General features: G+C 36.1%; 48 protein-coding genes (1 of these 48 running past the window's edge). 16 read left to right on the top strand and 32 right to left on the bottom strand.

Translation table 11 applies throughout. The features are described 5' to 3' along the window. The first annotated feature begins 231 nt into the window (after positions 1 to 231). A complete protein-coding gene (locus MTT30_RS08930; protein WP_429801709.1) occupies positions 232 to 639 on the top strand; it encodes a hypothetical protein in 408 nt (135 codons plus the stop codon). A 62-nt stretch (positions 640 to 701) separates the two neighbouring features. Here MTT30_RS08930 and MTT30_RS08925 read toward each other — a convergent pair whose 3' ends face one another. Beyond that, a complete protein-coding gene (locus tag MTT30_RS08925) occupies positions 702 to 1,646 on the bottom strand; it encodes an IS1595 family transposase (protein WP_429801708.1) in 945 nt (314 codons plus the stop codon). 146 nt (positions 1,647 to 1,792) lie between these two features. On the opposite strand from MTT30_RS08925, the gene MTT30_RS08920 reads away from it, so the two are divergent. From MTT30_RS08920 to MTT30_RS08910, 3 genes are all read left to right on the top strand, one after another. Continuing rightward, positions 1,793 to 2,014, top strand: a complete 222-nt coding sequence (locus MTT30_RS08920) for an XRE family transcriptional regulator (RefSeq protein WP_429801707.1) — start codon at positions 1,793 to 1,795, stop codon at positions 2,012 to 2,014. A 651-nt stretch (positions 2,015 to 2,665) separates the two neighbouring features. Then, complete coding sequence (locus tag MTT30_RS08915; protein ID WP_429801706.1) at positions 2,666 to 3,130, top strand: hypothetical protein; 465 nt, start codon at positions 2,666 to 2,668, stop codon at positions 3,128 to 3,130. Between the two features lie 322 nt (positions 3,131 to 3,452). Then, positions 3,453 to 4,100, top strand: a complete 648-nt coding sequence (locus tag MTT30_RS08910) for a hypothetical protein (protein WP_429801705.1) — start codon at positions 3,453 to 3,455, stop codon at positions 4,098 to 4,100. A gap of 830 nt (positions 4,101 to 4,930) precedes the next feature. On the opposite strand, the gene MTT30_RS08905 is transcribed toward MTT30_RS08910, so the two are convergent. The 7 genes from MTT30_RS08905 to MTT30_RS08875 form a co-directional block, all read right to left on the bottom strand. Further along, a complete protein-coding gene (locus MTT30_RS08905) occupies positions 4,931 to 6,196 on the bottom strand; it encodes a flippase (RefSeq protein ID WP_429801704.1) in 1,266 nt (421 codons plus the stop codon). A gap of 31 nt (positions 6,197 to 6,227) precedes the next feature. Then, on the bottom strand, positions 6,228 to 7,283 hold the full coding sequence (locus MTT30_RS08900; RefSeq protein ID WP_429801703.1) for a GDP-L-fucose synthase family protein: 1,056 nt from the start codon (positions 7,281 to 7,283) through the stop codon (positions 6,228 to 6,230). 3 nt (positions 7,284 to 7,286) lie between these two features. Continuing rightward, positions 7,287 to 8,429 (bottom strand): GDP-mannose 4,6-dehydratase, encoded by a 1,143-nt coding sequence (gene gmd / locus MTT30_RS08895; RefSeq protein WP_429801702.1) that lies wholly within the window; start codon positions 8,427 to 8,429, stop codon positions 7,287 to 7,289. A gap of 3 nt (positions 8,430 to 8,432) precedes the next feature. After that, positions 8,433 to 9,803 carry a mannose-1-phosphate guanylyltransferase/mannose-6-phosphate isomerase gene (locus MTT30_RS08890; protein WP_429801701.1) on the bottom strand — a complete coding sequence of 457 codons (1,371 nt, stop codon included), beginning with the start codon at positions 9,801 to 9,803 and terminating at the stop codon, positions 8,433 to 8,435. A 108-nt stretch (positions 9,804 to 9,911) separates the two neighbouring features. Continuing rightward, complete coding sequence (locus MTT30_RS08885; protein ID WP_314538345.1) at positions 9,912 to 10,799, bottom strand: DNA-binding protein; 888 nt, start codon at positions 10,797 to 10,799, stop codon at positions 9,912 to 9,914. A gap of 66 nt (positions 10,800 to 10,865) precedes the next feature. Continuing rightward, positions 10,866 to 13,139 (bottom strand): 5-methyltetrahydropteroyltriglutamate--homocysteine S-methyltransferase, encoded by a 2,274-nt coding sequence (gene metE, locus MTT30_RS08880; RefSeq protein ID WP_429801700.1) that lies wholly within the window; start codon positions 13,137 to 13,139, stop codon positions 10,866 to 10,868. Between the two features lie 538 nt (positions 13,140 to 13,677). After that, positions 13,678 to 15,174 carry a C69 family dipeptidase gene (locus MTT30_RS08875; protein WP_429801699.1) on the bottom strand — a complete coding sequence of 499 codons (1,497 nt, stop codon included), beginning with the start codon at positions 15,172 to 15,174 and terminating at the stop codon, positions 13,678 to 13,680. A 201-nt stretch (positions 15,175 to 15,375) separates the two neighbouring features. Here MTT30_RS08875 and rpmI point away from each other — a divergent pair, with 201 nt between their 5' ends. Next, the gene (rpmI, locus tag MTT30_RS08870; RefSeq protein ID WP_012000969.1) at positions 15,376 to 15,567 is read left to right on the top strand and encodes a 50S ribosomal protein L35; all 192 of its coding nucleotides are present in this window, start codon (positions 15,376 to 15,378) and stop codon (positions 15,565 to 15,567) included. A 100-nt stretch (positions 15,568 to 15,667) separates the two neighbouring features. Further along, complete coding sequence (gene rplT / locus MTT30_RS08865; protein WP_004317321.1) at positions 15,668 to 16,024, top strand: 50S ribosomal protein L20; 357 nt, start codon at positions 15,668 to 15,670, stop codon at positions 16,022 to 16,024. A 226-nt stretch (positions 16,025 to 16,250) separates the two neighbouring features. Here rplT and dapF read toward each other — a convergent pair whose 3' ends face one another. Both dapF and coaE read right to left on the bottom strand, forming a co-directional pair. Continuing rightward, complete coding sequence (dapF, locus tag MTT30_RS08860) at positions 16,251 to 16,994, bottom strand: diaminopimelate epimerase (RefSeq protein WP_429801698.1); 744 nt, start codon at positions 16,992 to 16,994, stop codon at positions 16,251 to 16,253. A 47-nt stretch (positions 16,995 to 17,041) separates the two neighbouring features. Further along, positions 17,042 to 17,638 (bottom strand): dephospho-CoA kinase, encoded by a 597-nt coding sequence (coaE, locus tag MTT30_RS08855; protein WP_429801697.1) that lies wholly within the window; start codon positions 17,636 to 17,638, stop codon positions 17,042 to 17,044. An 80-nt stretch (positions 17,639 to 17,718) separates the two neighbouring features. On the opposite strand from coaE, the gene purM reads away from it, so the two are divergent. The 3 genes from purM to MTT30_RS08840 are packed head-to-tail and all read left to right on the top strand — an operon-like array spanning position 17,719 to position 19,383. Next, positions 17,719 to 18,702, top strand: a complete 984-nt coding sequence (purM, locus tag MTT30_RS08850) for a phosphoribosylformylglycinamidine cyclo-ligase (protein ID WP_429801696.1) — start codon at positions 17,719 to 17,721, stop codon at positions 18,700 to 18,702. Further along, complete coding sequence (locus MTT30_RS08845) at positions 18,702 to 18,959, top strand: hypothetical protein (protein ID WP_054195938.1); 258 nt, start codon at positions 18,702 to 18,704, stop codon at positions 18,957 to 18,959. Before purM ends, MTT30_RS08845 begins: the two co-directional genes overlap by 1 nt. A gap of 1 nt (position 18,960) precedes the next feature. Further along, on the top strand, positions 18,961 to 19,383 hold the full coding sequence (locus tag MTT30_RS08840; protein ID WP_429801695.1) for an RDD family protein: 423 nt from the start codon (positions 18,961 to 18,963) through the stop codon (positions 19,381 to 19,383). Positions 19,384 to 19,386: 3 nt separating this feature from the next. Here the strand turns inward: MTT30_RS08840 and MTT30_RS08835 are convergent, their stop codons facing one another. The 7 genes from MTT30_RS08835 to MTT30_RS08805 form a co-directional block, all read right to left on the bottom strand. Then, positions 19,387 to 20,121 carry a hydroxymethylpyrimidine/phosphomethylpyrimidine kinase gene (locus MTT30_RS08835; protein ID WP_429801694.1) on the bottom strand — a complete coding sequence of 245 codons (735 nt, stop codon included), beginning with the start codon at positions 20,119 to 20,121 and terminating at the stop codon, positions 19,387 to 19,389. A gap of 92 nt (positions 20,122 to 20,213) precedes the next feature. Further along, the gene (locus MTT30_RS08830; protein ID WP_429801693.1) at positions 20,214 to 20,783 is read right to left on the bottom strand and encodes a hypothetical protein; all 570 of its coding nucleotides are present in this window, start codon (positions 20,781 to 20,783) and stop codon (positions 20,214 to 20,216) included. 90 nt (positions 20,784 to 20,873) lie between these two features. Then, positions 20,874 to 21,554: a response regulator transcription factor gene (locus tag MTT30_RS08825; RefSeq protein WP_021090255.1), complete on the bottom strand. Its 681-nt coding sequence runs from the start codon at positions 21,552 to 21,554 to the stop codon at positions 20,874 to 20,876. A 1-nt stretch (position 21,555) separates the two neighbouring features. Continuing rightward, positions 21,556 to 23,205: an ATP-binding protein gene (locus MTT30_RS08820; RefSeq protein WP_429801692.1), complete on the bottom strand. Its 1,650-nt coding sequence runs from the start codon at positions 23,203 to 23,205 to the stop codon at positions 21,556 to 21,558. A gap of 45 nt (positions 23,206 to 23,250) precedes the next feature. Further along, complete coding sequence (gene dsbI / locus MTT30_RS08815; protein ID WP_429801691.1) at positions 23,251 to 23,871, bottom strand: protein-disulfide oxidoreductase DsbI; 621 nt, start codon at positions 23,869 to 23,871, stop codon at positions 23,251 to 23,253. An 8-nt stretch (positions 23,872 to 23,879) separates the two neighbouring features. After that, entirely contained in the window at positions 23,880 to 24,536 is a 657-nt protein-coding gene (locus tag MTT30_RS08810) for a thiol:disulfide interchange protein DsbA/DsbL (RefSeq protein ID WP_107775709.1), read from the bottom strand. A gap of 115 nt (positions 24,537 to 24,651) precedes the next feature. Continuing rightward, positions 24,652 to 25,398, bottom strand: coding sequence for a carboxymuconolactone decarboxylase family protein (locus MTT30_RS08805; protein WP_429801690.1), 747 nt, complete (start codon positions 25,396 to 25,398; stop codon positions 24,652 to 24,654). A gap of 277 nt (positions 25,399 to 25,675) precedes the next feature. On the opposite strand from MTT30_RS08805, the gene MTT30_RS08800 reads away from it, so the two are divergent. From MTT30_RS08800 to MTT30_RS08790, 3 genes are all read left to right on the top strand, one after another. Further along, entirely contained in the window at positions 25,676 to 27,511 is a 1,836-nt protein-coding gene (locus MTT30_RS08800) for an aryl-sulfate sulfotransferase (protein WP_429801689.1), read from the top strand. 224 nt (positions 27,512 to 27,735) lie between these two features. Continuing rightward, the gene (locus MTT30_RS08795; RefSeq protein WP_429801688.1) at positions 27,736 to 28,065 is read left to right on the top strand and encodes a hypothetical protein; all 330 of its coding nucleotides are present in this window, start codon (positions 27,736 to 27,738) and stop codon (positions 28,063 to 28,065) included. Between the two features lie 148 nt (positions 28,066 to 28,213). Beyond that, positions 28,214 to 28,459, top strand: a complete 246-nt coding sequence (locus tag MTT30_RS08790; protein ID WP_429801687.1) for a hypothetical protein — start codon at positions 28,214 to 28,216, stop codon at positions 28,457 to 28,459. A gap of 470 nt (positions 28,460 to 28,929) precedes the next feature. Here the strand turns inward: MTT30_RS08790 and MTT30_RS08785 are convergent, their stop codons facing one another. Continuing rightward, on the bottom strand, positions 28,930 to 32,337 hold the full coding sequence (locus MTT30_RS08785; RefSeq protein WP_429801686.1) for a retention module-containing protein: 3,408 nt from the start codon (positions 32,335 to 32,337) through the stop codon (positions 28,930 to 28,932). A gap of 268 nt (positions 32,338 to 32,605) precedes the next feature. On the opposite strand from MTT30_RS08785, the gene MTT30_RS08780 reads away from it, so the two are divergent. The 4 genes from MTT30_RS08780 (at position 32,606) to MTT30_RS08765 (ending at position 37,525) form a co-directional block, all read left to right on the top strand. After that, positions 32,606 to 34,687 (top strand): TonB-dependent receptor, encoded by a 2,082-nt coding sequence (locus tag MTT30_RS08780; protein WP_429801685.1) that lies wholly within the window; start codon positions 32,606 to 32,608, stop codon positions 34,685 to 34,687. Positions 34,688 to 34,761: 74 nt separating this feature from the next. Further along, positions 34,762 to 35,796, top strand: a complete 1,035-nt coding sequence (locus MTT30_RS08775; protein ID WP_429801684.1) for an ABC transporter substrate-binding protein — start codon at positions 34,762 to 34,764, stop codon at positions 35,794 to 35,796. Further along, positions 35,796 to 36,758, top strand: coding sequence for a FecCD family ABC transporter permease (locus MTT30_RS08770; protein ID WP_429801683.1), 963 nt, complete (start codon positions 35,796 to 35,798; stop codon positions 36,756 to 36,758). Before MTT30_RS08775 ends, MTT30_RS08770 begins: the two co-directional genes overlap by 1 nt. Further along, positions 36,749 to 37,525, top strand: a complete 777-nt coding sequence (locus MTT30_RS08765; RefSeq protein ID WP_429801682.1) for an ABC transporter ATP-binding protein — start codon at positions 36,749 to 36,751, stop codon at positions 37,523 to 37,525. Before MTT30_RS08770 ends, MTT30_RS08765 begins: the two co-directional genes overlap by 10 nt. Before the next feature lie 250 nt (positions 37,526 to 37,775). Here the strand turns inward: MTT30_RS08765 and MTT30_RS08760 are convergent, their stop codons facing one another. From MTT30_RS08760 to MTT30_RS08695, 14 genes are all read right to left on the bottom strand, one after another. After that, on the bottom strand, positions 37,776 to 41,897 hold the full coding sequence (locus MTT30_RS08760; protein ID WP_429801681.1) for a retention module-containing protein: 4,122 nt from the start codon (positions 41,895 to 41,897) through the stop codon (positions 37,776 to 37,778). Positions 41,898 to 42,134: 237 nt separating this feature from the next. Beyond that, positions 42,135 to 44,996 carry a type VI secretion system tip protein TssI/VgrG gene (tssI, locus tag MTT30_RS08755; RefSeq protein WP_429801680.1) on the bottom strand — a complete coding sequence of 954 codons (2,862 nt, stop codon included), beginning with the start codon at positions 44,994 to 44,996 and terminating at the stop codon, positions 42,135 to 42,137. Beyond that, positions 44,996 to 45,544: a hypothetical protein gene (locus tag MTT30_RS08750; RefSeq protein ID WP_429801679.1), complete on the bottom strand. Its 549-nt coding sequence runs from the start codon at positions 45,542 to 45,544 to the stop codon at positions 44,996 to 44,998. The genes tssI and MTT30_RS08750 overlap by 1 nt, the downstream gene beginning before the upstream one ends. Further along, positions 45,541 to 46,101, bottom strand: coding sequence for a hypothetical protein (locus MTT30_RS08745; RefSeq protein WP_429801678.1), 561 nt, complete (start codon positions 46,099 to 46,101; stop codon positions 45,541 to 45,543). The genes MTT30_RS08750 and MTT30_RS08745 overlap by 4 nt, the downstream gene beginning before the upstream one ends. Continuing rightward, entirely contained in the window at positions 46,098 to 46,589 is a 492-nt protein-coding gene (locus MTT30_RS08740; protein WP_429801677.1) for a hypothetical protein, read from the bottom strand. The genes MTT30_RS08745 and MTT30_RS08740 overlap by 4 nt, the downstream gene beginning before the upstream one ends. A gap of 182 nt (positions 46,590 to 46,771) precedes the next feature. After that, the gene (locus tag MTT30_RS08735) at positions 46,772 to 47,293 is read right to left on the bottom strand and encodes an Hcp family type VI secretion system effector (protein ID WP_054195925.1); all 522 of its coding nucleotides are present in this window, start codon (positions 47,291 to 47,293) and stop codon (positions 46,772 to 46,774) included. A gap of 65 nt (positions 47,294 to 47,358) precedes the next feature. Beyond that, positions 47,359 to 48,279, bottom strand: coding sequence for a hypothetical protein (locus tag MTT30_RS08730; RefSeq protein ID WP_107687452.1), 921 nt, complete (start codon positions 48,277 to 48,279; stop codon positions 47,359 to 47,361). A gap of 9 nt (positions 48,280 to 48,288) precedes the next feature. Next, positions 48,289 to 51,777 carry a type VI secretion system membrane subunit TssM gene (tssM, locus tag MTT30_RS08725; protein WP_429801676.1) on the bottom strand — a complete coding sequence of 1,163 codons (3,489 nt, stop codon included), beginning with the start codon at positions 51,775 to 51,777 and terminating at the stop codon, positions 48,289 to 48,291. 78 nt (positions 51,778 to 51,855) lie between these two features. Then, on the bottom strand, positions 51,856 to 52,752 hold the full coding sequence (locus MTT30_RS08720; RefSeq protein ID WP_429801675.1) for a type VI secretion system baseplate subunit TssG: 897 nt from the start codon (positions 52,750 to 52,752) through the stop codon (positions 51,856 to 51,858). Continuing rightward, positions 52,749 to 54,467 (bottom strand): type VI secretion system baseplate subunit TssF, encoded by a 1,719-nt coding sequence (tssF, locus tag MTT30_RS08715; protein ID WP_429801674.1) that lies wholly within the window; start codon positions 54,465 to 54,467, stop codon positions 52,749 to 52,751. The genes MTT30_RS08720 and tssF overlap by 4 nt, the downstream gene beginning before the upstream one ends. Continuing rightward, on the bottom strand, positions 54,467 to 54,856 hold the full coding sequence (locus MTT30_RS08710) for a type VI secretion system baseplate subunit TssE (RefSeq protein WP_429801673.1): 390 nt from the start codon (positions 54,854 to 54,856) through the stop codon (positions 54,467 to 54,469). Before MTT30_RS08710 ends, tssF begins: the two co-directional genes overlap by 1 nt. Positions 54,857 to 54,863: 7 nt before the next feature. Next, positions 54,864 to 56,312, bottom strand: coding sequence for a type VI secretion system contractile sheath large subunit (gene tssC, locus MTT30_RS08705; RefSeq protein WP_054195919.1), 1,449 nt, complete (start codon positions 56,310 to 56,312; stop codon positions 54,864 to 54,866). Between the two features lie 2 nt (positions 56,313 to 56,314). Beyond that, complete coding sequence (gene tssB / locus MTT30_RS08700) at positions 56,315 to 56,800, bottom strand: type VI secretion system contractile sheath small subunit (RefSeq protein WP_054195918.1); 486 nt, start codon at positions 56,798 to 56,800, stop codon at positions 56,315 to 56,317. Between the two features lie 78 nt (positions 56,801 to 56,878). Continuing rightward, positions 56,879 to 57,671, bottom strand: the 3' portion of a protein-coding gene (locus MTT30_RS08695; RefSeq protein ID WP_429801672.1) for a type VI secretion system domain-containing protein. Its footprint extends 482 nt past the window's final position; 793 of the gene's 1,275 nt are visible here — the last part of the coding sequence; its start codon lies beyond the right edge, outside the window; the stop codon is at positions 56,879 to 56,881.

Raw genomic sequence — 57,671 nt, 5'->3', positions numbered from 1 at the left:
TTAAATATTTTAACATTTCTCTGAACCAATCAATAATTATCTAATACCGCAATACCTACACGTCAGATTGATAATTTAAGTATTTTTTAATTAGATTTGAACATTGAGGTCTTCTAATACCATCTATTATAACTATATCAAATTTTCGGTATTATGTAGCATCCGCACAAGACTTTCATCCTAAAATCCGCTAAAATTCAGTCTATTATAGCATATCGTAAAGGATTTTATATGGCTGAATCTCACGTAATATCTGCTCTCGTTAGTAAGCATTCCGAGCTTCAAGGAAATATTAAATATCATCAAGATATAGTTTTAAAGCTAAAATCCGAGCTTGAAACAATATATAAGGCTATCGCGATATTCGACCCTAGCTATAAAACTACGTTCATTCAGCCCAAAAGAGTTATTAACGCACCGTATTTTGCTAGAGGAGAGCTTACTAAAAAGATTATCAAGTTTTTAAAGACTAAGCAAGGTTGTATAGACGAAGTAGTGAATTTTGTTTTTGGCGAGAATGAGTTATCTAAATACAAGCATAAACAATCGGTATATGTGTTAATAAATAGATTGGCAAGACGAGGAATATTATCGTCTTTTACCGACAACGGAGTAAAATTTTATAAGATAGCTTCCTAAGCCCCAAGTCTCTCGGCTACTCTGTGATTGCCTTGCCGGTATCCGCAGAATTCATTGGATATTTAATTATCTGCTAAACATCTCGATAAAATATCGTCCATTATTGCTTTATTGTCTAGCCTCCTAGTATCTTCGCGGTAAGCAATCTCGTTGGCGTAGTTTGATAAGTAAAGCGTTCCTAGTTTATGGCATTGACCGTATTGTAAGCGTCTAAATCTAGCGTTAAAGCTTTCGCTTTGATTGTTATTCTCTCCGTTTATACCGCTATATTCTATTTGGTGATTTACTCTTTTTAAGTCGTAATGAGCCAACAAATCATCGTAAGCCGAGTTTTCATCGGTATGAATTTCGCTGTTTGGCGCAATATGAGATTTAGCGATGGCATTTATATCTACGTTATTTTCGCTTTTTAAAATAAAGGTCTTAGTTTTACTAGCTCCGCTTCCAAATAGATTTCTCTCTCGTAAAGATATGATAACTCGTTTATTAGGCTTAAAAGCTTTTCGTCTATCTATTCTATCGTTTATGTTGTTAGCGGGTTTTATATAGTTTCCGACATATACTCCGTCCATCTCGACTACTCCGCTAAATTTATTTCCGCTATCGCTAGCCATAAGGCTTTCTCTTATTTTATGTGATAAGACCCAAGCCGTTTTATATTGAACGTCTAGGTCTCTACTAAGCTGTAGGGCTGAAATACCTTTCGTAGCATTTGAGAATATAACGATAGCAAGAAGTATGACCTTAAAATCAAGCTTATGAGAGTGAAATATCGTTCCGCTTGTAACGCTAAAAGTATGAAAGCAATCCTTGCAACGATACTGTAGTCTACTTTCTATAAAATAATGAGATGAAGCGCTTCCGCAAGTCGGACAAACGGGATTACCCTTGTTGCTACTCCAACGAATCGACTTAAAATACTCGCAACACTCATTCTCGCTCATACTAGCTATCTTTCTAACCGAGATTGTTCTAGCTTTAGATGAGAGAAGGAAGTGTTGAGACATTTTTAAACCTTTATATGTGTTTTTATTTCTAAAATATGTATTATACATAAATTTTGCTTAAAACACTATAAGTTATTTACCTAAATATACTTGCTTTTAAATTAAAAAAGATTGTATAATACGCTAATATATAATTAAGGCACATAATGAATTACGATGAGTTTTTATTAAGGTTAAAAGAAGCTGGAATAGATAGAGATGAATTTGCCGAGCTTACTAAGACCAATAAACTAACAATGAATGGTTGGGCTACTACTAGACAAGGTAGAAAAACGCCTGAATGGGTTGATAGCTGGATTAATTTATATCTTTCAAATAGAGACAAGGATATAATTATAAGAGAATTAAAAAATAAAAATAATTATTAAGAAGCATACACTTTAACAAAGATATTATAGACACTAAAAATGAAAAAAATCACGACTTATACCGACATAAACGGATTTCACAAATATTGGGGAAAAGCCTCTCGAATACTATGAATATTTTATAGATACACTAACCACCCAAGGCGATACGGCATTAGAGCTTTTTTTTAGGAAGCTCAAACGTAATATCTATTTTAGACGATACGAGAAAGTTCATCGGTATAGATATAAATCCTTTTTCTAAAATATTTGCCGATTTCTTAATAAATTTACCGACACAAGCCGAATATAAAAAGCTGTTGTTCGTTTAGAAAACACGATTAAAATAGAATCAATAATAGCTATACAGATTCGCAAAATAACATAGTGACGCATTATGTATGGCAAGATAAAAAATCTCTGAAGTTTGGATAAAAAATGCTGGCAAAAAGCAAGTAATTGCTGCCGCCCAAAAAGATATGAATGCCTTAAATAAATATAACGAATATAAGACTAAATACTTAAATGACATCACGTTTTTCAATAATAACAAAATTAACGTTAATTCTAGTATGACTATATATGATTTTTTTACAAAAAAGGGCACTTTATAACATAGATATATTGTTAGACGAAATCCATCTATTTAAAGATTAAAACATCAAAAGAGCTTTGCTTTTAACCGTTACTTCAGCTATCGGTCAGATGAGCAATATGGTTTTTGTGATTAATAGAAACGGTAAGCGAGAAGTGGGCAGTTGGGTTATAGGCTTTTGGCTTCCAAAAGAGCATTTTGAGATAAATGTGTGGAACTGTTTTATTAATAAGGCTAAAAAATTATTAAAAAATCTACCCAGTGTTCATAAAGTTTATAGCAACATTGAGATTTACAACGAAAGCTGTTTGAAAAAGATGAAAGATATTTCAAGCGATAGCGTAAAGCTCATTATTACCGACCCACCACACTCTAATCGAATTCCATACTTGGAATTATCTGAAATATTTAATTCTGTACTAGGGTACAAAAGCGGTTTTGAGGATGAAATTATCGTATCAAACGCTAACGAAAGAGATAAAAATATTCATAAGTATACAAACGATATGATAAGTTTTTTTATGAAACAAAACGTATTTTAAAAACGGATGGTTTTTTAGTGCTATTTTTTAATGCGAGTAATGAAAAAGATTGGAATTTTATTAAAAAAGTATACCAAAATAAAATACTATACTATTTAGGTTGCGCTCCAATGGAATATTCCGCCAAATCGGTCGTTCAGTCAAATAGAAAAGGGGCGTTAACCAAAGATTATATGTTGTTCTTTTCAAAAAATAATCAAGTACCCGAAGCTATAAAAAAGTAAAACTTTTTAACGATTCCTTAACTCCCTTTAATATACAATACCCATAAAGATTTATGTTATGGCTGAGAGGTAAATATTATGTCGACTAAATTTGAATATTGGATAAACTCTTTAAAGAAAACAACCTCCAAGAATTTAAAAAAGAAAATCCAAAATCTATCAAATGGTTAAAAACAAAAGTAATTTCAAGAAAAGAACTTTTGTGTGATTTTATAAATTTTATAGGTGCTAAAATAAATATTAAAGAAAATAAAGGCAATAGTCTTTTTAAGCTAGTATACGAATCTACTTTTTCGGATGATAAAATTAATAAATTTTTAAAAAATAAACATCTTGAAAAAATAAGAAAATTGCCTGTTGATAACGTTAAAAACGAGCTTTATAAACTGGAAACTTATAGATGGAGAGGAGACCACACAAATTCACTAGATAAATTTATTGTTAAATATTATGTTAAAGAGTTTTATAAATTTAAAGAGCTGGAAAATAAACTAAAAACATCAACTTTATATACAGTGTCTGGTTATCTATATAACAGTTGGTATAACCAATGGAGCAGTTATTTAATAGAAAATCTATTTTGTGAACACGATAGTGTTATTTCAGCATCTGGTCAAATAAAAAATGTCGACTTTTTTATAAATAATACCCCAGTTGATTTGAAAGTTACATATATGCCTTCGGAAAAATTAAAGAGCAATGAAAAACAATATACAAAGATACTAAATCTGAACTTTCATTCTTAAAAAGTAAAGCTAACGAGCTAAATATAACATTTGATAAAAAAGCAATGAAACATCTATTAGAAGCGTTATCTTATCTCAAATTAATGATATTGCAAAAAGCGATACCGGGGCTCAACAAGTATTAAACGATTACCAAGATAAAATAAGAAATATTTTTGAAAATATTAAAAAATATAAAAAAGGATTAATAAAATGGCTTTATGAAAATCAAGGCGAGATGCGATTCGGAGCAGAAAATAGATTATTTGTGGTTTTATATGATAATAATAATTATGCTGAATCGTGGAAACTAAAGCGAAATATAACTTTGTTGTCTCCAGCAATAAATGATTTTATAAACAATTTTAAACTTATTCCTATTGAATTTAAATTTAAAAGAAAAAATTACAAAACTAATTCAAAAATAATTTTCATAAGTAATTAAAAAGCTTTGTGTGGATGCTACATAATACCGCAAATTCTTTATCAAATATGGACTTTTTATAATATTCACTATCTTCTCTATGTAGTAGAGTTTGATTGTTGTTGAGATTAGGATTTACTTTTTTTAAAGCTTTCTTTATCATATTCAATAGAAATCATGTCCTTAGCTTTTTGCCCAAAACATTGATGAATTACTGTTTCCAAATTCAATAAAGATTTTCGGAAAGGTCAAAAGTGTTTAAGAGTCCTATAGTAGGATACGTGTACCAAGGTATTTTATTGGCATAACCATCTATAGAATCCCATTTTTATAGCGCTATATTGAGAATAATCACAAACCAATATTTTGAATTATTTAACTATTTTTTAACTCGTATAGGAATAAATTTCCCCTATTATCTTTCTAATCACCATATTCTCCTTGGATTAATTGTATTTAGTTTCATAAAAAAAATTCTTCTAGAATAACAATTAACAATATCAGATATAAAGTCAACAATCATATAACTAATTAGTGTTGCTATAGCAGCACCTTGAATTCCATATTTTGTAATCAATAGTAAATTTAAAAATATATTTGAAATCATGCCATAAAAAGTTCTCCAAAATGCTAGTAACTGTAAATTTTCATTTATAAACCAATTCCCACTAACAACTCCTAAAAAAACAAATACACTTGCCCAAATATGTATCATCAATACACTTGCTGCTTGATTATATTGTTCTCCATAAAGCATATTTACTATCATATCAGATAAAAAAGTTATTGGTAGCGCTATTGCAATGGCTATCCATACAACAAGGTCAAAAAGCTTTTGAAGTCTATCATAATAAAGCTCTTCACTTTGTCTTTTTGCATTTACTATTGCAGGAAATAGACTTGATGCAACTACAGTAGGTATAAAATACCAAATCTCACTTAACCTAGTTGCCGCAGCATACTGTCCAACAGCCTCACTTCCTAGCATCTCTTGAATCATAACCTGATCTATTTTCATATATATAGATACCACAACTCCACTTAGGATAAGTGGCCAGCTATCTTTTAAAAGAGATATAGCGATAGTTTTATTAAATATTATTTTTTTAATCTCAGAAGTTGAATATTTTATAAAAAAAGAAATAAGCCCCAAAGCCAAAACTATACTATCAAATAAAATGACCCATGCAAAAGCTACAAGCGGAGCGTTAATCAAAATAAGTATAATCTTTACTATGCTACTTATAAAAAGAGAGATAATATTAGAAAATACTACATATTTTGATAGAACCTTTGATTGAAAATACATATCTACTACATTAAATGATTGAAATATAGTAGCACTAGCTATGATAAATACTAATAAATTTGTATACCTATCATTTGAAGTAAAATAAGTAGCAACAGCTAAAATCAATAGTGTCAAAATAGTACCCATGAGCTTAAGATAAAAAGCAGTACCTATTAGTTCATTTGCTCTACTTTCATCTTTTACTAGCTCCCTTACTACTATACCATCAAGTCCGAGCGTAGCAATGGCAGCAAAAAGTCCTACAAGGCTTTGAGCATATGAAAAAAGTCCAAATCTCTCAGGCCCTAAATATCTAGTCACCCAAATTCCTACAAAAAGTCCAACAAACATACGGAGTATTTTTTCAAAAAAGAGCCATGAGGTATTTTTAAAATACTTCATGAAGCCTTGATGATTTTTTAATGATATTATTTTATCTATCATTTATTTTCACATACCATTCATAAAGCGTCTTTATTCCATCTTCAAGCTCTACTTTATGTTTCCAACCAAGAGAGTGGAGCTTTAAGGGATCTGTTAGTTTTAACATCGTGCCATCGGGCCTGCTATCATTAAAATATAACTCACCTTTAAAGCCAACTATATTTTTAACCAAATTTGCTAGCTCTTCTATAGAGATATCTTTGCCAGTACCTATATTTATATGTGTATTTCTTATCTCTTTGCTATTTTTGTCATAAATATCTTTAAAGTCTCTATTTTCCAGTAAAAATACACAAGCATCAGCCATATCTTCTGAATATAGAAACTCTCGTCTAGGCTCTCCTGTGCCCCAAATTTCTACTCTATCTTTTGAAATACCAAATTTATCAAGATAAGCCATAGCTTCATTTATATCTTTTACTTTTAGATCTTTTACCACTGTGTCAAATTTTTCTTCGCTTAAAAGTTTTGCTAGGTGTATCTTTCTTATAAGTGCTGGCAATACATGCGAGGTTTCTAGATCAAAGCTATCGTTTGGACCATATAAATTTGTAGGCATCACAGATATAAAATTTGTACCGTACTGCAGATTATAACTCTCACACATCTTCATGCCGGCTATTTTAGCGATCGCATATGGCTCATTTGTGTATTCAAGTGGAGATGTCAAAAGCACATCTTCGCTCATTGGCTGTGGGGCATTTTTAGGATATATGCAAGTACTTCCCAGAAATAGTAGTTTTTTTACCTTATGCACATAACTTTGATGGATCACATTATTTTGAATTTGTAAGTTTTCATATATAAAATCAGCCCTATAAGTGCTATTAGCTACTATTCCACCGACCTTTGCAGCAGCTAGCACCACATACTCGGGCTTTTCTTTTTCAAAAAACTCACAAACCGCCTTTTGATCCATTAGATCAAGCTCGCTATGAGTTCTTGTGATTATATTTTTATAGTCTTTTGATTTTAAATTTCTCACTATAGCAGAGCCTACTAGTCCTTTATGTCCTGCTACATAAATTTTGCTATTTTTATCCATTTCTTACTCGAAATAGCTCATTGTCTCATATCCACCATCTTTTAGATAGACATCTTTTGTCATGAGCTTTAAGTCTGATCTCATCATATCATTTACTAGATCTTGAAGGTTAAATTCTCTCTTCCAGCCTAGTTTTTTCTCTGCTTTACTCGGATCTCCGAGCAGCAAATCAACCTCTGTTGGCCTAAAATATCTTGGATCCACACAAACCACAGTTTGTCCGATACTTAAATGTGATATATCTAAATTTAACTCTTTTGCTTTTTCAAAATTTAGTGAGTCCACGACTCCCATCTCATCTACGCCAGTCCCTTCAAATCTCAAATTTATACCAGCGTAAGCAAATGCAAATTTTACAAAGTCTCTAACCGCTGTTGTTTGGCCAGTTGCTATTACCCAGTCTTCTGGCTGTGGGGCTTGAAGTATCATCCACATCATCTTCACATAGTCTTTTGCATGGCCCCAGTCTCTTTTGGCATCTAAATTTCCAAGATAAAGCTTGTCTTGAAGCCCGAGCGCTATCTTACTAGCTGCCCTTGTGATCTTTCTAGTGACAAAAGTCTCGCCTCTAACTGGTGATTCATGATTAAACAATATACCATTACAAGCAAAAATCCCATAAGCCTCTCTATAATTAACCGTTATCCAGTATGCATACATCTTTGCAACCGCATAAGGACTTCTTGGATAAAATGGCGTAGTCTCGCTTTGCGGTGTCTCTTGCACTTTTCCATAGAGCTCAGAGGTAGAAGCTTGATAAATTTTAGTCTTTTTTTCAAGTCCTAATATCCTTATAGCCTCAAGCAGCCTAAGAGTGCCTGTGCCATCAGCATTTGCAACATATTCTGGAGTTTCAAAACTAACATGCACATGGCTCATAGCAGCTAGATTATAAATTTCATCTGGCTGCACCTCTTGGATGATCCTTGTTAAATTCATAGAGTCTGTCATATCGCCATAGTGCAAGAAAAAATTTCTATTATCAACATGCGGATCTTGGTAAAGATGATCTATCCTATCTGTATTAAAAAGACTTGTTCGCCTTTTTATACCATGTACTATATATCCTTTTTTTAGTAAAAATTCTGCCAAATATGACCCGTCTTGACCTGTTATACCAGTTATTAACGCTACCTTTTTATCCATAAATCACCTTTTAAAATCATCGTCTAGGCGAATTATATCATCTTCACCTGTATATTCGCCAACCTGAGCTTCTATTAAAACCACGGGAATTTTACCTTCATTAGATAGCCTATGAACTTCACCCATTTTTATATAGATAGACTCATTAGGACAAACGAGTCTAGTTGTCTCACCGATCGTCACAGTGGCACTTCCTGATAGTACTATCCAGTGCTCATTTCTATGAAAATGCTTTTGCAAGGATAGCCTTTTGCCAGGTTTTACCTCTATTATCTTTATCTTATAACCATCTTGATTTTCAAGAACAGTGTAGTTTCCCCATGGTCTATTTGTCGTGACATGGGCATTACAAAGCTCAGAACTCTCCTCTTTTAAAATTTCCACCACATTTTTTACTTTTTGGCTAGAGGATTTTTTAGATATTAAAAGAGCATCTTTTGTATCAACAACAATTAGATCATCGACATCTATTAAGGCTATTTTTTTGCCACTAGATAGGACTAGATTATTGTGAGAATTTATCTGCACTAGATCGCTATTTATTGTGTTTCCATTGATATCTTTTTGTAGCTGCTCATCCAAACTATCAAAACTTCCAAGATCGCTCCAAGGCGCATCCAGTACTACCATTTTCACGATACCAGACTTTTCCATCACAGCATAATCTATGCTATTTTGGGGAATATTTTGCATATCGGTAGTGTCTATTTTGATATCAATTTCATCTTTTTTTGCGTTATCAAAAGCAAGTTTACATGCTTCAAGTATCTCAGGAGCAAAAATTTTCATCTGATCCAAGAAAACGCCTGCCTTAAAGACAAACATACCTGAATTCCAGTAGAAATTTTGATCTTTTAGAAATTTTACCGCCCTTTCATAGTCTGGCTTTTCATAAAAGGCCTTTACATCGCCATTATAGCTCTCTATATATCCAAATCCCGTCTCAGGTGACTTTGGCTTTATACCAAAAGTAACTAAGAAATTTTGCTCTGCCAGCTCTTTTGCAACTTTTAGGCTTGTGTAGTATGCTTTAATGTCCTTTATCAAATGATCCGATGGCGCTACTAAAACAATCTCATTTGGATCAAGTGCAAGGCAAGCTAGTGTGATCGCTGGTGCAGTATTTCTACCAACTGGCTCGAGCAGATATTTAAAATTTGTAATATTTAAATTTTCTATCTGATCCATCGCCAAGTAGTAGTGATCGATATTTGTAATAACAAATGTATTGTCACAAATTTCACTATTTCGTAGTGCAGTTAGCTGAAAAAGTGACCTGTCATCAAATAATTTAATAAATTGTTTTGGCATCAAAGTCCTGCTAATAGGCCACAACCTCGTACCAGAACCACCACATAATAATATATTTGTCATAAATTTTATCTACTTTAAAATGAGCTTAAAAATCTTATATAATTAAAGCTAAAAAAGACTAAGAACTTACTAAAACCATCTAAAATATAAGTTTTGATCGCTAAACTATCAAAACACCTCTCTCATCTTATGCGTTAGCTCTAGGCTCGCTTCTATCTCGGCGCGTTTTGCCATTACGCTCTCTATATTGACACCAACATTTATGCCAAGCTTTTTGGCAAATTCATAAAGCTCTGAGAAATTTTCAAGGCAAATTTGCGATGCCGTGGCTAAAAAATCATCACTTTCAAGCATCCTTTTTTCACTCTTTTTATCAACGCATATGCCAAGCCACTTGATAAACTCTAGCGTTTTTGGCGTGCCACAAGTAGTAAAAGTCAAAATAATAGGCAAATTTAACCCTCTTTTTGCCACGCTTTCTAGTAAATTTTTAGCCAAATTTATATCAAAAACCGCCTGCGAGATGAAAAATTTTGCTCCCATTTTGGCCTTTTGGCTCATCCTTTGCTCTTCATCGCCCTTTTTAGCATGCCTCTCAGCTATGCAAACACCGCCAACTACAAGCTCTTTAAACTCATCTCTAGCGATCTCATAAGCACGCTCTAGGCTCATTTTAGGCTCTACTTTGCCAGAAGCAACGCCAACAAAAACATTTATATCGCTACTACTTTTGGCTAAATTTGCTCTAAATTCACTCTCATTATATTTGTTCGCGACCCTATAAAAGATGCTTGGTGTCTTTAATTTTAGGTATTTTGAGTAGTAAATTTCAGGGCTTAATGTATCGCTAAATTCAAAAGTTCGCTCGCTTTTTATGCGGCTACTTTCATCTTGGATCTCGTAAAGCACCAAGCCATCAGCCTGCACATCTGTAACCCTCTTGTCCCATTTTGCAGCGATCTCTTTAAGCTTTACCTCGTCAAATTCAGCCTTTGGAGGCGTTAGGCCATAAAGCACTATGCCACTTTCATTGTTTATGATCTTATCTTTTAACATTTTCTAACTTTTTTTGAAATTTAAACGGAGTTTAGCGCCTAGGCTTACTAGACGCTAAAATTTGTATTATAGACCTCTTACGATCTTGACAGCTTCTACCATGTTTTTAAGGCTTGGCTCGACCTCTTCCCATTTTCTAGTTTTTAGGCCGCAGTCAGGGTTGATCCAGAGTTGCTCTTTTGGCAAGACTTCAAGCAGAGCTTTGATCTGAGCGACGATCTCCTCGACACTTGGCACACGTGGGCTGTGGATGTCGTAAACGCCAGGTCCGACCTCTTGTTTGTAGCCAACGGCTTTGAAAATTTTAAGTAGCTCGTTGCCACTTCTTGCTGTCTCGATACTGATGACATCAGCATCCATAGCCTCGATGGTCTTAATAATATCGTTAAATTCAGAGTAGCACATATGCGTGTGGATCTGAGTTTTTGCCTCAGCCGAGCTTACTGAAAGCTTGAAGCAATCAACCGCAAATTTCTCATAAGCTGGGATATTTTCAGCTCTTAGCGGATAGCCCTCTTTAAACGCTGCCTCATCGACTTGGATCACTCTGATGCCTGCATTTTGAAGGTCTGCGATCTCGTCATAGATACAAAGTGCAAGCTGTTTTGCAACCTCGCTTCTTGGAAGATCGTCACGCACAAAGCTCCAGTTTAGCATAGTCACAGGACCTGTTAGCATGCCCTTCATCACGTGTTTTGTAATACTTTGAGCATATTTCATCCATTTAACAGTCATCGGCTCTGGGCGGCTTACGTCACCAAAGAGAAGTGGTGGCTTGACGCAGCGGCTACCGTAGCTTTGTACCCAGCCATTTTGGCTAAATGCATATCCGCTGATCTGCTCGCCAAAGTACTCAACCATGTCGTTTCTCTCTGGCTCGCCGTGTACTAGCACATCTAGGCCGATATCTTCTTGAAATTTCACGCAGTGATCGATATATTTTTTGATGCCTGCTTCATAAGCGGCCGCGTCGATCTCGCCTTTTTTGAAATTTTGGCGAAGTACGCGAAGATCAACCGTTTGAGGGAAGCTACCTATCGTTGTTGTTGGCAATATGCCGTAGTTTAGGGTTTCGCGTTGAATTTTGATGCGGTCTTCAAATTTCTCGTCACGCTCAAATTTGCTTAAATTTTTGATACGTTTTTGAACGCTTTCAGAGTGGATGAGTTTTGAAGTGGCGCGAGTTTTAACTGCATTTTTGTTCTCTTCATAAATTTTTGTTTCGCTCTCATCAAGCTTCTCGCCGTTTGCTAGTTTTGTGATGATCTTGATCTCGTCAAGCTTCTCAACAGCAAAGCTTAGCCAGCTTTTGATCTCTTTGTTTAAATTCTCTTCATATTTTAGCGTGTATGGTACGTGAAGAAGCGAGCATGAAGTGCCGATGTAAAAGTCTTTGCCGCCTATTTTCTCTGAAATTTCACGAACAAGTTTTACCTTATCATCGATGTTGCTTTTCCAGATATTTCTGCCGTCGATCACGCCAGCAAATAGCGTTAAATGGCTGTTTTTGATAGTCTCAAGTGCTTCGAAATTTCTCTTGCCATGGATGAAGTCAAGCGCGATGCCGTAAATTTTAGTTTTAGACACTTCGCTAACTGCCTTGATCGCATGCTCAAAATATGTTGCAAACACGATTTTGATATTGTTTGCAACGCCTATTAGCTCGTTATAAACCTTTGTGATAAGTGGCAAAAGGTCGCTTTCATTTTTGTCTGTTACAAAGATCGGCTCGTCAAACTGCACTAAAATTTCATCATCAAGCTTAGAAATTTGCTCAAGTAGCTTTTTATACTCGCCTACAAGTGCGTCAAGGTGTTTAAATGGGCAGCTGCCATCAGTCGTCTTTGAAAGAGCCAAAAATGTGATAGGGCCGATCAAATTTACCTTGCCTTTTACGCCGTTAGCCTTTGCCTCTTTGTATTCATTTAAAATTTTGTCCGCTTTTAGGCTAAATGTACTCTCACTGCTAAGCTCTGGTACGATGTAGTGGTAGTTTGTGTTAAACCACTTTGTCATCTCCATCGCAACGCCACTTTTGTTGCCTCTTGAGCAAGCAAAATATTGCTCCAAGCCGCTTAAATTTGCAAATCTTGGAGGCGTAGCGCCAAAAGCGATGATGTTATCAAGCATTAGGTCGTAAAATGAAAAATCATTAACGCTAATGGCCGAAATGCCAGCATCTTGTTGATATTTCCAGTGTCTTTGGCGAAGCGTCTTTGCAGTCTCTTGTAAATTCTCTTCACTAAAGCCCTCTTTACCAGCCCAAAAGCCCTCTAATGCGCGCTTTAACTCTCTTTTCTCTCCGATTCTTGGAAAACCTAAAACATAACTTTTTATCATTTTTATCCTTTATAAATTTCTATTTTTTAATTAAATCTGTGCCCTGCACAGCAACCTTGAATATTTTTATGCAGGTACAAAGGGGCTAGAATTACGAAACCGCCCCCTTATCCCTACAACCCAAAACCCCAGCACGTTCGATGTTGTTGCGCTGCGCACAAGTCTGGGTTACCCAAAACGAGGTGGATGACACCCGCTTCTTCTTAGACTAAAGTAAAATTTATAAAAAACCCTGCTAAAAAGATCCTTGCCAAATTTTAAACACTGCTTAGCTTTGCTATTAAAAATGCAGTTACAATGCAGCGGACCTGCTAGCAAAAATGGATTTATTTCAATGTAAAAAAATGTGAAATTGTTTAAAAATTTGCGTGACTTTTGAAAATCGCTGATATGTTTTTTGCCAAGATTAATGAGCTTTATGCATGGGACAAGGCATCAGCGTTTTTCCTTTGAGATAAATTTTGTCCGGCATTATAAACGCTCTTTGCCAAATTTTTGTTTAAAGATTGGGCGCTACTAAATTTCACGCCCAGAATATTTAGTCTTTTTTGCCTTTATTTAGGGATTTTAGCTTAGCATCCATATCAGCTGTAAGCATAGTAAAGACCTTGTTTGTAAGCTGCTCGGTTAGATCTTTAGCCTCTTGCATAGTCTTTTGACTAAATTCATTTAAGAGTTTGTCCGCTTTTTTCTTATCTTTTTTGTAAAGTTTTACGTATTCATCTTCAAATTTAGCCTGTTTTACCGCCAACTCTTTTTCAAATTTAGCGTATGCCTCTTTTACCACTGGCGAATACTTATCATAGTCAGTCATCACAAGGGTTTGAAGCTTTCTATAAACCCAGTATATCGAAGTATCATCGGCGTCGTATGAGCCATCAGAGTAGCCTTTTATAAAGCCATCAAGCCCCTCGTAATACGGCAAATAAACGCCAAGATCAGCCATACCAAGAGCGACGTAAGTCACGCGGCCGATCTCTTTTGGTAGCCATGGGCGCACCTGCATGACGTGAGACTCGTATGTTCTAAAGACGCTTATGGCGCGGTAGATGTTTTTCTTATCTTCATCTTTGCTGGCGTAGTTATCAAACGCAGTACCGTTGTAGTGGGCCCTCATCGCAGCTTTTAGATCCTCAACGCTTAGCTTTTTCTCTGGTTTTAAAAATACTGGAAATTTCTGACCATCGGCAAAGTCTTGTTTTAAGCTTGGATTAAACATGCTTTGCACCCAGCAAACGCGTGGATAGTTGTAGGTGATATCCCTCTCATCGTCCCTTGTATAGGCTTTTGTGAAGTTAAATTCTCCGTCTTTTGCAGGGTCATAGGTTTTGTTATCGATCGCAAATTTGATCACATCTTTTGCGCCCATGAAATTTGGATCATTCTCTTTATAAGCGTGAAGTCTGCCTTGGTTTGCAGTGACGAAGTACTCATCTTGCGGGATCTTTGAAGCGATCCATTTGTGGCCTGTGCCAGTTTCAAAGTACCAAAGCTCATTTGCATCGATAAATACCACGCCAAAGCCCTCGCCAGCGCCCTTTGTCTCAACTATCTCGCCAAGGAGCTTAACGCCCTCTTTTGCGCTCTTCATACGTGGCAAAAGTACGTCTGGGATGTCATCTTCGGTGATGCCGCTCTCTTCGTTATATGGGTCGATCTTTAAAAGCTCATCTTTTGCGTAAATAGTCTCAGTGCCGCTTAGTCCAACGCCAGCCTCGTTGTAGCCAACCGCTCCGTGAAGCTTTGTGTGTGAATTTGCGATGGTTGTGTATCTCATACCGTCTTTTGGAAGTGGATATGTAAAGTCATTTGCACCGTCGTGAGCCTTTGAGCTGTGCATGCCAGTTTGGTTTTTCTTTGCTGGATGGATTAAAAAGACTTGTGCCTTTACAGCCTTGCTGTCTGCGCTCCTGGCAACCAGCATGGAACCGTCATTTGAAGCTTTATCTCCTACTAAAATGGTAGTGCATGCCAAGCTACTTGTGCCTAAAATCGCACTCATAGCGACGATTGATGCGAGAATTTTGCCTTTCATTTTTACTCCTTTAGTAAAATAAATTTCTTATATGTGATTATATTTCAAATTTAATAATTTAATTCTAAATTTTAAAATTTTTTTAAGTTTAATGTAAATTTATTGCAAATTTTGTCTAAGTGAAATTTAAATTTTCTAAAGGATTTTTCGCTATAATCCAAATCTTACGCACTTGCGTATAAAATTTCAAAAAGGATTAGCATGCCAAAGATGAAAACCGTTCGCGGTGCTGCTAAGCGCTTTAAAGTAGGTAAAAATAAGATAAAAAGAGGCTCTGCTTTTAGAAGCCATATCTTAACAAAAAAACCTAGTAAGCGTATGAGAGACCTTCGTGGCCCACAATACGTGGACAGCACAAATGTCCCAGCCGTTCGCAAAATGCTCGGCGTATAAAGCAGCGTAGATTTAAGTTTTTGACAAAAAAGTCATTCAAACTCCCCCAAATTTAGGGGCAAGACTCACTTTGTGAGCGCCAATTTGTAAAAGGATAAATATGGCAAGAGTAAAAACAGGCGTAGTTAGAAGAAGACGCCATAAAAAAGTTTTAAAGCTAGCACGTGGCTTTTTCAGTGCTAGACACAAACACTTTAGAAAAGCTAAAGAGCAACTAGAGAGAAGTTTAGTTTATGCATATCGCGACAGACGCCAGAAAAAACGTGATTTCAGACGTTTATGGATCGTTCGTATCAACGCAGCTTGCAGACTAAACGACATTAGCTATTCAAGATTTATCAACGGCTTAAACAAAGCTAAGATCGAACTTGATAGAAAAATTTTAGCTGATCTAGCTATGAATGACGCGAAGGCATTTGCGGCACTTGCAAAACAAGCAAAAGATGCTTTGAAATAACACCTTTTCTCCGCTTCGGCGGAGATCTTCTTTTTTTTAATTTCTATTCAAAGTTTTTATTAAAATTTATTTTTCGAGATTTTAACTTAGTTATTTTGTATTCAAATTTTAAATTAATACCACTATAAATTTAGCTCAGCTCTTGAGCACAAATTTAGTGATATAAATTTGAAAATTTGCTTGCTCCGACTAACTCAAAGCAAGTGTTAGAAACTCGCTCTAAAAGCTAAATCTCAATACTCGTATCAAAACAGTGTTTCACCGCTCCGCTAAATAAAATTTTGCCGCTTTCTAGTCTAAGGCCAAGCTCTTCGCCACTTTTTGGATAGACTTTTAGGCATTGGGCTGCATTTAAATTTAATGTAGCGCCGTAAAAGCAAGCCGCCATGCCAGTGCCGCAAGCTAGCGTCTCGTCCTCCACGCCTCTTTCATAGGTTCTCACCTTTAAAACTCCACCCTCAAATTTGGCTAAATTTACATTTGCATTGTACTTTTGACGAAGCGCCCTGCACTCTTTGACGTCAAATTCCTCTAAATTTTGTGTGAAATTTACAAGGTGAGGCACGCCTGTATCGTAAAAATACCAAGTTTTGCCGTTTTCATTTATCGGTTCGCTTAAAATTTTTGGGCTTGTTAGCACGACCTCGATGCACTCATTTTTAACGCTCACCATAATCTCGCCGCTACCAGTTAGCAAGGCAAATTCGTTTGATCTTACAAGGCCGTTTAGATAGGCATATCTAGCAGCCGCGCGCGAGCCGTTGCCACACATCGCAGCATAGCTTCCATCGCTGTTGTAAAACTCCCATTTCACACCCTTTTCGTAAGGCAAAAGCACGATGAGCCCATCAGCTCCCACGCCGTTTGTTCGGCTGCAAATTTGCCTTGCTAGCTCACTTCTATCTTTGCTCAAAAATGTATGAAATATGACAAAATCGTTGCCACTAGCGTTGTACTTTGAAACTTGCATTATTTTTCCTTTAAAATTGCTCTACTTTTTGCCAAATTTATATAAGCTCAGCCATAAATTTGCCTTAGAAATTTCTCTAGTTCTTGCTCTAAATTTTCTTTATTACCACTGTTGTTTATAACAAAATTTGCCTTTTTTCGCTTTTGCTCGATATCCATCTGAAGCTCCACTCTAGCTTTTGCATCCTCTAAACTTAGACCATTTCGGCTCATTAAACGGCTTAGTAAAAGCTCTTTTGGTGCGTAAATCACGGCAACATTTTTAAACTCAGCGTAGCGATCCTCTTTTTCAAAAAACAAAGGGATATCGACAAAATAAACCTGCCCCAAGCACTCAAGCTTTGTAGCGCGAGATAGAATTTCTTCCTTTATCTTTGGATGCAAAATTTGCTCTAAAATTTTTAATTTTTTTGGATCATTAAAGACAATGGCACCAAGTTTTTGACGATCGATCTTGCCAGTCTCATCTAAAATTTGCTCGCCAAAAAATTCTACTATCTCGCATTTGCAAATTTCAAGCTGTTCGTGCGCGATGAGATCCGCATCTATCACACTAAAACCTTGCTCTTTTAGTAAATTTACAACCGTGCTTTTGCCGCTAGCGATCGAGCCTGTGATGACGTAGGCGTTTGGAAATTTCTGCAAACTCGCTCCATTTTTGAAAATTGATGACAATTTTAGCAACTTTTGGCTAAAGTTTTAAAAAATTACAAAAAAGGGCAAAGATGATAAGCTATAAAGATGCTGGAGTGGATATAGATGCTGGAAATAGCTTTGTTGAGGCGATAAAGCCTTTCGTAAAATCTACACAAACACCAAACGTTATAGGCGGCATTGGGTCATTTTCGGGAGCAGTTAGGCTACCGAGCGGATATAAAAATCCTGCCATCTTAGGTGCGACTGATGGCGTCGGCACAAAGCTTCGCCTAGCTATCGATGCTAAGAAATTTGACGGCGTTGGCGAGGATCTAGTCGCAATGTGCGTAAACGACCTCATCTGTAACTTCGCTACACCACTATTTTTCCTAGATTACTACGCAACAGCAAAACTTGAGATAGAGAGTGCCAAAGAGGTGGTGAAAAGTATAGCAAATGGCTGCAAAAAAGCACAGTGTGCACTTATTGGCGGTGAGACAGCCGAGATGCCATCGATGTATGAAAAAGGCGACTTCGACCTTGCTGGATTTGCCGTGGGTATCGCCGAGGCCGACGAGATCGATAGAAGCAAATTTGTAAAAGCAGGTGACGTTTTAGTCGCGCTTCCTAGTAGTGGCCTGCACTCAAATGGCTTTTCACTAGCAAGAAAAGTAGTTAGCGAGCTTGGACTAAAATTTGATGAAAAAGTAAGCGATAAAAAGCTCATCGACGTACTTCTTGAGCCAACTAGAATTTACGTGAGCGACTTTTTAAACTTAAAAGATAAGATTATGGCAATGGCTCACATCACCGGTGGTGGCATAGTTGAAAACTTGCCTCGCGTCTTCCCTACTGGACTTGGCACAAAAGTGCAAAAAAGCGCTATAAAAACGCCTGAAATTTTTAAAATCATCGCTCAAAAAGTAGAAGATAGCGAGATGATGAGAACCTTTAACATGGGCGTTGGCATGATATTAGTTGTACCTAAAGAAAACGTTGACGCTGTCCTAGCTAGTAGCGATGGCTACGTGATCGGTGAAGTAGTAAATGGCAAAGGTGTAGAGCTAGTTTAATGCAAGAAAATAGCAAAAAACGCTTGCTAAGGACCGAAAATAAGAGCTTTTTTGATCTTAGCATTTATGAATATATAGGCTGTTTTGGTGTACTAGAAAGCGATATCAAAAAACTTGATCTCTATAATCACTGGTGCAAGGTCTCACGCGCCTCTACTATGCTCTGCGTCACGCATGATAGCGGTGAGAGTGACAACCTAGTCTATCTATACGACTGGGAGAAATTTAGCCGTATCTACATAAATACAGGAAATTGAGTTGGCAAAGCAAAAGGCAAAAATCGCACCTATTTGGGCTAGAGCAAAGGCCTTTGTTATCGATCTTTTTATCATCGGTATGCCAATATTTTATGCGACAACATATCTTGTGCTTGATGGTAAAGAGGCATTTTTGCATAACCAAATTGCTATTTTTGGTGCAAATAGCTTAATTTCATTTATGATGTGCCTTTTTTTTAGCATAAAAGCACAAACTCCAGGTTACAAAGCACAAGAAATTTATCTGATAAACCTAAAAACCGGCAGAAAACTAAGCTTTTTTCACACCATCTTGCGCCAAATTTGCTTTGCCTTTGCTGGCTTTAGCATACTTGGACTTTGCCTTTGTTTCTTTAGAAAAGATAAACTAAATCTGCACGACATCATCACTCACTCAGCTGCCGTGCAAAGATCAGAGGGATAAATTTTACTTCGCTCCATGCCAAAGTAAGCGATTTTTACCAAGTTTTGTATCTATGCTCTCTTTTATGATAGAGCAAATATACTCTTTTGAAAGTTGTATAGACTCCTCTAAACTCTTGCCCTTTGCTAAAAAGCAAGCAAGTGCAGTTGAGAAGCTACAACCAGTTCCACTCATTACAAGCGGATTAACAAGTGGGGTTTTAAAATTTCTTAGCGAACCATCTTTTTTATAAAGTGTGTCTATGCTGCTATCTTCGCTGATATGTTTTTTTACGATGACGTCACAAGGCAAATCTTTATAATCATCACCAAAAAGCACATTTGCCTCATCTAAATTTGGAGTAGTTACCGTAGCTAAGCTCATTAGATCTTTTAGCTTTGTCACCGCACTATCTTTTATAAGCTTGTGTCCGCTTTTTGAGACGCAAACTGGATCAAGCACTACTTTGGTATTTTGAGTTAGTAAAAACTCATGCACCACCTCCATGATCTCTTCACTAAATAACATGCCTATCTTAATCGCATCAAAGCTAAATTCTTCCGCAAGCGTATTTAGCTGATCTTTGACAAAACTAGGCTCTAAGCAAACTACACTCTTTACAGCATCCGTAGTCTCAGCGACCAAAGAAGTTACCGCTGTTGCACTATAACAATTAAGCCTAGCACATGTTTTTATATCTGCTTGAAGCCCAGCTGTGCCACTATTACAAGAGCCTGCGATGATTAGAATTTTTTTCATCGTTTTCCTTTGAAATTTTTGGCTTATTATAGAGGATATTATATAAATTTGAGTTTTTTAAAACAGAAGAAATTTGAGCAAAAAGCTCAAATTTATGAAAGTTTATTTAAGTCGTTATCGATATCTATATATATCGTAGTTGCGTTAAGATTTGTATGCTCAAAGCTAGGATCTACCTGCTTATCGCTCTCTTTATGTTCATTCATTTTAGCTAAAAGATCATCTTCTCTTAATCCATGCTCATTTGCTAAATTTGGATCTATTTCATTAAAACTAATATTTACGCTAGCCTCATCATTTGGCTCTTCTTGCTCTAAATTGGTTGCGCTAAGAATATCATCTACTTTTTCATTTATATGATCTAAAATCGATACATAATCATTGCCAAGAAGTGCTTTAAACAATGCGTCAGTATCTATACTAGACTCACCAATATCATCGCTTACTACGCTACTATCTAGCCAAAGAGTATCGTATCCATTTATTGATATATCTTGTCCATCATTTGCAGTGATTGTAATGCTTGCACTTTCGCTCTCGCCCTTTATGGCCTCTCCGATATATACTTTATCATTTACGTCTAAAACTCTTACATGATCATTTTGGTCTATCGCTATAACATCAGATGAAACGCTTTTAACTATACCAGCTACTGCTGCCATCTTTATTCCTTATTTTTATTTGTCGGTATTTTAGTATATTTAATTACTTTTGTATATTGTACTATGGTACAAGGTGGCGATAATTCCAAATCATTCAGATTTTGTGATTAAAATATATCCACTCTCGCTGATATTTTTAAATTTCACACCAAGCTCACGCTTTAGACGAAGTATCACATTTTGGATAGCCGCCTTGCTAACATCGCTCTCATAGACAAATTCTTCTATCATCTCATAAGTAACTAGCTTATTTAGATTATAAGCAAATAGCCAAAATATCTTATTTTGCAAAAAACTAAGATAAATTTCAATGCCGTTTTTATAAATTTTCTCTCTTTTTAAATTTATACTCACCTCATCGCTTAAATAAACTAGCTTTTCATCTCGTTCAAAACTTAAACTAATAAGCATTGCTCTAAGATCCTTCATATCAATAGGCTTTTTTAAAAAGAGCATCGCCCCTTCCTCCATGCTTTTTATCAAATTTTCATCGCTATCATAAGAGGTAAAGACGATAAATTTTTGGTGCGGTTTTGTGCGCTTCATCTCATTCATCATCTCAAAGCCATTAAGCACTGGCATGTGAATATCACTCATCACGATATCAAAGCCTTGCTTTTTAAATTTCTCCACACCATCTTGTCCATTGCAAGCACCAATTACCTGCTCGCAATAAGGTTTAAGCCCGCTAATAATAAGCTCTCTTGCCATATCGTCATCTTCAACTACCAAGACGGACGTCTTTTTTAAAATTTCTAAGACTTCTTGCATTTTAGTCCTTTAAATTTATATCAAAACTTAGCTCAAATACCGTTGGCTTTGCGTTATTTACGAGCCTTACATCACCATTTAGCTTTTCTTGTGCTAGCTTTTTAGCAAAATAAAGTCCTATACCATTTCCTTGCTTTTTAGTGGTATTTAGCCAAGTAAAAATTTTCTCGCTCATTTGCTCGCTTACGCCATTTCCATTGTCATAAACTCCGATGTAGCACTTATCTTCAAAGCTTCTAAATTTTATCTCGATGATACGCTTTAGTGGCTCATTTTTGTAGCTTTCGACAAGTGAGTCTTTTGCATTGTGTATTAGGATTAGCAAAATTTGTTGGATTATATTTTCTATCTGACGAACTTTTTGTTCATTAAAGCCACTAAATTTTACACTAACATTTGCACGGCTTAGCTCTGTGTGCATGAGAGTTATTAGATTTTTAACGCTTGTTTGTATCTCAAATTCGCTCACATTTTCAGCGCTTTTGTAAAAATTTCTAAAAATTTCAATAGTACTTGAAAGAAGTTTGACCGAGCTTTGCCCTTTTTCAAGTAAATTTATTAGCTCCTCGTCGTTTAATTTGCCTTCTTTTTTTAACATTATGCACGAGCTTAGCATTAGTTTTAGCGAATTTACTGGCTGAATGAATTGATGATTGATACCACTTATTAGCTCGCCAGCCTCACTCATTTTGGCTCTATGAGTTAGCAAGGTTTCATACTCATCTTGTATCTTTTTTATCTTGTTATACATAAAATTATGAAGGATGTTTGCCAAAAATGTGAGCGCAACGAAGGCAAAGAGCAAGCTTAGAGCATTTTTTAAAGCTTCTTTTGTTAAAGCTGAAATTTCTTCTTCGTTATTTGTGCCAGCTCCTATGAACCAATTTATCGTTGGTATCTCAGCTACTTGGATTAAATTTTGTCCTATTTTTAAGCTCGTAATATCTTCATCTTTTAAAAACAACTCTTTAAATTTCTCCTCGATCTCTTTTTTTAAAGCAAGATCAGGTATCGATGTTAAAATTTCACCGCTATGAGTCACTAAAAATGAGTAAGAATTTGGCGCAAGGCTAAAATTTTTAATGCTATTAAAGATATTTTCTATACGCACGACGCCACAAAGTGCTGCTTTAAATTTCGCTTGTTTTGTGACTGGAACGCATAAATTTAGAGTTGAGCCTTTTAAAATTTTATGTTTTTGCATGAAATTTACGCTTGGGGCATTTGTATTTTTTGTCTCCACATACCAGATAAGCCCTGCTCTTTCACTCTTTGGCATAACTTCTTCTAAAATTTTTTCTCCGTCTACAAAAATTTCTCCATCATCCCTTAAAAGCTGCATTAGATCAAATTCTTTTGCGTTTTGCTTAAAGAGCTTTATAAAGCCAGCTATCTTTTCATCGTCATCTACGATGCCTGCATTTTGTATAAATTTTGACGCACGAATGAGTGAATTTATACGCTCATCAAGCCAAATTTGAAAGTTATTTACGATATTTTTGCTAACTGCTATGTTATTTTTATCAGATAGTTCTATGATTTTCTCTTTTGCATTGCTGTAAATATTTAGCCCAAGAAGTATTACAAAAAGGCTAGCAAGCAAGATGATGGCGTAGATTTTAATATTTTGTGATTTTAAATTAATACCCATGCGTGCAGTATATCCTAAGTTAGCCCAAATTTGGGCTAACTAAATTCATTTTAAAAAGGATAAAAGCTTTGAAACGAGCATAAGTGCAAGCACTATAAAACAAATGCCAAATCCAAGCAGCGTGCAATCAGCCATCGACATAAATTTAGATGATGGCACAAGATACCAGCCGTCCGCATAAAGATCAACTATGCTCTTTTGCAAATCACTTAGCACCACGCCATCAGGCACCATAGGGCTGTCATATCCGCAGTCGCCTGTTGGCATAAACCAGTCAGGCGCCCACTTTTCAAGCGGCAAACCAAATGGATAGTGTGGCTCAGTAGAGCAGCCCTGCACACCAAAAGGATCATCGCCATGCACCGCATCGTGGATTTTAGCTAGCTTTACGCTATACATTATGCCCTGCACCGCTCCCCAAAAGGCAAAGCCGTAGCCAATTAGAGCAAAGAACAAATTTTTTGGGTTTATCATAGCGATCACGCCACCAAGCGCCATACATAAAAATGCAAAACGTATATAGACGCACTGCTCGCAAGGAGGCATATAAGCGTAGTTTTGAAAGAGCGAGTGCGCGATAACGACAAGCGCGACGCTCACAAAGACTAGGATCGCCCAAGAGATGCGTGAGTCTTGAAATTTAGCCATTTTTTTAAAAAAGCTCATGTGACGCCTTATTTTTTAAGAAGCTCTTCGATGAGTGCTGCCATGCCGTCAAGCGAGCTGATTGATTTTGTCATTATGAGGTATTTGCCATTTACGACAAATGCTGGCACGCCTTGAATTTTGGCCACGTCATAGCTCTCATCCCACTTTTTAAGTAGCTCAGTCACTTTTGGATTAGCTAGCTCTTTTTCGTAGTCTGCTTTACTAACGCCAGCTGCATCAAGTCCAGTCTTTAAAAAGCCCTCAGCGTCTTTGCCATCACTCCAGCGCTCTTTTTTGTCGTGATAAGCCTTGTAGTAGGCAAATTTAGCCTTTTTAAATAGCGAATTTTCATCAAATAAGCCGACACCTTTTGCCTCATCCATAACGATAAGCACAGCAAAAACCTTGCTCGCAACCTCACCATAATCGCCCTTTGTCTTTAGGTGAAATGGCTCGTATTTTAGTCCGGGGATTTTCTCAACTACCTTTGGAGTGACACTCTTGTCGTATTTGTAGCAAAATGGGCAAGCGTAGCTAAAAATTTTAACTAGCGTATTTTGTCCCACACTTAGTGGCTTTTCAAGCTTGACGTAGTCCTCACCCTCGCTAAATGCACTAGCACTGATCGCTCCAGCCACCGCAACAGCAAAGATAGCCTTACTAAATTTAGATAGAAAACTCATAATAATCTCCTTTAGATGATTTATTTTGAGTTATTCTACAACCAAGCTCAACCGCAAATTTAACGCTAGAATAAATTTTGGCTGAAATTTATAAGATATCGCATTGATTAAAAATTTAATTTTTACTAGAACTTATCTCATTTATTGCTGATAATGCGTTTAAAGCACTCGGATAGCCTATAAATGGTATAAGTGTTGTAACAACGCTTATTAGCTTAGCTCTATCGTTGCCGATACCAAAATTTGCAGCAATGTGCCCTAAAAGCTGTGGCTTTGCAAAGCCAAGAGTCGTGATATACACAAATGTCAAAAGCTCCCTAAGCTCTAAACTAAGTCCATCTCTTGCATAAAAATCACCAAAGCAGTTTTGCGATAAAAACTCCATTATATGTTTTTGATCATTTGGCATTGATGCGATAAATTTATCAACCGCTGGGAAGAGTTTTCTTTGTATCTCAAGGCCTCTTTCGCCTCTACCTTCTCTTAATTTTTTGGGCATATTTTCAGGCTCTATATAGCGCCCATTAAAAATTTCATCAGCTAGAAATATATAATCTTCTACTTTGCCAAGCCCAGCATAAGGCACTGCTTGATATAAAATTTCTCTTATCTCTTTTGCTGATATGCCTACATTTAAAGCAGCCCTAACGAAGCTTTTAAATGAGCTTTTTGCACCTTTGCTCACGCAAAGAGAGGCGATGATAACCGAAAGCCTTGTTTTTTCATCAATATTTATCACTTCACTAATATCGCCTAAAAAATTTAAATAATCCTCTAAAAAGCTAGCATTGCTCTCTTCAAGCTCACTTTTTGATTCAAACCAAATTTCATAAATTTTCTTTGCATTGTAAGTTAGTGTCATAAGTTTTGCTCCATTGTTTGGGGCTGATTATAAGTGCTAAAGCGTAAATGCTAGCTTAATATCCAAAAAGACAAAAATTTTTAATATAAATTTAGATTTTAAGCCATTATAAAGTTTATCGTGATTTTTATGTTATAAGGTTTTATTACAATTACGAAGGACGCAATATTTTTTATTACTCCTTTTACCTATTTTAAGCCTTGGGCGTTCCAAGGCTTTTTCTAAATTTTATAAGCTTTATGAGTAGAGTTTATAAAATTTATCCAAAGGAGATGTTATGAAAAAGACTTTGAGTTGTGTTGCGCTAGCTTCTGTGCTTTGCTCAAGCGCTTTTGCGATAGGCGGTCCAAGCGGGGCTAAACTAGACTATGCTATCACTGGGCAAATAGGCGAAGTAGTGGTAAATCCATACGACACAGCGCCTCTTACAGCAGTCATTAAAAATGGCGGCTACACACTAAGCAACGCTAAGGTCACTATCGTGCCAAAACAAGGCGGTCAGACTATAAGCTACAAAGTGGCTGATAAGCATCTTCGCACACATGGCGGCATACCTGTTTTTGGCATGTATCCTGACTATCAAAACACCGTTGAAGTCGAGTACGACAAGAGCTATAAAGGCAAGACTGAACACATAAAAGAGAGCTATAAAATTTACGCTCCAGCTATCTATCTAGAAAGCTCAGGCACGCCAAATCAAAAGGGTGCGCTATTTGACAAGATCGAGGTTACTAAGCCTGCGAGTGCTAAATTTGCTAACCGCCTCTACTACGTAAATAACTTCGTAAATAAAACAGGCAAGGGTACAAAAGTCGTTTGGAACAACCCAGCTGGTGGTGCGATCGAGTGGAACTATAGCCCAAATAACTTCATTCTTGATACAAAAGGCGAGGTTAGATGGTACCTTGAGCCAAGCAAAATTTACGATTTAAAACAGCCATTTCACGCTGGCGTAATGATGGGCTTTAAGCAAAATGATGACGGCGCTATGACTTGGGGATACGGCCAAAGATACGCAAAATACGACATCATGGGTAGAGAAATTTTCAACCGCGAGCTACCAGCTAGTTACAACGACTTCTCTCACTCAATGGACGTAGCACAAAATGGACACTATTTCTTGCGCGTGGCAAATGCCGACTATAAAAGGGCCGATGGCAAAAACGTAAGAACAGTTCGCGACGTGATCGTCGAGCTTGACCGTGACGGAAACGTAGTTGATGACTTTAGACTATATGAAATTCTCGATCCTTACCGCGATATCGTGCTAAAAACGCTTGATCAAGGTGCAGTTTGCTTAAACATAGACGCTAAAAAAGCAGGCCACACAGCAAGCTCTGATGAGCTTCAGTCTATGGATACACACGATAAATGGGGCGACATAGTTGGCGCTGGTCCCGGACGTAACTGGGCACACGTAAATAGTGTGGATTACGACCCAAGCGATGATAGCATCATCATCTCAAGCCGCCACCAAGACGCAGTCATCAAGATCGGCCGTGACAAACAAGTAAAATGGATCATGGGTGCTCACAAGGGCTGGAGCGATAAATTTAAAGACAAACTTCTTCAGCCAGTTGATAGCAAGGGCAATAAGATCGTCTGCGAAGATGAGTACTCAAAATGCCCAGGATACGAGAGCGACAAAGGTGGCTTTGACTGGCAATGGACGCAACACACAGCATTTAGGATAGATAGCAAGTCTAAAAAAGGCGAAATTTATCTAAGCGTCTTTGACAACGGCGACACAAGGGGCATGGAGCAACCAGCCATTGCTGGCATGAAGTACTCTCGCGCAGTCGTTTATAAGATCGATGAAAAGAAAAAGACAGTTGAGCAGATCTGGGAGTACGGCAAAGAGCGTGGCAAAGAGTGGTACAGCTCGGTTACTAGCCTTACGCAGTATCAAGATGACCTTGATAGCGTGATGGTCTACTCAGCCGTTGCTGGCATGCAGTTTGACATCGCAAAAGGTCGCCCAGTAGGACTTCCTAGCCCGCACATCGATGAGTTTGAGTGGGGTGCAAAAGAGCCAAGCATCGAGATAAAAATGACAAATGCGATGGGCTATCAGGCATTTCCATTTAGCTTGCAAAAAGCTTTTGAGAAATAATCTCTCTTTTCTCCCCTTTTTGCCCAGTGCAAGAAGGGGAGCCCTTACTACAAATTTAATCTATCAATAATAGATAAAAATTCACACTCACTCATAAATTTTAAAGTTCTAAATTAGAAATTTATATTGTAAAGATATTGTTTATTAAGGCAATAATATATAGCATTAGCACTTATATATAAAAATATATATTTAACATAAGGAGAAAAAATGAAAAAATTTTCATGGCTTTAGTGGTGCTGTTTGCAAGCCTTTTGCTTAATGCGGCTGAGTTTAGAGATATCAAAGATATGTCTGGCGACATCGTCAAAGTCCCTCAAAATGTTGAAAAGATCGCCACGCTTTGGTATGCGAACAATCAAATCATATTAATGCTAGGCGGCGCAGACAAGATAGTAGCGACCACCGATCTAATCAAAAACAACAAATGGTTTGTGCATATTTATCCTAGGATTTCAAGCATTCCAAACGGCGTAAACGGCAAAGATTTGCAGGTAGAAGAGCTAATTAAACTAAGCCCCGACGTCGTCATAGCCGCCACAAAGAAGAGCTAACTAAAAAACAGCTTTACCGTGCTTTATCCGTCGTTTACGAATCATGCGGATATGAAAAAAGCGTATCTATAATGGCAGAAGCCATAGGAGGCGACGCGCCGAAGATCGCGGAGAAATTTAATGAGTATTTTGACGGCAACCTAAAAAAGTGCTAAGTAAAACGGATAAGATCACTGCGTCAGATAGACCAAAAGTACTTCACATAGCCGACGGCAAAAATTTATTTAAGGTTGACGGTGCAAATACGATCATAGACGAGTGGATAAGGATCGCAGGCGGCCAAAACGCGGTTCAAAAAGCAGGAAATATGCTTGAAATCAATGCTGAAGAGACACCTAACGCAGATCCCTACGTCATCATCGTAGGCAGAGCCAAAGCTCCCAAAATTTTATAAAAGATATACGAAAATCCTATCTACGCGGGCAACCAAAGCCGTCAAAAATAAAAGAGTTTACGTAAATCCAACTGGCGTTTTTAGCTGGGATAGATACGGTACCGAGGGGGCTTTGCAAATTTTATGGGCAGCTAAGATTACATCCTGAAATTTTTAAAGATATAGATATGGCAGCTGAGACAAAGAAATTTTATAAAGAATTTTTACACTACGAGCTAAGCGATGATGAAGTAAATTACATCTTAAATGGCTTAGACCCAACTGGAAAATAATTTATCCTTATTTTAATCCATTTTTAGCCTTTACTTGTCTATCCAAACTTACGGATTTGTGTATATATACTAACTACTTAAATAACTAAAAATTTGTGAATTTGACACTAATTAAAAAGATAAAAAATTATGAGAATTTAATGATGAGGAAAGAGATACCCCAATGGATAAACCTTTGGGGTATTTAAGATTAGCTCATTAAAAGTATGTTACGTTATTTACCATATCGTCTTTAACTTCTACGGTAACGGTACCGCTAGTGAAAGTAGTATAACCGTCGTTGCTAGCTCCTTTACTCCATCCACCGCCAGAAAGATTAAGTTTATCGTTACCATCGCCGTCTATTTTTAGTTTATTATGGCTATCTGTCATATCTAGAACATCATTAGCTGATAGCGTTACAACATTTGTATCGGCCGAAGTTTTATTAACGTCTGTTATATCTAGTTTTTCGATGTTTTTAACATGACTAAAGTCTATGCTATTGTCAGCTACTTTTAATGTATCAAATCCGGCTCCGCCATCGATAGTAGAGCTACCGTCTATGCTTGCGTTTTTACCGATAGAGATAATATCATCTCCGCCGCCGCCGCTTATTATAGAGCCGCCGCTCATAGTTAAATTATTGCCTATCGTGATGATATCGTTTCCGTCTCCGGTGTTATTTACCGCGCTTCCGTTATTTCCCCAGTCGCCGTGTATACCCGCGCTATTAGCAAGCGTTAGATTGTCGCCCACAGTAATAGTATCGACTCCACCGCCGCCTTTGATGTCCGCCCAGTCTTGAAGGGTGACATTATTTGCAATATTTACGGTATCATTGTATCCTTGACCGCCGTCGTCCATATGGATATCGGAAGCCGATACTACGCCGCCATTTCCTATGTTTAAAGTATCCGCGCCGTATCCTAAATCCACATGCGTATCTCCGCTAACGGTGCCGTTTATGTTTAGCGTATCGACATCATCTCCGGTTATAAGCTGAGAATGTTCTACGGTAGCGCCCGATGCTACGGTTATAGTATCACTACCTCCGTTAAGATCAAATGTCGCGTTTTTAACGATAGCTCCAGCATTTACGTTTACGTGATCTTCGCCATTACCGTTTACTATTTTGGTTTGATATTGCCTATTGACTATAGCGTCCGATTGATCGCCAAATACCGCTCCGGAATTTATATTTACGGTATTTTTTGTTCCTTGTAATTCTACGGTAGTTTTACTAAATGTACCTCCGGCGATATTTACGACGTCGCCGTCGCCCATATACTTCCCATTTCCCGTACTTATTTTAGTTGTGGTAAAATTTCCGCCGTTTATATTTATTTTATCGTCTCCGTCTCCGCCACTTATTACCGAATTTTCTTTTATTACTCCCCCGTTTATGTTTATCTCGTCTTTTCCGTAAGAGCCTAAAATTTTCGCATTCGTAAGAATTCCGTCGTTTATATTCGTCGTCGTTTTACTATGAGATGTATGAATTTCAGAGTTTGTAATCTCGCCGCCGTTTATATTTATGGTATCTAAGTCATTGCTACCGCCATCTTTATTATCTAGTCCGGAATAAATCTTACTACCGTTTATTACCTTAGAGCCCGCATTAATATTTATAGTATCGCTACCGTATCCGGCTATAACTTTTGAGTTATCTATTATCGCTCCGGTGCCGATATTTATCGTGTCGCCTCCGATTTTGGCGTCTATTTTACTATTTTGCTTAAATGTAGAGTTGGTAATGTTTATAGTATCGTCGTCTTCGTCGCTATACCAAGCAGGTTGATCAGATACGCCGGCACGTAGTTCCGCGCCATTAGTAAAGGTAATGCCGTCGATATTGATTGTATCGTTACCCTCTCCGAAATCTATTACACCACTTTTTATAGTTATCCCTTTTTTGAAATTTATCGTATCTTCGCCGTTACCCATATTTATATTAGCCGTATCTAGATTTTCATTTATATATGCGGTATCGTTTCCGTTTCCGGCAGATATAGTAGCACCCCCATTTACGATAGAGCCTTGTTTAATATAAATAGTATCGTTACCGCCGCCCATACTTACGCTACTGCGTCCGCTTAGCGTAGCTCCGCTTTCTATATAAAGTTCGCTGTGTTTATCTTCATTATCGACATCGCCCGCTTCTATCCTAGCTTTACCGTCGACGGTTCCTCTAACGTATACGGTATTGTTACCCTCGCCGGCTTTTATTCTTGATTCTCCGGATACGTGCCCGTTTATATTTATCGTATCATCGCCGCTTCCAGTACTTATCTCATTAAAATGATTTGGATTACCGATCATATTGCCATCTATATTTATAGTATCGTTTCCGGCTCCGGTTTTTATATCTCCCCAAGATAGATTTGCACCGTTTTTAATATTAATCGTATCATCGTCCTCGCCGGTGTCTACTCTAAGAAATTTGCTAAAAGTTGCTCCGCTTTCGATATTAAACGTATCTTTTCCGAGTCCGGTATTTATTGCGGCATATCCACTCGTTTCTCCGGCAAAATTTACGGTATCATCGCCGTCTTCGGTATCTATCATCGTATTATCGCCTAGCTTGCCCTTGATATTGACTACGTCGCCTCCCTCGCCGGTATTTATATTGCTATTTTTTATTTCCGCTCCAGCTTCTACGTTTACGGTATCTACACCAGTACCAGTATGAGTATTTTTTACTTCCACATTATTTAAAAATTTAACTCCATCTCCGCCTACACCGCTATATACGGAATTAGCTTTGGTATTATCTACAATAATAGCGCTTCTATTATCTCCGCCAAATACGTTAAGATCCGTATTACCCTCTATAGAATTAGCGTAATTAGAAAGCCTACTAGAATCGGTCACAGCCAAATCTGATGCATCATCCTGACCTATAGCTAGTTTACCATCATTGCTTACATACCAACCGTCTTTATGTTGGAATGCACTAGGAGTAGTAGGATCGTCAGGAGTTAGATAATCTCTACCATCAGTATGTCTATATACGTGATATCCATTAGGTATAGAGTTATAAAATGAAGCTAATAGTCTAGAAGATGTGCTCTCTCCTACATATGCTGATAAAGGAATTTTTATGCTTCCTGCTGGCAAAGCAGGCTCTATTGCTCCAGCCCCAACAGCACTTCCACCACTTACACCAAAGCTATTATCTCCACCTGCTGCTAGAGATAAAGCATCTATGCTTCCTACATTAGCATTTATGTTACTAATGTGGCCTCCTTCTGCAAAGCTAGTAGAAGATAAGCTTACGCCATCTCCACCATTGCCACCTGCTTGTGGACCACCTGCTGCAGTTTCTTCTAGAGCATTAAGATCTGTTCCTTTTAAGATGGCTTGTTGTAAAGCTGAGATATCAGCTACTGTTTCGTTGTTGTTAGAGTCTTGATCTAGAGTTAGAGTATCTTTACCTATTAAAGTTATATCTTTACCATCAGTTTGAGTTATTGTTACTTTAGAGTTAGAACCCTCTGTAACTATCTTTTCACCTTGGTATACAATATCTCCTACACTTAATTGTCTTACCTCTCCTGTTAAGTCATTAAGTGCTCTTGCTATTCCTCCGCTTACGCTTTTAACTACTCCGGCTTCTTTAGCCATCATGTTCTCCTTATTGTTATATTATTTGAAATTTTGAATGAATTATATAAATTTTAGAAGTATATGTCTATTGTACTGGGGTACAGTGCGAGGAACTATTTAGCACATATCATAAATATCATACCAATCAACATGTATATCTTAGTGTCTTAATATATAGTATAAATATAGCAATTATGGCTTTTTAAAATATAATATCACTTTTATACATATTGAAAATCATTATATATTTCTATATAATTACTCAAATATTTTAAAAGGAGTTTAAATGCAGAGAAAAATCGTGCTTAGCCTCGCTTTGGTCAGCGTTTTGGCCGCCGCACAAGACGAAGTAGGGCTAAAATCGCTAGAAGGCGTAACCGTCACAGCGCAAAGATCGTCTCAAAGCGTAGACGAGATAAGCAAAAGCGTCTCGGTAGTAGATAAAGAGGAAATAGAAAGAAAGCTTGGCAAAAGCGTACCCGAGCTAATCGGCGAGGCGCCGGGGGTTTCGATCGTAAACGAAGGCATGGACTCGGGTACCGTAAACGTGCGAGGTTTTAGTTCGTCTGATTACCGCGTGCCGATGTTCGTAGACGGACTTAGATTTAGAGGTAGGCCGGCGTTTGAGTATTCGATATTTACGCCCGATCAAATCGAAAGGATAGAGATAATAAGAGGTCCCGCTAGTACGCTTTATGGCACAGATGCCTTTGGCGGCATAGTAAATTTAGTCACCAAAAGAGCTAGCGGGGACGTACACGGCGACTGGGCGCTATCTGATACGTATCTAAGCACCCAGTATCAAAGCGCAAACAAAGGCGTGCAAAACCGCTTACAACTCGGCGTAGTCGGGCATGGGTTTGACGCGTTGCTGGGCCTAAACTACAAACACGGCAAGGACTACGACACTCCTGCGGGCAAAATCCCAAATACGAGGTATAACTACCGAAGCCTTGATTTTAAAGGCGGATATAGCTTTGCCGATTTTCACAGACTTGAGCTCGTAACCAGATATACGGAGTCGCAGCGCGGCGTAGTCGGTACGGCGGTCGGCGCTCCCGGAACGGCGAATAAAAGAGGCTTTCAAAAATACATAAAAGAAGCGCCTCTTAGAGAAAAATACGTAGCGCTAAACTACGAAGGCAACATAAACGACAAATTTCTGCTAGATTCTAGCTTGTATTACAGAGAGCTTTATACGCACCTAAATATAAGGCCCTACATCGGCTCGTTTTCGCCTAGACAAGTCGATAACTACGTAAACGGCCCAAAGGTCTACGGCGGCAAATTTATCGGTAAATTAGTAGGCGACAACCTAACCCAAACCTACGGCGTAGATTTTTATTACGAGGACTGGGATAGCGTGTATCAAAGCGTAAATAACGGCCCTAGATTTCGCAATAGGCTAAGAACCAAACAGCTTGACGTCGCGGGCTTTGGATTGCTTGAATACGCGTTTAGCAATGACGCGATTTTGAGCGCGAATTTACGCTACGACCGCATAAAAACGTCCTTTGATATGGATAGCTCTATGAGTCCCGCCGTAAAAGCCCTATACGAAAACGCCAACGATAGAAAAGACGGCAGAGCCAGCTACGGGCTGGGGCTTATTTATCCCGTCGTCGGAGGACTTGAGTTTGTGGGTAATTTCTCAACCTCGTTTAGAGCTCCTATGAGCGGCGAGGTTGCTCCGATACTTACGTTTTCGGGCAGCGAGGCGTATCTGCCAAACCCTGATCTAAATATAGAAAAAGGCGTCACCTACGAGGCCGGACTTCGCTATACGGATAAAGCGCTTAGATCGAATTTGATATTTTATACGGGAGATTATAAAGACCTGATCGTCGAGCGAAATTGGCAAAGCGGCGGCGTGACCTACTATCAGTCGCAAAACGTAAATAGAGCCAAGATAAGCGGAGCGGAATTTGACCTTGCTTATAAAGTTTTATCAAATTTGGAGCTTAAAACAAACCTCGCCTACACGCGCGGCAAAAATAAACAAACCGGCAAACCGCTTCCGGAGATCGCTCCGCTTAGCGGACGCGTAGCCGTCTCTTATTCGCCGGAGTTTTTGGCAAATTCCTACATAGAGTATAGCGGCGACTGGGCGGCTAGAAAGACGCGTATAGATGATAGCGTAGAGCGCGAGCGAGCGGGATATTTCGTGCATAACCTATACTTTGGCAAGAGCCTGGGCAAACTAGGTTTCTTAAAAGATTTTAGCCTAAATTTCGGCGTCGAAAATATCTTTGACAAAGAATACGCCCCAAGCCTAAGCTACGAGCTAATCAGCCAGCCTAGAAGCGCTAGCAACCCGCTCATAAATCCGGGCAGAAATTTCAAACTAGGCTTTAAGGCTAGCTTTTAAAATTTAAATTTGCCGAGCGGGTTTTAAACCGACCCGCTCAAAAGACTTAAAATTTACAAATTTAAGGATCAAATTTGAGAAAAATCATACCTGCTTTATTGCTACTGGCAGCGATGCTGGGTGCGCTTGAATTTACCGATCAAAACGGCAATAAGCTTGTCTTTGACCGCTCCGTTAAAAGTGTAGTGCTGTTTCCGGTACCGCTGGCTTCGTTTTCTCTTAGCGTCGAAAACAACGTATCTCGCCTAGCCTCCGTCCATCCGATGGCCAAGAAAAATATCGAGCGCGGAATGCTCGGAAAAATGATAAAAGGCGCGGCTAGTATCCCCGCAGGCGGTATAGGAGAGGATTTTACCCCAAATATCGAGGAGCTGCTAAAACTATCTCCCGATCTTGTCGTACAGTGGGGCATGAGAGGCGAAAAGATTATCGAGCCGCTGCGAAAAGTAGGGCTAAACGTAGCTTTGGTAAATTTAAGCGGCACGGAAGAAGACCCGCTTTTTTGGTTTAGGATGCTGGGTAAAATTTACGAAAAAGAGCAAAGAGCGGAGCAAATTTTACAAAACAGAGCCGAGGTAAGAGCTAAGATCGAAAATTTCGTAAAAGGGCTTAGCAAAAAACCGAAGGTTCTTTTTATATTCGGCCGAGATAAAAGCTACGAGGCAGCCGGCGGCGGGACGTATTTTGACTACGAGATAAAGCTAAGCGGCGGAGTAAATGCGGCGAATTTCGGGGGATTTAGAATTTTAAATAAAGAAGAAATTCTCGCGCAAAATCCGGACGTTATCTTGCTTAGCAACTTTGACGAGCTAACTCCGCGGGACTTTTTTAACGACAAAATTTTAAAAAACGTAAAAGCCGTCAAGCAAAAAGCCGTCTATAAAATGCCCCTGGGGGGCGATATGTGGGAGCCGCCTACGGGCGAATCTCACCTGGGCTGGGCGTGGTTTAGCGTGCTGTTTTCGGAGCAGACGCATATAAATTTAAAAGAAGAGATGAAAAAGAGCTACAAATTGCTCTACGGCTACGATCTAAACGACGACGAGATAGCTAAAATTTTACGCTTTGATCTAAATGGCGAGAGCAAATTTTACGAGCTTTTTAGATAATGAAAAAGTATCTGTTTTTATCGCTTTTTCTAGCCTTTGCGGTCGTTTTTTCGCTACTCGCGGGCAGGATTTCGCTTGAGGGGCTAATTGACTATTATCAAAACGACAAAGAGACGCTTTACGCTTTGATATTCGACCTGCGCCTACCAAGGCTGATAGCGGCGTTTTTGATAGGCGCTAGCCTTAGCGCGGCGGGCGTGATATTTCAGGCGATGTTTGCAAATCCTTTGGTAAGCCCGAATATCCTGGGCGTAGGTAGCGGGGCTGGATTTGGCGCAGTGGTTTGCATTTTAGCTTTCGGTAGCCCCGTAGCCACGCAAATAGGCGCTTTTATTTTCGGCTTTTTAGCCGTTATGATAGCTTACGCGTTGGGCGTTTTGGCGAACAAAAACTCAAAGCTCATGCTGGTGCTTGCGGGCATCATCACGGGCGCTATCTTTGAGGCGCTGATCTCGGTTGTAAAATACGTCGCCGACACGCAAGAAAAGTTACCTAGCATCGTATATTGGCTAATGGGAAGCCTAAGCGCTATATCTTGGAGCGACGTAGCAGCGCTTGCCCCCGTTTGCGTTATCGGACTCGTGCTTTTGAGCCTAATGGGCTGGAAGCTAAACATTTTATCCCTAGGGGGCGAACATGCAAGCATTTTAGGCGAGAGTAAATTTTTAGGCTTTATATTTATCGTGCTTGCTACTCTGATAACGGCCGCAAGCGTAGCCATCGCCGGTATCATCGGCTGGGTAGGGCTTTTGATGCCGCATGTTACGAGGCTGATTTACGGCTCCGATAACTCGCAGCTAGTTCCGATTTCTGCGATATTAGGCGGGATATTTTTGATGCTAACCGACGTCGCGGCTAGAAGCGTGAGCTCGGCTGAAATCCCGCTAAGTATCCTAACCGCGCTTATAGGCGCTCCGATGATCGGCGTCATCATCGTTAAAAAGGGCAAAAGATGGTCTTGAGCGTAGAAAATTTAAGCTTTTCATACGAGCGTAAGCAAATTTTGCAAAATTTGAGCCTCAGCCTAAAAAGCAGCGAAACACTTGCGATTTTGGGCCGAAACGGCATAGGTAAATCTACATTTTTAAAGATTATTTTAGGACTTTTAAAAGCAAAAAGCGGTCAAATTTTGATTGATGGTCGCGATCATGTCTCTCTTAGCGGCAAAGAACGCGCCAAACTCGTAGGATACGTGCCCCAAAGCGAAAATATCGCTTTTAGCTTTAAGGTAAAAGATCTGATTCTAATGGGCGTAAACGCAAACGTCGGTATATTTTCAAGGCCGAGCGCGGAGGATAAGGCGATGGCCGAGGAAGCCGCAAGCATAGCGGGCGTTAGCGAGTATTTAAATTTAAACGTAGACGAACTAAGCGGCGGCATGATGCAGCTGGCGCTTATAGCTCGCTCGCTCGTACTACGGCCCAAAATTCTCGTCATGGACGAGCCTACGTCATACCTCGACGTCTTTCATCAAAACGCCGTTTTAAGCCTAATCAAAAGGCTAAATAGCGAGCAAAAAACATGCGTGATATTTACCTCGCATCATCCCGATCACGCGCTTGCGGCGGCAGATAAAACCTTGCTATTAAACGGTCCCTTAGGATATGAATTCGGCGCAACGGGTCAAATTCTAAAGGGCGAAAATTTAACCAAACTTTTCGGTATCGATTTTATAAATTTAAACGTCGAAGATAAAAGGAGGTTGCTGGTTAGGTGGAATATCGATTAATTATAGAGTGCTTAGGCCTTTATAATAGCTTTTACCAGGCCATAAGCCATAAAACTATTATTAGGTGTTTGTAAATTTACTTAATCATTTTAGCTTGAAATAGTCTTATGTTTTATTGCAGAAAATTTATACAAAAATAGACAAAAGGTTATTTTATATAGATTAAAAAGACAAACAATTATAAAAATTTAATGACAAGAAAGAGCATCCCAAAGGAAATTCCTTTGGGATTAAAGTAGTTAGTTAAATTTTAAATCTCGTGTACTACTACGTCTTTAATTTCTAAGGTTACAGTATGACTTCCTTCTACTTTTGTATAGACGGCATACCCATCAGAAGTAGGATTAGTATCCTTTATCCAGCCTTGTAGCGTTACGTGATCGTCACCATTACCATCTATTCTTAGCTTATTATGGCTATCAGTCATATCTAAAACGTCTTTAGCTGATAGATTTATATTGTTATTGCCTTGGGTTAAATCTAGTTTTTCGAAATTCTTAACTCTGCTAAAATCTATACTGCCGTCGGCGACTTTTAACGTATCATATCCGGCTCCGCCGTCGATAGTAGAGCTACCGTCTATGCTTGCGTTTTTACCGATAGAGACGGTGTCATTGCCTGAGCCTACATTTATGTTCGAATTTATAACCGTACCGTCTATATTTAAAGTATCTTTTCCTCCGTACGTTTGTATTTCAGCATTTTTGACGGTAGCACCGGCTTTAACGTTTATGGTATCTTCTGAATCATTTCCATGATCTGATCTTATATAAGTTTTATGCTCATTAAAGGCATTAAGACCAGCATCTCGGTCGCCAAATACCGCGCCAGACTCTATATTTACTTCATTTTTACCCTTGTCTAGTCCGATCTCTGCTTCGCTAAACGTACCGCCTCTTACATATACTTTGTCTTCACCATCGCCGGTATAAATTCTTGTGCCGGTTAAATTTGCTCCGGCATTTATATTTATTATGTCGTTACCGCCATCCATATTCACTTGAGAATCTTTTTTGAGCGTAGCATTATCTATTGTTAAAGTATCAATGCCCTCGCCCATATCTGCTTTGACTGTTACTGTAGCTCCGCCGTGCATCTTTATCTCATCGTCTCCGCCGTGAGTTTGAAGATGATTGGTATTAGTATAAGTAAAGTTGCCCGCTATATCTATAACGTCTTTATTTTGGCTACCCATAAGGCTCTTTACTATAGCTTCGCCGCTTTGGTGGAAATTCATATATTGCTCGCCTAGAGATTGAGAAGCTTGTATCGTTACGTCTTTTAATACGGCGTTTCCGGTTACGTTTAGAGTAGCTTTATCTGTTGATTTACCGCCTTCAAACTGCAATGTGGTGCCATCCAACTCGGCATTATCTTTGATTTCTATCTTATCATTCTCTCCAGCGCCAGTGCCAAAATTACCACCTTTAGCCTTAACGCTGCCACCTATAGTTATAGTATCGCTACCTTGTTCCCCTTGAAGATACGTGTTATTTAAGATTGCATTGCCGCTTACTGTTATAGTATCGTCACCGCTTCCACTCTTGTTATATCCGCCGGTTAAATTTGCGTTTCCGGTTATGGTTATCTCGTCATTACCATTGCCAGACTTAATGCTAGTGTATTTAAGTTGGGCATCCTCGATTTTTACAGTATCTTTAGCCCTGCCAACCGCATTAGCATTAGCATTAGCATCGCCAGTATCTATCTTTACGTTATCTAGAACGGTATTTGTACCTGAAATAGTTATCTGGTCATTTCCCGGTCCATTTATAGGATCAAGCGTAGTTCCGCCGTCGCCCAGTATAGAGCCGCCGGTAAATTTAGTTCCATCGTTAATGAAAATTTTATCGTTTCCAGCTCCGCCGGATACGCCTCCTATACCCCAAGGACCGTTAAATTCCGCTCCGTTAATATGTATCTCGTCATCTCCGTCATCAGCCCAAACGGTAGCTTTATTAAACTGAACGCCACTTTCTAAATATACTCTATCGTTGCCTCGTCCAGTTGTAATGAGTGAATTGTCTTGAAATATAGTTCCATCTTTTACAGTAACGATATCATCTCCGTTTTTCGTATATACATTAGAGCGTTTACCTGGACTACTTTCCATAAATGTAGCGTTTGAAATAGTTATTTTGTCATTATCGTCAGCTGCCGTATCGCTTCCTGTACTTAGCGTAGAGCCTTTAAATGTTATACGATCAGTAGAATTTAATTTACCGTCATTGATCTTTATCTTATCTTCACCTGCACCCATATCTACATTTACATTAGTAAGTGTTATACCACTTTTTATATTTACAGTATCTGAGCCATCTTCGGTTACAATATTTGATTGAGCCGTCGCGGTAATATTTGTATTTATGTTAACAGTATCGTTATCAACTCCAGTATTTATACTAATATTATCTATTGTCGCACCAGTGTTAATATTAACTGTATCCTCGCCGTCGACCGTTATAATAGTAGAATTTTTTAGAGTTCCGTCAATATTTACGATATCTTTAAATTTATTGCCCCAAATAGTTTTTGCATCTAAATTAGTAACATTTGAAATATCTATCGTATTTTCACCAAAACCGCCAGATATTCCACTTATATGAGAATTTTTAATTTTTATTCCATCATTACCGCCCCATATGCCGCCTTCTACAACTCCCTCAACAGTAGAGTTTTCAACAGTAATGTTATCCTTATCAGAATCTGCAGCTGCACCGTATCGGCTAGGATTTTCTCCTTTGCCTCCACTAACGTATCCTTTTACTTTTGCGCCGTCTAAAATTTTAATAGTATCACTATCTTCTCTACCTTCAACGTTTCTTAGTATTGTAGTACCTTGACCGCGCACCGTAATCTCGTCATTTCCCCACATACCACGAACTAGACCTGCCCTAGCTCCATTTTCTACAGTTATGATGTCATCTCCACCTCTACCGTTTATATCACCAACATAAGCTCCTCTACCGCTTACAGTTATGATATCTCCCCCTTCATCGCCTTGAACAAGACCAGCTTTTGCTCCGTCCTTTACGGTAATCTTATCGTCTCCATCTCCACCGACTATGAATTTTGCACTAGTTCCTCTACCGCTTAGCGTTATAGTATCGACATCAGCACCTTTATCTTCTATATCCAAGCTTGGTCTTACTTTCTTTTCATACTTATCGTTCATTGACTTTGTATCACCGTATATAATGCCCTCTACTTTAGCGCCGCTATCTAAGGTTATAATATCTTTTCCCGCATTACCGTATACGTTTCCGTTTATTATAGATCCGTTTTGTAAAGAGATCTTGTCTACGCCGTCGCCACCGCTAATAGCATCTGTGGTATCATCTCCCATATAATCTTTAGCAGCTCGTCCACTTACCGTAGAATTATTTACAGTTATACCATCATTTCCAGAACCACCAAAAATTTCTACTGCCTCTGCACCATTTTTGAGATCAACATTATCGTTTCCAACTCCACCATATACAGATTCTATTTTTGCATTGTCTACTGTTATTTTATCTATGTTATCCGACCCAAACACTTTTAAATTCGGATTAGGATCTACTATCTTAGCTACTGAGCCATCATCTGGATAGTTTGAAGCTTTTGCTGTGCTAGTTACCGCTAGGTCTTTAGCATCATCCTGACCTATAGCTAGTTTACCATCATTGCTTACATACCAACCGTCTTTATGTTGGAATGCACTAGGAGTAGTAGGATCGTCAGGAGTTAGATAATCTCTACCATCAGTATGTCTATATACGTGATATCCATTAGGTATAGAGTTATAAAATGAAGCTAATAGTCTAGAAGATGTGCTCTCTCCTACATATGCTGATAAAGGAATTTTTATGCTTCCTGCTGGCAAAGCAGGCTCTATTGCTCCAGCCCCAACAGCACTTCCACCACTTACACCAAAGCTATTATCTCCACCTGCTGCTAGAGATAAAGCATCTATGCTTCCTACATTAGCATTTATGTTACTAATGTGGCCTCCTTCTGCAAAGCTAGTAGAAGATAAGCTTACGCCATCTCCACCATTGCCACCTGCTTGTGGACCACCTGCTGCAGTTTCTTCTAGAGCATTAAGATCTGTTCCTTTTAAGATGGCTTGTTGTAAAGCTGAGATATCAGCTACTGTTTCGTTGTTGTTAGAGTCTTGATCTAGAGTTAGAGTATCTTTACCTATTAAAGTTATATCTTTACCATCAGTTTGAGTTATTGTTACTTTAGAGTTAGAACCCTCTGTAACTATCTTTTCACCTTGGTATACAATATCTCCTACACTTAATTGTCTTACCTCTCCTGTTAAGTCATTAAGTGCTCTTGCTATTCCTCCGCTTACGCTTTTAACTACTCCGGCTTCTTTAGCCATCATGTTCTCCTTATTGTTATATTATTTGAAATTTTGAATGAATTATATAAATTTTAGAAGTATATGTCTATTGTACTGGGGTACAATGTTGAAAAATTTGTATGGCTAGCTTTTATCGCAGCCCTCTAAAATTTAGCCTTTGCCTTTAGAATTCTTAGCATTAGCTTTAGTAGAAATTGATTTTATTTAAAAATTTAAAGACCTACCAAAATACAAAGTAAGTCTTTAAATATGATCTTATAAAGCCTTTATATCTCCACCGATAACTCTTAGCCCTCTACTATCAAATATCGCCTTTACGCCAGCTACTTCTATCACGACGCTTGATCCTTCTATCGTTACTTTTGTGCTACCTACTTGATGGATTATCTTATCTTTGGCATTTACCTCATAAGTCGTCTCTATATTGCTAAATTTTGAATCAGCAATCTCTGTGTGCTGGGCAGCTGTTTTTGTTGTAAAATTTGACTTAGCATTTATATCAATGTAGCTATTTGCCTGAAGCACGATATGCTCGTTACTAAATTCATTTATACCTTTTTGTGAATTTAGTTTATAGCCACCATCTATGTTCTGCTCTTTTGTGCCTTTTACCTCTTTCATCTCATCGTTATGTATGGTCGTATTAAGATTTGATTTTACTTCTACAAATTTATCATGTCCTACAAATTCATGACTATCTTGACCTACTCTTGTATTGTTGTCAACGGCTACATTTAGCGTATTTGAGACACCAACTACTGTATCTTTTGAAAGTCCAACTGTTGTTAGATACTCGCCTCCGACATTTACGTTTTTAGCAAGATCTATCGTCTGAATGTGAGCTTTTTTTACTCGTTCAGTATAACTTCCATGCACTTGTGAGCTTTTGTCATTTAGTATTGTTTGAGAAAAGTCGTTATTTACAAGCTCGTCATAGTCCTTTTCTGCTTTTACATAAATTTGCTCTTTATTTTTTAAATTTGATAAAGTGATCTCGTTTATACCGGTCTCATTTGCACCAATTGTTTTTGAGCTAAGAGATGTTTGGTGATAGTTACTATCTACATTTACAAGTGGCGTATTTGAAGCATTATATAGGCTGCCACTTACCACTGGGTTGTCTATGTCATTTTGTAAAAACGAGATGATAACCTCATCGCCGATCCTTGGTATGGCAAAAAATCCTGAGCTATTGCTAGCAATAGGCGTTATCACTCTTAGATAAGCACTCTTGTGATAGCTTGCGTTGATGACATCGTCTTTATCAATTATCTCTTGCGTACTAAAAGCGTTTAACCTCACCTTTACCCTACCATAGCTATCAGTATGGATCGTGTTATTTTGGCTGTTTAGCCCATCTTGACCGACTACAAGACCTAGCGTAATGTCTGGTGCTTTTGGTTTTTGTTTGTAGCTTGGGACAAATTTCACACTACTTGGAATGATGCTTATCTCATTTGTGTATGAGCTTATAAATTTTTTATCTTTAAACGGAACATTATCGCCCAAATTTAAGGTATTTTCTAAAACGCTCTCATCAATATAAGTATGCTTTAAAGCTATTATTTTAAACTCATATTCACCCTTGCTAGCATCAATGGCTACCGAGATATTATCATTTAAATTTAGTGCAAATACATTTGAGCTAGCGGTAAATTCTTTTAAAAGCATATCGCTTCTTAGTTTCTTAAGGTAGGTGCTAACTTCAAGCAAGCTAGTGTCACTAAATGAATACTCATCTAAATTTATATGCTTGTCATAGATATTTACCTGCTCGTCAAATATCTTTTCATTTTTACTCTCTAGCACATTTGGATAGGCTGTATTTTGAAAAGAGTGCGTGAAGCTATTTGCTTTTAGCGTCTCGCTCTTTGTTATTTTATTTATATGCTCGGTTGCTAGATTATTATTCAAATTTACATTAAAGCTTACTTTTCTAGCTTCCTTGCTACTACTTGTATCACTTGAAGTAAAATTTTCATTTTGATTGCTATAAGCTAGTATAAATGTATCATGAAAATAAATTTTTTCATCGTCTTCATAAAAATATATACCGCTATCATGGCAAAGTCTTGTTATAAAGGCTAGGTCACTCTCATTGTACTGGGCTATAAATTCTCTTTTGTTGTAGTTATTTTTGATATTTGAGAAGTCCAGCTCTTTGGTTAGTCTTTGTTTATTAAAAGCCAAAATATCCTTTACTACTTCTAAAATACTCTGGTCTGTATAAATTCTATTTGCTCTATTTATGCTTAGTCTATATAGTGGCGAAGTTAGCTTGAATTTAAAGAAGTATTTTTTATCTATATTTGTACTAGTCTCATCATCTACGCCAAGATACTCTACATCGCTTACTATTCCACTAAAGTGCATATCGTTTGAGCTACCATCTGGAACGATGTTTTTATTTGTTGAAGACGGCCTTTTTATGCTTAGCTTTATACTTTTGTCAAGATATTTATATATGCTTGAGTAGCTTTTATCGTTATTGTAGATGGTGTCTAAATTTTCATAAAGCGGGTTTTTCACCAAATTTATATAAGCAAAGCACTCTATGCTAAATATACTTTCTAAATTTTCATAAATATCTGCACGTGTAACGATAAATTTATCGTTTGACTCGTTTGCTATCTGAAGAGTTGAGAAGGTATCGTTAGATACGCCGTAGTCCACAAAGCCGTCTGTTGCTACTGAATTGCTAGACGCCATCATGACAGGCTTAGTCAGTGATGATGTTGGTGATGTTAAATTTTTGTCCATTTGTTGCTCTTTCAATCTTTTTTCGTTTTCTTCTTGTTTTAATGCCTTTTCAAACATTTCAATATCGGTGTCAGTGAGGTTACGATAGTTTTTAAACCACTCCACTTGATCCATTTTTTTAATTTCTTTAAATTCTCTGTAGTCTTTATCTTTTGTGATATCAATCTGCCTTTCAGCCATATCGGCAGCTTTCTCATAAACAAAGCCACCAGGTCCAGCAATAGTACTAAATGCACCACCAGTAGCTTTTATTGCTCTTGTTGCATCCCCATATTTGCTTTTTTTATCAACACCTACTATTTCATTATTTTTATTTTTTATATCTAACTTCTTTTTATTTATATTTAAAAAATCCACTACTTATTCTTTCTGTTTAATATTTTTTCTAGATCTTTTTCATCATTTATAAGCATTAATATGTTTTTTAAGAAGCCATAATCTTTTGGGTCCTGTCCATAATCTAATAGTCTTTTTATTAATTTAAATTTCTCTTCTTTAAATTCTTTATATTTTGGAGTTTTAATAAACTCAAGTAACCCAGGACTAGCCTTTTTATTGTCTATACCAACACCATTTTCCCTAAAGAAAAATACAAAATCAAATCCTATCGATGTAGCTAATTGCATATTTGGCTTAGCACCATTATTCAAAAGCAGATCAAAAGTCTCATTCTTTTTATAATCATATGCAAATTCGAGCAAATCATATGTTCTATTAGAAAGTTTTTCATTTTTCAAAGTTATATCTGTCGCACATTCATATTTTTTAATATATTCCTCAATATTTTTTCTTGTATCATTGTCACTTATATTTTCATCAGCTATTATGTTAAACATATCAGCACAACTTATTGTATGTGAATATAAAGATGTTATTAAAAATATGATTATTACTAATTGCTTCATTGCGCTAATTCCTTTTGAGTTTCATTCTTTAATAAATTATCTAAATCTTTTTCATCATTTATAATTTTCAAAATAATCTTTAAAACCTCATAGTCTTTTGGGTCTTGTCCGTGCAATAAAAGCTTTTTAATTAGCCTAAATTTATCGTCTTTAAATTCTTTATATTTTTGAGTTTTTATAAATTCCAATAGCTCAGGGCTAGCTTTTTTATTGTCTATACCGACACCATTTTCCCTAAAGAAAAATGCAAAGCTCATGCCTATGGATGTTGCTAAACTAGCATTAGCTGATGTTCCTTTTAACAAAAGAGTATCAAAAGTTTTTGTTTTATTTGCATCGTAAGCAAATTCCAATAAATTCGCTCTAATCGTTAAATTATTTAATTTTACGCTAGCATTAGCATCGCATCCAAGATCATCTATGTAGTATTTTATATACTTAGCCGTTTCAGTGTCACTTAAATTTTTATTAAAAATAAGTCCAAACATATCCGTACAATTTGCTTCATGTGAATATAAAGATGTTATGAAAAATATGATTATTGCTAATTGCTTCATTGCACTAATTCCTTTTGAGTTTTATTCTTTAATAAATTATCTAAAACCTCTTCATCATTTACAAGCGTTAATACCTTCTGTAAAAGGATATAGCCTTTTGGATCTTGCCCATGTTCTAGGAGTTTTTTGATTAGCTTAAATTTCTCTTCTTTAAATTCTTTATATTTTTGAGTTTTTATAAATTCTAGTAGCTCAGGGCTTGGTGACTGCCCTTCTAACTTAACACCATTTTCTTCAAAAAAAAACAAAAAGTCTAATCCTATTGAACCAGCCAACCATACATTAGGTACTGCACCTTTTTCTAAAATCTCGTCAATACTTTTAGGCTTATTTGCACTATATGCAAATTCTAATAAACTGGCTTTCATTGTGAAATTCGGTAAATTTATACTAGCATTAGCATCACATCCAAGATTATCTATATAGTATTTTATATACTTAGTAGTTTCAGCGTCACTTAAATTTTTATTAAAAATGAGCCCAAACATATCCGTACAATTTATTTCGTGTGAATATAAAGATGTTATGAGAAATATGATTATAACTAGGTATTTCATATCGCATTTCACATATCATGTTAATTTAAAAGATAAAGATAAAAAGGGCTCATCTGTGTCCTTCTAGCTAGAAGATGATTTTATTAACCCTAGGGGTAAACCCTAGGTTAGTTTTAAGCTTTTTTAGTAGCTTCTCTCCAGTCGTCGCTTCCGCTTGTGCCTGCAGCTACGTGTTCCCAAACTATCTTTCTATAGTTCATTGAAACTTTGAAAAGCTCTGTTTTGTCGCTGTTTAGCTTGTCTTGAGCATTTGGACTTACTAGAGTAATATCTGTTATAGTTGCATCTTCTAGTTTTGTGGTGAAGAAATGCTCTGCACCACCACTAGTTGATGTTCTATACCAATAGATCTCAACCTCTGGAAGTCTTTCACCTTGTGTTAAAGCATTGTAAAGAAGTGGAACAGCTTTATTTAGTGATGTAGTAAAACTAAATGGCTTATGGACTCTTTGACCTGATGGTTGGCCACTTTGTGGATCAGTTGGAACTGTTACTATATGAGAAACCTCTTGAGCCATGATCTCATCTTCGTGACCTGACTGATAGCGATTACCTATACTAGCTTCTGTTGAAGCACCGCTTGAAATAAGTCCTTGTGTAGAACCTTTCACTTTAATATACACTGGTTGTGACATATTTACTCCTATTAAAAAGTTTGGATTATTCTATCTTTTATTTACTTTCTGTTTTATTAAAAACATTACTTTTTTAACATATAGCTTTGAAGAGCTTTATGCAATAGATAATTAAACGCTTCCTTGTCTTCCTTAGTACTTTTTAGTACGGCTCCTGAAAGATATTTAAAAAATGAGTTATTCTCGACTATATCATACATTTGGCTATATAGCTCTTTGCATATAAGCTTAACCAAAACAGTATTTATTAGTTCTGTCGAATCACTAAGAGGAAGAGTTTTCATGATTGTTTCCATATCTTTTGTATTTAAAGTCCTAGTCTGCTCACTTATAGGGCTCATATTTGGTTGCAATTTTATACTCTCAACTATCTTTGTCAAAAGCTCATCCATGCTTTTTGCAGTAAGCATATTTTGATTATTTGCATTTTCTTCTTCGTCAAAATTTTGAGCCATTTCATTTAAATTTAAAACTGCATCGTGCGCATTTTCATTTAAAGTGATATCTTTTTTCTCATTTATTAATGAGTTTATCTTTGGTTCTTCTTTAAAATCAACATTTGATATTTTACCAACTGGCTCAAAACGTTTATCATCAAGCTTGTCAAAATTTTTCGTATTTTCTATTATCTTATGAGCTTTCCCTATATATTCATCAATCCTAGAAGGGTCTATAAATATAAATTTTAACTCCCCTATTCTAAAGACATCGCCCAAATTTATGACACTCTCATAGTCATCTGGAAGCTTTGAATATGAATCACTATAAAAAATTTCACAATCTTTATAGCCACAGATTGTGAAAACCCCCTCTTCAAATCCAACATGAGCGTGTTTTGGTGCGATTGAATCGCTCATATCATTACAAGAAAATTTTGTAGTGTCTAATGAGCCTATATCACCGCCATTTTCATCAAAAATGATAAATTGAGCTGAAAAGCTTGACGCTTTATCATAATTTTGTATAACTGCTGCTATTTGTTGCATATTTTATCCTTAATAAAGCATCTTCTTTGGTAAATTTATCGTTGGTATGATATCCATAAGCTCTAAAAGCTCTCCTCCATTTGGTGTTACTTCAAAGCCAAAATACGAATCTCTTCTACCATCAAAATTGAGCGTACTAACGCCAACACTACTAAAATTTGAAGCTTTTAATATCTTATACCAGCCCCACTCTCCATCAAAGCTTAGCTCTTTTCTCTCGCTTCCAGTACTTGAAACTGCATTGAATTTAAACTGTGTTGATATATCAAAATTTTTGCTTGAAACTATCAAATTTGAGGCAATTGTATGATCATAAGTCAAAGAGTTATTAGAATAACTAATATTTATATGGCTAAAATTTGCCGATAAGTCGACAGCTTTTAAATTATAATTTAATTTTAGCTCATCATTTGAATCAAGCATTAAATTTGAAATTCTGTCTATATAGGCAATATTTTTAAGGAAATCTCTACTAAATCTTAGCTCTTTTGCGTATTTTGGTCTTATTTTATAACCATCAGCGGTTTTACTTAAGATTTGTTTTAAATATCTATCATAAAAGCTATTCCAAGTTCCGTTTTTGCCAAAGAATCTTTTAAATTCTTCTGTGCTAACAGCCTTTGGAGATTGTTCATTAAATGGATAAAATGGCTTGATAAGACTTTCAAAATCATCAAAAACATCATCTCTATATGCTGTTGATAAAAGCACCGAAGCACCATTTTCTACTTGTTTCCATGCAAGTGTCGATAACTTTTGATAATATTCATTTAACTCATCTGGAAGCTTCTTAGCATCATTATTTAAGACAACAAATGGATCGTTTTCATTTTTTATGCCATTTATTGCATAAACTATTTTATCATCGTTGCTTTGAAGCATTTCAAAGTTATAGTCACTAACTTTTTTATAAACGCTTGTTACATCGTTGCTTATAATATCCAGCAAGTCATTAGAATTTAACGTATGATAATTAGTAAATTTAGCACTAAAATCACTGAAAACACGCTTTATCTCACTTGAAGCAAATCCTAGAGAATAGATATATTTTAGTAAATTCTCATCATTTAAATTTGTATTTTGATTAGTTAATTTTATTAAAGAATTTAAAGGATTTTCTCTCTTTGACAATATGTCGAGCTCTTCTATGACCTCTTTTTTTGTGGTAAATTCATTTGGTTCTATTTCTCTTAAAATTTGGCTCCACTTATCAGCATAATTTTGCAAATAAAGCTCTATTACGGCAATGCTTAGCTCTTTCTTATCATTTGAGCTAATATCTTTTAAAGAAGAATTTGTCTCCATTAGCCAAGATTCTATTCCAGCTGTTTGATCTATGTTTGAGCTAAGCTTTGACAAGAAATCTCTTAAATTTTCTTTTGTATAAATTTTATTAAATGGCTTAAATGCTTCTTTTTCTTGGACTACTGTGTATAAATTTTCAACATCTTTTTTAATATCGTAAAAAGATTTATCATCCTTGAATGATATGAACTCAAGTATATAGTAGAGCCTTTGTGCTCTTTGAACAGGTGATAGCCTCGTATTTGCTATACTTTGAGCAACTGTATCTGCAGTTATGTTTAAATTTTCTGCCTTTAAAATAGCCTCAATATGAGCTAAAAATTCATCTTTTGCAACGCCATATTTTTCAAATTTATCCCAGTTTGTGCTAATCCAAATTTTAAATAAATCCACATTTGTGTAATCTTTGTCAAAGAGCGAATCATACATATAAAATGCTTTTATTAGCTTATCTGGATCAATTTCATTTTTTAGTATATTTTCCATTTCAGTTAAAACTGTATTTTTGAAAAAATCAGCATTCAAATCATAGTAAAGTGCTTTAACTGGAGTAAAGCCTTTATACGAAGTATCTAGTGTTATATACTCAAATTTAGTATCGCCGCTAAAGATTCTTGGATAGTCATTTAGACTTTGTTTTAGTAAATTTAGAAGCTCAATCTTTTGTGTTGGAGAGAGATCCTTATATTTTTTGCCATCAAGGTATGAAGAAATTTTATTTGCATTATTTATAGCATTTTGCTCTTTTATGTTTTTGGTATCTAGAATAAAACTAGAACCCAAATATACTCCAGCACAAAGTATGGCTACTAAAACAAAATTTGCAAATTTTGTAAATTTATTTTGAGCACCAAATTTATTTAAGTTAGCTTTAAAAGCTATCTCTTTTAAAAATGATTTTACAAAATAGCTTTGTTTACTATAGTTATTTACTGCTCTTAAAAGTGGTTTTTTGATGTTATATCTATCGCAAATAGTGTTTGTAAGGTAGTTTATAGGTATATTTTCTTGATAAGCACTAACGAAATAAATTCCATTTATGATTGAGCTATTTTTAAGTGCATTTTGGGAGCTTAGCTTTGTTACAAAATCTTTCACTAAAGCAAAAAAATTATCAAGTTGTTTTAAAAAGAGATATGAACGTTTTTTATCTTCCAATAAATGCGAAATCGAGTTCTTACTCATGAGATGTTTAAATAGTGACTCGCTTAGGCCTTTTAGTTCAGTTTCTAGTGATTGTTTTGAAAAATTTGAATCTAAGTTTATTCCTAGAGCTTTATTTGCCACATCTTCATTGAAAAGCCTAAAATAATCTCCCATACCATCTATTAAGTCAAGTTTGCTAAAAACAATATAAATAGGGAATTTAATATTTAGATGTTTCTCGCAGTCATTAACCCTTTTTATCATATATCTAATTAATTCATCAAAATATTCTTGAGTACCTTCGAGGAATTTTTTAGTATCTATGATTAAAACCGCGCCACTTAATCTAGCGTTAAAATCATTTCGTTTTAAAAAGTGTAAAAATTCACTCCAGATACTTTTTTTAAGCAAGTAATCCCTATTTTTATCCACATCATCTTCAGGAAGCTCTTCAGTAGCTGTTGGCTGATACAAACTCTCTTGTGCAAAATGTATGCCCTCAGTATCTAAAAGTGCGCCAAATTTTGAAATGTAAAGATTAAAGTTTGTTGTACTTTTGTGTATTTTTTTATAAGTATCCAAACTATCAGATAGTGGAAATTCGATATTTGAGTAGTTTATAAATGCGCTCTTTCCAGCACCTTCATTACCCATTATCATTATTAAAGGTAATTTTTTAAAATTTATATCTTTTTTCCATGTTGTTTTGGCATCTTTCAAAGAAAGCATAAAATTTCTTTTTGCCTTACCAAAGCTATCCATAGACTCTTTTTTTATCTCTTTTAGCTTATTATTTTTTTTATCTTTTTGAGATGCTAAATAGTGCATTAATGGTTTGATTAAAACAAAAAACAAAATAACTACCCAAAATGCAATTAATATAGTGACTCTTGAACTTATGCTAGCAAAGCTATATACATCATTAAAAGCTATAAGTGGAGCATAAAGCCAAAATAAGATGCTTAATGCAATAGAAGCTACCAAAATGGTGCTGTGTTTAAATCTAAAAAAGACAAAAAATCTTCTTAGGTAATCGATAAATGCCATTGATGCACATCCTTTTACAAATAAATATATTTCTTTAATGTAATAATAACAAATATTTTAGATTTTATATCTGAAAATTTAAGAGCAGAGCCTAAATTTTATAAAATTTGACATATTTTTATTACTTTTAAGCCTTGCACCAAGGCCTATTTTACTATAACTTTCATCTATCCCAAGCTTTAATTGCATCTTTGGAGAATAGTTTATTTTTATGTATAAATCGGCAACAAATTCATTGTTTGTAAAAAAGATAAGAGTATCTTGAAGCTCTTTAAATTTTCTTCTTTTTGGGAAAAAATCAATAGCTTCTTCATAATCTATGCCATTTATATAAACTGCTATTTTAGTTTGTTTCTCAAAAAGCTTTTTACCAAGTATAAAATTTCTGCCCAAAGTCCTATTTTTGATACCAAGCAAATTTAAATTTGAAGGCGCTATGAAAATTTGATTTGGTAAATTTTCCAGCAAAAATAGTTTATTTTTTAAATTAAAATGACGCTGCAAGGCAAACTCGATCTCTCTTTTAGGCCTTCTTTGGCTAATAATAAGCGGAGAAAATGGTAAGAATTTTTTTGCTAATTTTTTATTGCCTATGTTTAATACATCCAATAAAATCTTTGAAATTTTATCATCAAGCTCTTTTTCAAAAGATCTTGCATAATTTTTTAGACTAATGCTATCAAAGAAAAGCCAAAGCAAGTAATTGTCAAAAAAGTCAAAAAATTTCTCAAAATTATTATCGCTACTCTTTGAGATCTTCTCCAAAATATAACTTGTAAGATGCGAGCCACTTCCCAAAAGACCCATAAAATTTACGACGATTTTTACTACGTCCTCTTTATTTAAGCTCTCAAGCTCATTAATCGGATAGGCAAAACTTGGACTATTTTTTAAAAAAATATCTCTTCTATCGTGGTACTTTAGGCAGTTCTTTACTAATTTAAAAAAAGAAGCTTGATTTAGTTCTTTGTTCATATTAATTTTTTTGTACCACCTAAAAAGTCATAATTAAGCAAAATTTTACTCTTTATACACTTTATTTTAAGTTCACAAAATGAATTGATTGAGGCAAATTTTGATAAAAATTTAGCCAAATTTATACCTAAAGCATAGACATTTCCAATACTCTCAAATTCACTTTCATCTATATAAAATATGCATAGCAACCCTCTTTTTGCAAAGCCTTGATCAACTCTATAAATTTGCTTTGTTTTTATATCATAAAGCGAGTTTGCAAATTTTTTTAAAAACTCATCATCTGGCGCGCTAAAGGTATTAAGAAGTGCTAAAAAAGAGACCTTCTCTAGTATACTTTGATAGCTAAAAGATAATATGCTAACCAGTTTCCAAAGAAGATTTCCATCTATTTTTACTCGCTTTACACTAGTTGGAATGGTTAAATTTTTAGTTGTTACACCTTGGTGGGACAAAACTCTATCTATCTCACCAAGCTTTAGATTGCAAGGCAAATCACCATTGCAACAAAGTGTATCTATGCTAATGGTTTGATCTTTAGTGTCGCTTTTAAAAAAGGAAATTTCTTTATAAGAGTTTAGTTTTATATCTGTTTTATTGCTGACAAAATAATAATCTTTTGCTCGCTCATCATTTAAAAATTCAAATCTCTCAAAACTTTTATAGTTTTTTAATATCCTTTTTTCATTATTACTGCTATGGGCGACCACCTTACTGATTGAAATGATTTCATAAGCATCGATATTTGAGCGATCTAGAAAAATTCTATATTCGCTTCGCCTATTGTTATTCAAAATAGGCTCGGCACTCATTGCAAATAAATTTATTGCAGGCGTAACAAAAAGAGAAAAATATTCTAGCCTTGGCACATATCCACTTGGCATATCTTTTGAAAATATGAATTTAATATTAAAGCTTTTTGTAGAAAAATTTTTAAGAAAACTAAGACTGTTTAATCGCACAAAATTTAACTTTGAAGGAAAAAATGATAGCTCTTTTAAAAGCTCAAATGCTTCAAATCCAAACTCATCACTCTTTATCAAACGCTCATCAAACTCATCTAAACTAAGTTTATCAGGGCTTAACTTTATCTCTTGATCGCTATCTTCAAAACTTATTGTAATAAATTTCAAGTAATTTTTTAGCCACATTAAGAGTGTAGAAGAGAAGTAAACATTATCTCCAAGATATAAATTTAAAAAATCTATATCAAGTTCTTTAGTGCTAAGCTCGTCCTTTGTAACGCTTATATTTAAATTTAGAAGATAATCACTCTTATTGTTTGACATAAAAGCTTTTGTTATCTTTAAGGGAAGCAAATTTATGTCAAAGATTGTTTGAAATTTGCACGTTATGCCATTGATCTGCTTTGACTCAACTATACTTCCTTTTGGTATAAATTCTTTTACCCCAGAGAAGTCATCTCTTAAGGCAAATTCTTGCATACAAACTGATGGAAAAGGATTTGTATAGCTTGGCATTAATATATTTACTAAAGACTCAGCGATTAGTGGGATATTTTCATCTAGTTCTTGCCTAATCCTCGATGTTAAAATAGCCATATTTTCTATTATGCTCTCAACATCAGGATCTTTGCTTTTAGTATCTAAAAAGGGTGCTACTTTTGGGAAATTTTTAATAAAAAGGGCTCTTGTTTCATCAAGATATGCCATCTCTTTTTGAAAATAAGCTAGATTATTTTCATTATAATCCATTATAAAATCTCACAATATCTATTGTTTTTAAAAATAACTTTTAGCAAATACTCTTTAAAATTATCGTTTTTATGCTTGTAGTTTATATTAAATATGATACGCCAAGGCTTTAGTGAGTCATCGTATCCGATAGATGTTACTTCTATTCTATTCTCATTTGAGCTGATTAGTTCATATATTGCCATACCAAGTTTATGACCAAGCTCATTTATCTCAACACCCATTGACCAAAGATCGATAATACTATCGTTTAATCGGCCGTAGTTACCAAGTCTAGAGTTTAAAATAGTATCAATGTGATCTTTTATGTCGCTGTCTAGATCTTTAAAATATGAACGTAGTTTTGATTCGTCACTAAATTCATATAAAATTTTATCTATCAGCGACATAGTAAGCTTACTCTTTGTCTAGTTTTCCAACCAAAGAAAGCTCGAAATTTGCTCCCATAAATTTAAAGTGAGGTCTAGCCAAAAGCTCTATTTTATACCAACCAGGCTCGCCAGCTATATCACTGACGATTACTTTTGCGCTTCTAAATGGTCTTCTACTTCTAACATCTGCTGGTGGGTTTTCCTGATCTGAGATGTATTGTCTTAGCCATTCATTTAAGCCGCGCTCAACATCGCTACGCTCTTTCCATGTACCTATCTCTTCTCTTTGAAGCACTTTTAGATAATGAGCCAAACGAGAGATCAAGAACACATAAGGTAGTTGAGTTCCGAGCCTGAAATTTGTCTCAGCAGCTTTACCTTCTGGAGTATTTGGGAAAATTTTAGGCTTTAACGCAGAGTTTGCTGAGAAAAATGCAGCGTTATTGCTATCTCTTCTTAAGGTAAGAGCGATAAATCCATTTTCTGAAAGTTCAAATTCTCTTCTATCTGTGATCAAAACTTCGGTTGGAATTTTTGTTTGAACGCTTCCATAATTTTCGTAAGTATAAGTTGGAAGATCCTTTACAGCACCGCCACCTTTTGGTCCAATGATATTACCGCACCATCTATAATCAGCAAAACTATCTGTAAGCCTTGTAGCAAACGCATAAGCTCCATTGCCCCAAAGCATATCATCGTGATTATTTACAGTTTCTCTATAATTAAAGCTCTTTATAGGATTATCTTCTGGCACATAAGGAGATCTTGTAAGAAATCTATTTACCATACATCCTGTGTATTTTGCATCTTCATTTTCTCTAAAAGTTCTCCATCTTGTATATTGTGGGCCTTCTAGCATGCTTTTTAGATCTTTTATATTTTCAAGCTCACCAAAATTATCAAGTCCGAAAAATTTAGCAGAAAGAGATGTAAGAAGCGGTGAATGGCTCATTGCAGCAATTGATGACATTTTATTTAAAAAAGTCATATCTTGATTTGATTTATCTAGCTCATAGTCAGCCACTATCGCACCAACTGGCTCACCACCAAATTGTCCATATTCGGCTGAATAAATTTGTTTATAAAGTGTACTTTGAGTTATATCTAGGTTGTTTTCAAAATCATCTAAAATTTCTTCTTTTGTGGCGTCCAAAAGATCAATTTTTACATTTTCATTAAAATTTGTTCTCTCAACCAAAAACCTAATTCCACGCCAAGTTGATTCTAGCTCTTGAAAAGATTTATTGTGTAAAATTTCATCCATTTGAGCAGACAAAAGGGTATCAATGTGAGCTATCATTTCATCAAGTGCGAGCTTATTTATTTTATCTTCAGCATTATTTGTTGTGATTATATTTGAAATAAACTCAGCAACTCCTTGCTTTACAACGCTATAACTCTCGTCATCTTTTGAATATTTACTCCTTTGCATTATGCTTTCAATGATAGGAGTTTTAACTTTAGTTTCAGACATTTTTATTCCTTATCTTGTTCGTCTTTAATCTCTAAAAGAAGTTGTTTTCTACTATCCTCATCTTTTATAGCTTCTAAAACCGCTTTTCTAAAATCAGGCATATTGCCCATAGGACCTTTTAGTGCAACTAAAGCTTTTCTAAGCTGTAAAAGTTTTTTTAGCTCAGGAATTTGATTTATAATATTGTCTGGATTAAAATCATGGATGCTCTCAAAATCAAGATCAATATTTAAATCTTCATTATTAGAATTTAGCTTATTTTTTACAGAGAAATTTGTATGAATATCTAAGCTTTTCATAACCTGATCAAAATTTATTTTATTGATAGAAATCACTTCACGATCTTCAAGTGGAGTTTGGTTTTCGCCAGTTAAATTTGCAACTACCATAAGTTTTAATGGAAGCTCTACATCGGCCTCTTGGTCATTTGTCTTAGTTTTATAAACTATATTTATGCGTTCTTTTGGTGGGATTAGATTATCTGCCATAGTAACATCCTTTTTTCATAAATGATTTAAGAATTATATTTAAATAAAATTAAAGGTGATTTAAAAAAACATATTTTATCACACAAATGTTTTTGCCTTTATATATATGTCTGATAAATAATCTTTAAGCTCGGTATTTTCTATGAAATTAACTATTTGTGCATAGGTAGCTTTTGCATTATTATTCATGCCTTGAGCAGTAAAAATTTTTGATAATTCAAGCATAAAATTAAGCTCACTTTGAGCGCTTGAAGCATGCTTACTTTTGTCTAGTTCTTTTATTAGATCTTCAAAACTCATATCTTTTTTACTATCACTGCTGGGGGTAAATTCCAAAGAGTTACTTTTAATAAAAAAATTGTTTATATCTTCGCTAAAAAAAGCTTCTCCACTTTGGAATTTGAGCTTTTTTATATCTGGAAATTTATCAATAAAATTTAAAACCATATCACAAATAAGATCACTTTGCCTTGCAAGTCCAGCACTATTTAAAAACTCACAAAATATCTTAATGCCTTCTATCCAAAATGGGTTAAGTGCTAAATTTCTTATAAATTTTTCTAAATTGTCAAGATTTAGTTCGTTACTTTTTTTAAAAAGCATAATTAGATTTTCATCAGGATAACGTATCTGTGTTATTTGATCGCTACTTAATGGAAGTGCCTTTATTCTGCCCCACATTGCTTCAAAAATTAAAACATAAGCGGTAAAATTTTTAATATCACTCTTTAAAAGCATTAGTGATAAATTTATAAAATATTCTCTAAATTCTCTATCATTAAATGTACTAATGTCATTGCCACTAAATGAAACGCTTTGATGGTAAGTTGACTCAGTTTTAGTGATGACTTTTGGCTCTTTAGCTTTTAAA

This window comes from Campylobacter concisus, assembly GCF_050447445.1.
In the GTDB taxonomy this organism is placed as follows: Bacteria; Campylobacterota; Campylobacteria; order Campylobacterales; family Campylobacteraceae; genus Campylobacter_A; species Campylobacter_A concisus_BI.
This window is presented reverse-complemented; position numbering and strand designations above follow the sequence as displayed.

Bases quoted from the DNA above. Each gene is read 5' to 3' on its own strand.
- MTT30_RS08830 (WP_429801693.1), bottom strand. From the start codon at position 20,783: ATGGCAGCAGTAGCTGGTATAGTTAAAAGCGTTTCATCTGATGTTATA.
- MTT30_RS08805 (WP_429801690.1), bottom strand. From the start codon at position 25,398: ATGACACTAACTTACAATGCAAAGAAAATTTATGAAATTTGGTTTGAA.
- MTT30_RS08720 (WP_429801675.1), bottom strand. From the start codon at position 52,752: ATGAACAAAGAACTAAATCAAGCTTCTTTTTTTAAATTAGTAAAGAAC.
- MTT30_RS08925 (WP_429801708.1), bottom strand. From the start codon at position 1,646: ATGTCTCAACACTTCCTTCTCTCATCTAAAGCTAGAACAATCTCGGTT.
- MTT30_RS08890 (WP_429801701.1), bottom strand. From the start codon at position 9,803: ATGACAAATATATTATTATGTGGTGGTTCTGGTACGAGGTTGTGGCCT.
- MTT30_RS08770 (WP_429801683.1), top strand. From the start codon at position 35,796: ATGAAAAAGTATCTGTTTTTATCGCTTTTTCTAGCCTTTGCGGTCGTT.
- dapF (WP_429801698.1), bottom strand. From the start codon at position 16,994: ATGCAAGTTTCAAAGTACAACGCTAGTGGCAACGATTTTGTCATATTT.
- dsbI (WP_429801691.1), bottom strand. From the start codon at position 23,871: ATGAGCTTTTTTAAAAAAATGGCTAAATTTCAAGACTCACGCATCTCT.
- MTT30_RS08905 (WP_429801704.1), bottom strand. From the start codon at position 6,196: ATGAAGTATTTTAAAAATACCTCATGGCTCTTTTTTGAAAAAATACTC.
- MTT30_RS08730 (WP_107687452.1), bottom strand. From the start codon at position 48,279: ATGCAACAAATAGCAGCAGTTATACAAAATTATGATAAAGCGTCAAGC.
- MTT30_RS08710 (WP_429801673.1), bottom strand. From the start codon at position 54,856: ATGTCGCTGATAGATAAAATTTTATATGAATTTAGTGACGAATCAAAA.
- MTT30_RS08800 (WP_429801689.1), top strand. From the start codon at position 25,676: ATGAAAAAGACTTTGAGTTGTGTTGCGCTAGCTTCTGTGCTTTGCTCA.
- rpmI (WP_012000969.1), top strand. From the start codon at position 15,376: ATGCCAAAGATGAAAACCGTTCGCGGTGCTGCTAAGCGCTTTAAAGTA.
- MTT30_RS08835 (WP_429801694.1), bottom strand. From the start codon at position 20,121: ATGAAAAAAATTCTAATCATCGCAGGCTCTTGTAATAGTGGCACAGCT.
- MTT30_RS08760 (WP_429801681.1), bottom strand. From the start codon at position 41,897: ATGGCTAAAGAAGCCGGAGTAGTTAAAAGCGTAAGCGGAGGAATAGCA.
- MTT30_RS08920 (WP_429801707.1), top strand. From the start codon at position 1,793: ATGAATTACGATGAGTTTTTATTAAGGTTAAAAGAAGCTGGAATAGAT.
- MTT30_RS08780 (WP_429801685.1), top strand. From the start codon at position 32,606: ATGCAGAGAAAAATCGTGCTTAGCCTCGCTTTGGTCAGCGTTTTGGCC.
- MTT30_RS08745 (WP_429801678.1), bottom strand. From the start codon at position 46,101: ATGAAGCAATTAGCAATAATCATATTTTTCATAACATCTTTATATTCA.
- MTT30_RS08740 (WP_429801677.1), bottom strand. From the start codon at position 46,589: ATGTTTGGGCTCATTTTTAATAAAAATTTAAGTGACGCTGAAACTACT.
- rplT (WP_004317321.1), top strand. From the start codon at position 15,668: ATGGCAAGAGTAAAAACAGGCGTAGTTAGAAGAAGACGCCATAAAAAA.
- MTT30_RS08735 (WP_054195925.1), bottom strand. From the start codon at position 47,293: ATGTCACAACCAGTGTATATTAAAGTGAAAGGTTCTACACAAGGACTT.
- MTT30_RS08845 (WP_054195938.1), top strand. From the start codon at position 18,702: ATGCAAGAAAATAGCAAAAAACGCTTGCTAAGGACCGAAAATAAGAGC.
- MTT30_RS08885 (WP_314538345.1), bottom strand. From the start codon at position 10,799: ATGTTAAAAGATAAGATCATAAACAATGAAAGTGGCATAGTGCTTTAT.
- purM (WP_429801696.1), top strand. From the start codon at position 17,719: ATGATAAGCTATAAAGATGCTGGAGTGGATATAGATGCTGGAAATAGC.
- MTT30_RS08750 (WP_429801679.1), bottom strand. From the start codon at position 45,544: ATGAAGCAATTAGTAATAATCATATTTTTAATAACATCTTTATATTCA.
- gmd (WP_429801702.1), bottom strand. From the start codon at position 8,429: ATGGATAAAAAGGTAGCGTTAATAACTGGTATAACAGGTCAAGACGGG.
- MTT30_RS08875 (WP_429801699.1), bottom strand. From the start codon at position 15,174: ATGAAAGGCAAAATTCTCGCATCAATCGTCGCTATGAGTGCGATTTTA.
- tssB (WP_054195918.1), bottom strand. From the start codon at position 56,800: ATGGCAGATAATCTAATCCCACCAAAAGAACGCATAAATATAGTTTAT.
- tssC (WP_054195919.1), bottom strand. From the start codon at position 56,312: ATGTCTGAAACTAAAGTTAAAACTCCTATCATTGAAAGCATAATGCAA.
- MTT30_RS08765 (WP_429801682.1), top strand. From the start codon at position 36,749: ATGGTCTTGAGCGTAGAAAATTTAAGCTTTTCATACGAGCGTAAGCAA.
- tssM (WP_429801676.1), bottom strand. From the start codon at position 51,777: ATGGCATTTATCGATTACCTAAGAAGATTTTTTGTCTTTTTTAGATTT.
- MTT30_RS08900 (WP_429801703.1), bottom strand. From the start codon at position 7,283: ATGGATAAAAATAGCAAAATTTATGTAGCAGGACATAAAGGACTAGTA.
- MTT30_RS08810 (WP_107775709.1), bottom strand. From the start codon at position 24,536: ATGAGTTTTCTATCTAAATTTAGTAAGGCTATCTTTGCTGTTGCGGTG.
- tssF (WP_429801674.1), bottom strand. From the start codon at position 54,467: ATGGATTATAATGAAAATAATCTAGCTTATTTTCAAAAAGAGATGGCA.
- metE (WP_429801700.1), bottom strand. From the start codon at position 13,139: ATGATAAAAAGTTATGTTTTAGGTTTTCCAAGAATCGGAGAGAAAAGA.
- MTT30_RS08795 (WP_429801688.1), top strand. From the start codon at position 27,736: ATGGCTTTAGTGGTGCTGTTTGCAAGCCTTTTGCTTAATGCGGCTGAG.
- MTT30_RS08825 (WP_021090255.1), bottom strand. From the start codon at position 21,554: ATGCAAGAAGTCTTAGAAATTTTAAAAAAGACGTCCGTCTTGGTAGTT.
- MTT30_RS08820 (WP_429801692.1), bottom strand. From the start codon at position 23,205: ATGGGTATTAATTTAAAATCACAAAATATTAAAATCTACGCCATCATC.
- MTT30_RS08785 (WP_429801686.1), bottom strand. From the start codon at position 32,337: ATGGCTAAAGAAGCCGGAGTAGTTAAAAGCGTAAGCGGAGGAATAGCA.
- MTT30_RS08930 (WP_429801709.1), top strand. From the start codon at position 232: ATGGCTGAATCTCACGTAATATCTGCTCTCGTTAGTAAGCATTCCGAG.